The sequence below is a fragment of the Phenylobacterium sp. CCH9-H3 genome (genome assembly GCF_001557235.1).
GTDB lineage: Bacteria > Pseudomonadota > Alphaproteobacteria > Caulobacterales > Caulobacteraceae > Phenylobacterium.
In genome coordinates this window covers 1-53,886 of the sequence record NZ_LSJI01000241.1, presented here as the reverse complement: position 1 = coordinate 53,886, position 53,886 = coordinate 1, and the positions used below count along the sequence as shown (strand labels likewise).

Sequence of the window (53,886 nt, the reverse complement as noted above, 5' to 3'; positions counted from 1 at the left end):
GGCGCCGCTGACCCGACAAGCGCCGAGTCCGCCAGAGCCGTGCTCCCAGCGCTCCGCCTTCGGTGGTCAGCGAAGGCGCTCCATGGGGATCCGGTTTCTGAACCTCGCCGCTTCGCACGAATGCAGCGCGTCGCCGCGGGCCAAGCCCGGGGATTCGGCGGCCGAGGTGGAATACGTCGCGAGGTTCACGGCGCCGCAGCGCGCCGTATGGCCGGTCGGAACGGCGTGGGCTCCTCGTCGGTGCGCCCGTCTAGCGGCGCTCCTCGCGACGGCTGGACCTGGCGGCCTCTTCGCCGGAACGCCGGATCGACCCGGGAGCCGCGGCCTTGGCCGCCTCCTCGGCGACGAGTTTGGCAGCGCACGCCTCGTGCAGCGGCTCCATCATTGCGGGCGGCACGAGGCGGGTTGTTGCGGCCGTGCTTCCGTTGGCGGTGTGATGCCGGCGTTCCCTTGGCTCCATTTTCGAGCCGACGACGGGACGGCAACGCTCGTGAAGCTGGGCGGCGTCAAGTTCATGCCCAGGGCTCATCGGCGTGGGCCTGTCAGCCGCCGGCGGCTGAGCGGCAGCCGCGCCCCCGCTGAGACCGAGCAAAGCGGCGAGCATGAGGGCTGTGCGCGACATCGGGGCGGTCTCCTGTTCAGAGCCGCCACCCTGGACCGCGCGGTCGTATGGGCCTTGACCAAGCGCAAAGACCCGGGTCCGTGCGGCCAGCGCAGCAGGCGAGACTGGCGGCGCCGTTCATGGCGCGCCGAGGGCCGTGCCCGCATCATCCGACCTGCCACGTCCTGTAGTCTTGCAGCGTACGAATGTAGGTCGTGCGCGCGCCGTCCGGCGGGGTCTGAAGCCGACGATGGCTCATCAGGCCGCGAATGTCCTGGAGCGAGCCGACCTCGCGGGCGATGAGCAGCGCGCCCAGCCCCTCGAGCAGTGTCCGCATGTGGCGGACGCCATGCCGCAGAAGGGCGGAGGTCGTCATCGCCACGTCGGCGCCGGCGAGCAGGTACTTGAACACATCATCGGCCGAGTCGACGCCGGTGCTCGCCGCGAGCGACGCGGGCGTCCGACCATGGAGGATGGCGAGCCAGAACAGCGGCCACCGCATCTCGGCGGGCGTGCTGAGCTCGAAGTCCGGCGCGTATCGGAGCGTCGCGACGTCGATGTCTGGCTGACAAAGACGGTTGAACAGCACCAGGCCATCGGCGCCGGCTGCGGCGAGCGCCTGCGCCATGGCGCCGGTCGCGCTGAAGTGGGGCCCGATCTTCACCGCGACGGGTATGCGGACGGACGCCTTCACCGCCTGGAGGACGTCGAGATGCTGCTGCTCGACATCGCGGCCGCTGAGGGAGAGGTCGGTGGGAACTGAATAGATGTTGAGCTCGATCGCGTCGGCGCCGGCCTGGTCCAGGCTGCGCGCATAATCCACCCAGCCCTCGGCGGTCACGCCGTTCAGGCTGGCGATCACCGGGATGGCGAGGGCTGCCTTGGCGCGGCGCAGGATGTCGAGGTAGCGCTCCGGGCCAAAGCCATAGCCGCTGTAGGCTGGGAAATAGGTCTGGGCCTCGACGAACCCGCTCGCGGACGCCTGGCTGAGCCGGTCAAACTCCCGCCGCTCGGCCAGGAGCTGTTCCTCGAAGATGGAGGGCAGCACGACGGCGGCAGCGCCGTGATCCTCGAGCGCCCGCAGGACCCCGAGCTCGCCGTTGAGCGGCGAGGCCGAGGCGATCAGGGGATTGCGCAGCTCAAGGCCCATGTAGCGGGTCGCGAGGTCCATCGGTCGGCTCCGTGCTCAAGGGGGCGTGTCCCAGGGGAGTCCCGGCCTCGGGGCCGCAATGGCCGCAGTCGGGATGGAAGCATTCGCCGCCCCGGCTCGCCAGCTCCTCGTACTGCCGGTACTTCTCGCTGACGACCTGCTGCGCCTTGGCGAGCAGCTCCTCGGCCGCCGCCGGATCGGCGCTGGCGAGCGCCCGGTAGCGCAGTTCGTTGTAGGCGTAGGCCTTGAACGGGATCGTTGGCCGCGGCGAATCCAGCCGGAACGGCCGCTCGCCGGCACGGCGCATGGCCGGATTGAAGCGGAACAGCGGCCAGTACCCGCTGGCCGCGGCCAAGTCCTGCTGCCTCAGGCCGTAGCGCAAGTCGAACCCGTGGGCGATGCAGTGGCTGTAGGCGATGATGAGCGAGGGGCCCGAATAGGCTTCGGCCTCCCGGAAGGCGAGCAGCGTGTGCTGCGGATTGGCCCCCATCGCCACCTGGGCGACATAGACGTCGCCGTAGGCGATGGCCTGCAGGGCGAGGTCCTTGCGCGCCACGCGCTTGCCGGCGGCGGCGAACTTCGCCACGGCGCCCAGCGGCGTCGCCTTGGACGCCTGGCCTCCGGTGTTGGAATAGACCTCCGTGTCGAGCACCAGCAGATTGACGTCGCGGCCGCTGGCCAGCACGTGGTCGAGCCCGCCGTAGCCGATGTCGTAGGCCCAGCCGTCGCCGCCGACGATCCAGACGCTGCGGCGGACCAGGTGGTCGACCACTGAAAGCAGGTCGCGCGCCATCTCGTCGTCCATCGCGGCGAGCTTCCGCTTCAGCGCCTCGACGCGCGCGCGCTGGGCGCGCAACTCGGACTCGCGTTCCTGTGACGCGCCCAGGATGGCCTGCGCGAGGTCCTCGCCGACCCGTGGCGCCAACCGGCGCAGCAGGGCCCCTGCGACCTGGCGGTGCTTGTCGGCGGCGAGGCGGAAGCCCAGGCCGAACTCGGCGTTGTCCTCGAACAGCGAATTGGACCAGGCCGGCCCTCGGCCCGCCGCGTCCTTGGTCCAGGGGGTGACCGGCAGGTTGCCGCCGTAGATCGACGAGCAGCCCGTGGCGTTGGCGATCTGCAGGCGATCCCCGAACAGCTGCGACAGCAGCTTGAGGTAGGGCGTCTCCCCGCAGCCGCCGCAGGCGCCCGAGAACTCGAACAGCGGCTCGAGGAACTGCACGCCGCGGACGTTGGCGAAGTCGACGCCGGCGCGGTCGTTCACCGGCAGGGATTCGAAGAAGGCGATCTGCGTTCGCCCCGCCTCCAGGATCGGCGCCTTGTCCGTCAGGTTGATCGCCTTGCGCCCCGGCTCGCGAGGGCTGTGGGCGGGACAGGCCTCCACGCAGACGCCGCAGCCGGTGCAGTCCTCCAGGTAGACTTCCAGGGAGAACCGGACCTCTGGATTGCCGCGGGTGTTGACCGGCGCCGACTTGAACCCGGCGGGCGCGGCCCCGAGGGCGTCCTCATGATAGTACTTGGCGCGGATCACGCTGTGGGGGCAGGCGAAGCCGCATTGGCCGCACTGGATGCAGAGGTCCGGGTCCCAGGCGGCCACGACATCGGAGATGTTGCGCTTCTCGAAGGCTGCGGTCCCCGACGGGAAGGTCCCGTCGACGGGCAGCTGGCTGACGCGGAGGTCGTCGCCGCGACCCCGCATCATGCGCGCGGTGACGTCGTGGACGAACGCCGGGGCGCGGGCCGGCACGATGGGCGGCCGCTCGAACCTGCTCGTGACGGCGGCGGGCGCCGCCACCTCGAAGAGGTTGGCGAGCGCGTGGTCGACAGCCTCGAAGTTCTGCCGCACCACGGTTCCGCCCTGGTCGCCGTAGGTCTCTTGGATGGACTGCTTGATCCGTCGGATCGCCGTCTCGCGCGGCAGCACGCCGGAGATCGCGAAGAAGCAGGTCTGCAGCACGGTGTTGATCCGCCCGCCAAGGCCCTTGTCTCGGGCGACCTTCGACGCGTCGATCACGAAGAACCGCAGCCTCTTCGCCAGGATCTGCGCCTGCAGCTCGCGCGGCAGGCTGTCCCAGGCGGTGTCAGGTCCATGGGGGGTGTTGAGCAGGAACGCACCACCTTCGCAGGCCAGCTGCAGGACGTCGATGCGATCGAGGAAACCGGCCTGGTGGCAGGCGATGAAGTTGGCCGACTCGAGCAGGTACGGCGCGCGGATCGGCTGCCGGCCGAAGCGCAGGTGCGAGATCGTCTGGGCGCCGGATTTGTGCGAGTCGTAGACGAAGTAGCCCTGGGCGAACATCGCCGGGTCCTTCGCGATGATCTTCACGCTGTTCTTGTTGGCGCCCACCGTGCCGTCCGCCCCGAGGCCGAAGAACAGGGCGCGGACGACATCGTCCCCCTCGAGGGAGAAGTCCGGATCGACCGTCAGGCTCGTCCGGGAGATGTCATCCTCGATGCCCACGGTGAAGCCGGTCTTCGGTTCCGCCGCCTTCAGTTCGTCGAACACCGCCTTGGCCTGCGCCGGGTTGAAGTTCTTCGAGCCCAGGCCGTAGCGACCGCCGATCACCCGGGGCATCGTCGCGCGCCCGCCCCGGGCCACGGCTTGGGCCAAGGCGGCCACCACGTCGAGATACAGCGGCTCGCCGGGCGCCCCGGGCTCCTTGGTCTGTTCGAGCACCGCCACGGACCGGCAGGACTCGGGCAGGGCCTCCAGGAACCGCTCGATCGCGAACGGCCGGTAGAGGCGCACCTGCAGGACGCCGACACGCTCTCCGGCGGTTCGCAGGGAGGCGGCGGTCGCACGGGCGGTCTCCGCGCCGGAGCCCATCAGGACGATGACCCGATCGGCGTCGGCGGAGCCATTATACTCGAACAATCGGTAGGCGCGGCCGGTGAGCGCGGCGAACCGGTCCATGGCGGCCTGAACGATCCCCGGCGTCCGCGCATAGTAGGGGTTCACCGTCTCCCGCGCCTGGAAGAAGGTGTCGGGATTGTGGGAGGTCCCGCGGATGAACGGGTGCTCCGGGCTGAGCGCCCGGGCCCGGTGCCCCCGCACGAGGTCCTGATCGATCATCGCCCGGATCTGCGCGTCGGAGAGCAGGGTGATCTTGTTGATCTCGTGCGAGGTCCGGAACCCGTCGAAGAAGTGCAGGAACGGGACCCGCGCCTCGAGCGTCGCCGCCTGGGCGATCAGCGCCGCATCATGCGCCTCCTGGACGCTGCCGGAGGACAGTAGAGCAAACCCCGTCGTGCGCGTCGCCATCACGTCCGAGTGGTCGCCGAAGATCGACAGCGCCTGGGTCGCCAGGGCGCGAGCCGCGACATGAAGGACCGTCGCGGTCAGTTCCCCGGCAATCTTGAACATGTTCGGCAGCATCAGCAGCAGGCCCTGCGACGCCGTGAAGGTCGTGGTCAGCGCTCCCGACTGCAGCGCGCCATGGACCGTCCCGGCGGCGCCGCCTTCGCTCTGCATCTCCTGGACGATCGGAATGTCGCCCCAGATGTTCGTCAGCCCCTGGACCGCCCACTCGTCGGCGAGCTCGGCCATGGTCGACGAGGGGGTGATCGGATAGATCGCGCAGACCTCGTTGACGCGATAGGCGACGTGGGCGACCGCGGCGCCGCCGTCCAGCGTGCCGGTTCGAGGCGTGTCCGACGCGTCGCCCATGTCGTCTCACCTTCCGTCCGGCTCGGGGACCATTTCGATCGCGTGGCAGGGGCAGGTCTCGAAGCAGACGGCGCAGCCGGTGCAGCGGTCGTACAGGAAGCGGTAGCGCAGCCCGGGTCCGAGCTTCTCGATCGCCTGCTCCGGGCAGGCGGCGTAGCACTGGTCGCACTCGAAGCAGACGCCGCAGGACAGGCAACGCTTGGCCTCGTAGGCCGCCTGCTGTTCGCTGAAGCCCGCCTGAACCTCGGTGAAGCCGGCGACGCGCTCGGCGGGGGACGCCACCGACTGGCGGGCGCGCTCGGCGACGCTGTAGACCGGCAGATGCAGCATCTTGAAGGACACGGGCGGGGGCTTGGGCGCCGGCTCCACGACCCGGCCGCTCAGCCAATCGTGGATGCGGCGCGCCGCCTTCCTCCCCTGCCCGACGGCGCCCGTGACGGTCCGCTCGCCGGGCGCCACGTCGCCGCCGGCGAAGATCCCCGGGCAGCCGGTCATCAAGTTGCGGTCGACCGTGACGGCGCCGTCCGGCTCGAACGCGATCCCCGGGATCTTGCCGAGGAAGGCGCTGTCGGCCTCCTGGCCCAGCGCGAGCACCACCGCATCGGCGGAGAGCGTCTCGAAACGTCCGGTCGGCTGCGGCCGACCGGAGGCGTCGAGCTCCATCTCCTCGACGGTGAGGCCCGCGGCCTCGAGCGCGGCGATGCGCGTCAGCCACCTGATCTTGACGCCCTCTTCGGACGCTTCCGCCGCCTCGAAGGCGTGAGCTTCCATGTGCGCGCGGTCGGAGACGAACACGACCAGGGCCTCTTCGACTCCCAGACGCCGTGCGGTCCGAGCGGCGTCCATGGCGGTGTTGCCGGCGCCGTACACCACCACGCGCCGGCCGAGCTTCGGCGGCTGACCGCTGGCGGAGCCGCGCAACAGGCCGACCGCGGTCAGCAGCCGCGCAGCGTCGCTGGCCGGAAGGTCGATGCGCCGGCCGATCTGGGCGCCGATCGCCACGAACACCGCGTCGAAGCGGCCCGCGTCCCGCTCGGCGAGGACGTCTTCCACCGTGTGGTTCGGGACGATCCGGACGCCCATCGCCTCGATCGCCCGCACCTCCTGGTGCAGCGGCTCACGCGGCAGGCGGTAGGCGGGGATGCCGAAGCGCATCATGCCCCCGGGCTCGGAACCCGCGTCGCGGATCTCCACCTGATGGCCTTGGCGGGCCAGGTGGTAGGCGGCGGAAAGGCCGCTCGGTCCCGCCCCCACGATGAGGACCCGCTTGCCCGAGGGCGGCGTCTCGAGCGCCAGACGCCAGCCCTCGCGGGCGGCCACGTCGCCGAGGAACCGCTCCACGGCGTGGATCGAGACAGCGCTGTCGAGCTGGGCGCGATTGCAGTGGCTCTCGCAGGGATGATAGCAGACCCGGCCGTGCACGGCGGGAAGGGGGTTGTCCGCAACCAGGGTCAGCCAGGCCTCGCGGTAGCGGCCGGCCTGGGCCAGGGCGAGCCACGCCTGGATGTTCTCCCCGGCCGGGCAGGCGCTGTTGCAGGGCGGCAGGAGGTCGACGTAGGTCGGCCGGCGCTCGCGGACCGGCCCGGTTCCCCGCTCCGCGAGCAGGTCGACGAGAGGCGTGAAGTCCCGAGGCTGGCTGGAGGTCATGTCCGCACGCTCCAGCCCGGCTCAGCTTTGCGGTGCGAACCGGGCAAGGTCGCCGATCCCCAGGCTGGCGTTGGTCGCGGCGATCGACGCCGCGGCGTCTGGAACGCGTCCGGAGAGGGCGCGTATCGCGTCGACCGTCTCCGGGATGACGATCGCCTGGTTGTCGACCATGTAGGCGTAGAAGAGCTCATCGCCGTCGACCCGCAGCATGTCGGTCCAGAGCGCGACCTCGTAGAGGTCGCCGCGGGATCGGCCGAGATCGTTCACCATCTCCTTGACCGCGTTCAGCGCGCCCAGCCCGTCCTCGGTGCGGACGGCCGCGATCCGGGGGGAGGCGGCGAAGGCGGCCAGCACCTCGGCCTTATCCGCCGGTCGGGTCATCTGCACCGACCAGTAGTGGAGGTGGGCGATGGTCTCGGGGACCTTCACGGCCATGGTCACCACATCGAGGTCCGGGTCCACGCTGCGGGCGTCTGGGCCCTGGTGGCTGGGGATTTCCGGCTCCGGCACCAGGGTGTTCATGATGCCCCCGCGGTCGCTCTCCCAGGGGTCGGTCGCCCGGCGCAGGAGCGTGCCGCGGGCGCGCCGCAGCAGCCCGGCCCGCTTGAGCGCCGACAGGGTGCGGACGATCGAGGTGGTGTTGCAGGAGACGACCCGCGTCGATTCGCGGCCCACGGCGCCCGCGTAGCTCGCCTCGGCCACGAAGGAGTGGCCGGTCACCTCGTGGCGTTCGCCACCCTGCATGATGAAGGGCTTTTCCGCCCTGCGATAGAGCTCGGCGTTGGCGGCCCCCACGCGCTTCGGCGTGCAGTCGACCACCACGTCGGCCGCGGCGACCAGGCGGGTGAGCTCGCCGGCGACGCCTAGGCCCGCCGCCTCGAAGGCGTCCGCATGCTGGGCGGTGGCGCCGTAGAGGGCAAAGCCGCGCCCCGCCGCGACGCGCAGCCGCCAGTCGGGCGCGACATCCGCGACGCCCGCCAGGACCATGTCGGGCTGGGCGGCGACCGCGTCGGCCACCCGCTTGCCGATCACGCCGTAGCCGTTGACGGCGACCCGGACTCTTGCGGCCTCGTTCATGCGACAACTCCTGGTTCTTGGTGGTCGGCGACGCGCGCGGCGCGCCGCCTCGAAGGTCTCACGAAGGGGCGAAGCCCCGCTCGGCCTCGAACATGTAGTCGCGGGTGAGCGGGACGGCCCCTACGTCGCGGGCGAGCTGGATCTGGAAGACCATCAGCCCGCCCACCCGGAACCCGGCTTCGCAGACCGCCAGATAGTACTCCCACATGCGGCAGAAGCGCTCGTCGTAAAGACGGGCGGCCTGCGCCCGGCCGGCCTGGAACCGCTCCGACCAGCGCTGGAGGGTCTCCGCGTAGTGCAGCCGCAGGATCTCCATGTCTGTGACCCACAGCCCGGTCTTCTCGACCGCGGCGAACACCTCCGACAAGGAGGGGCAGTAGCCGCCTGGGAAGATGTGCTTGTCGATCCAGGGGTCGCTGTCGGCCGGCGCGTCCCGGCGGCCGATGGCGTGGATCAGCGCCACGCCGTCCGGCGCCAGGCGCTGGCGGACGAGGTCGAAGAACTCCGTGTAGTGCGGTTCGCCCACGTGCTCGAACATGCCGACCGAGACCACGCGGTCGTATTCGCCGGTCTCGTGGCGGTAGTCGCGCAGGTGGAACCGCGCGCGGTCCTGCAGGCCTTCGGCCGCAGCGCGCGCCTGAGCCACCGCCAGCTGCTCCTGCGACAGGGTCAGGCCGTCCACCTGCGCGCCATGGGCGCGGGCCAGCTCCAAGGCGAGGCCGCCCCAGCCCGACCCGATGTCCAGCACCCGGGTCCCCGGGCTCAGCCTCAGCTTGGCGGCGATGTGGCGCTTCTTCTTGGCCTGCGCCGCCTCGAGGCTCTCGTCGCCGGTCTGGAAATAGGCGCAGGAGTACTGGAGGTCGGGGTCGAGGAAGAGGCGGTACAGGGCTTCTGAGAGGTCGTAGTGGTGTTCGACGTTGGCCCGGGCCCGGGCGATCGGATTATGGCGGTTCAGCCGGCGGAGCGGCTCCGTGATTCCCTTCAGACCCTGGGCCTCCTTCGCGAGCCGGCCGGCGGCCGCCATGCCGATCAGCAGGAAGTCCCGCAGCGTGCCCTCCTCGAGGATCAGGCTGCCCTCCATGTAGGCCTCCCCAACCCTGAGGCTGGGATTGGCGAGGATGCGCGCCGGGTCGGTCGGATCGGTCAGCCGGATGGTCACGAAGGGCGCATCGCCGGTGCCGGTCACGTGGCGTTCGCCCCGAGGGTCGATCAGCGCCAGGGAGCCGTAGCCGACGGTTCGTCGGAGCAGGCTCACGAGAAGGTCGAAGGCCGCGCCTTCCGGGACAAAGGAATTGAGCGCCTGTCGGAGCATGGGGATCGCCTCGTGCCAGTCTGAACCTGCCATCCCAGACGCCGTGGCGGCTGGGCCATTACACCGCAGTCAGCCGGCACGGGCAGCGTCCGGCGCGGCGAGCCCGGCGAGGCGCGGCCCGATCAGCAGCGCGGCGATCGCGCCCGCCGCGGCGAGGGCGGCGGCCCACAGGAAGGGATCGCCGCCGCCCAGGCGGCTGAGGAGCAGGCCGCCGCCCGCCGAACCCACCGCCTGTCCGAGGCTGGCGGCGGCCACCTGCCGGCCGAGCTGGGCGCCCTGCTTGCGCCCGGCCACCATGGAGAGCCAATAGGCGAGAGTGGGACTGACCGCGCCGGCGCTCGCGGCGATGAGGGTCACCACGGTCAGCGCTACGCCGAAGTCCCTCGCGGCGGAGCCGAGGAAGAGCGCGAGCGACAGCAGCGCGAAGCCGGGGACCAGGAACCGCCAGGTCCGCGCCGCGCGCACGAGGGGGGAGAACAGGACCGCCTGGGCCAGGAACATCACCAGGCTGCAGACGGCGAACATGGCGGCGACCTCCGCCGGGCTGATCCGCGCCAGGCGCCCGCTGCGCAGCGAGACGCTCACCTCGAACACGCCCACGATCAGCGCGGCGGCGAAGGTGAGGCCGAGCAACACACGCGCCAGCAGCCGGTCCTCGTCGGGGAGTCCCGGGCGGCCGAGGCGCGCCGCCAGGCTCCTTGGCAGGGCGAAGGCCACCCAGGCCGCGGCGACGCCGGCCAGGAGCGCTGCGGCGCCGAAGGGCGCGAACCGCACGCCGGCGGCCTCCGCGGCCCCGCCCGCCCCCAGGGCGCTCGCCCAGATGCTGAGCGCCGGGCCCAGGACGAACCCGGCGATGGCGGACATGTTGAGCCACGCCATGCGGGCCGCGCGCCACTGGTCCGAGGGCGCGACATCGGCGATGAAGGCCGCGGCCACGGGCGCGACCGCCGCGGCGAAGAGACCGCTGAGCGCGCGTTGCACATAGAGCCCCGGCAGGGACTGAACCAGGGCGAAGGCCCCCATGCTCAGCGCGAAGCCCGTCAGGCCCAGCCCCAGCACCAGGCGGCGTCCCCTGCGGTCGGAAAGCCGCCCCCAGACGGGGGCGAAGAGGGCGATCGCCAACATGTAGAGGGCGGTGAGCGCGCCGGCGTGCATCGCCGTGTCGCCGGCGCCGGCCGACCGGACGAGCTGTGGCGCGAGCGGCAACACCAGGCCGAAACTGGCTGATACCGTGAAGACGCCCAGCAGCAGGGCGGCCAGGCTTAGGCGCCGGGAGGCGGCGCCGGCCTGGCCGGCGAGGGTCGCGGTCATGGACGGCGCGCAGAGTCCGCGGGTGACGCGCCCCGTCCGACCGCGCCGGAGGGCCTAGCGCGGGGGCGTCGCACAGGCGGTCCCGTGCGGGGCCTCAGGGGACGCCGCCGGAGCGGGCGTGGCGTCCGCCGCGGTCCGGTCGTCATGACCGCTGCAGCACGCGCCTGTAGTGGCCTTGGGGGTCGCTTCGGAGGTTGGCTTGGTTTGCGCAGGCTTGGGTCCGCAACAGCTCATGGCAGATCTCCATTTCGTTCGCCGGCGGGAAGGCCGGGCTCCGGACGCCGGCGGCTTCGGGAGCCCCAGCGGCGCGTCAGTGGGAATGGTCCCGATCGGCGGCGCCCGGGTCGCGAGGGGGCGCGGTCTCGTCGACGCGGACCTCGGCCCGCCGCGGCTCGCCGCCGCGCGGTCGGTGGCGGCCGTGGCCCCCATGCCCACCGTGCCCGAACAGGTGCAGCGCGACGAACGCGAGCCCTGCGACCACCCAAATCCAGTTCTGTGAGAGCCACTCCATGGCCATCTCCGTGCCTGGCGCCGGTCGGGTCGCGCTCCCCAATTGGAGCGACGTCCGCCGCGAGCGCCGTCACCCGAGGGACGCATCCGGGGCCGATGCATTACGCGTGCGCAGCTTCCGGGCGCTCGGTGCTCTGCCCACGCTCGCCCTTCAGCCCGGAACGGTCGCGAGCATCCAGGGTCATCCTCCGGCGGGCTGCGGCGGGCGCCGCTATGTCGCTGGCGTCCGTCTGACCCTCGCATGCAGCCTCGGCGCGGAGGACGCGCCAGACGGCCCGCGCCGCTAAGCCGGGGCGGGCTTCGGGGCGCGGGTTCTGGCCCAGCAGTCGGCGAGGGGGCAGGCTTGGCATCTTCCGGCCATCGCCTGCCGAAGGGCGGCGCGGGCGCGGTGGAGTCGGACGGCGGCGTTGTTGGCGGTGAGGCCGAGCCGGCCCGCGATCTCCGTAACCGGGCGCTCCTCCAGATAGGCCTGGGCGAGGATCTCCCTGTAGGGCGCCTTCAGGTCCCGGAGAGCGGCCTTCAGACAGTGGTCGGGGACGGACGGGGGCCCGTCCTCGTCGTCCCCCTCGCCGGGTGCGGGCTGGGCGGCCAGGGCGTCGAGCGTGCGGCGCCGGACCGCGGCCCGGCGGTAGCGGTCGACCACCAGGCGGCGCAGGGAAGCCCCCATCCAGGCCTCGGGCCGCTCCGCAGCGACGAGCGCCTCGGCGTTCTGCAGGAACTTGATGGATGCGTCCTGCCAGGCGTCCTCGGCGTCTTCGAGCGAGGGCAGGCGGCTGCGCAGGAAGCGGATCTGCCGGGGCCGCTCGGCGGCGAGGCGGCGGGCCAGCTGATCGGCGCTCACTTGAATAATCGTGGCCGACGACGAAGATTCCAGTGGCCGTAAGGTTCTGGTTACCTCGACGTCTCCGACTCGTGATCTTGTGGCGTCAAGCATTCGACTGTCCCTCGAAGTGTGCGATGCGAAGCTAAGTTCCAATCTGACCGTTCAGATTGATGAAAATCAATACGTCATCTTTTCGTGGTAACTATATGCATTCTGAGGGATTGTGACATCTGGTGCGTATAGCGGGTCCATTCGCTCTGGCGGGCGGTCCGCGGCGCTCGGAGAGGTCCCCGCGGCGGCGTGGCGGCGCCCGTAGGACGGCTCGGTCGCGCGCCGCCTGGCCGATGCCGTCCGGGTCAGAGGCCGTCGGTGCGATCGATGCTCCGCACGAGCCGCCAGGTGAACCAGAGGGCGAGGCCATAGCCGACGCCGGCGAGGAGGGGGAGGTCCCCGAAGATGCGGGGGCCGATGCTGTGCTGCATGAGCAGCGAGGCGGCGACGTAGAGACCCAGCGTCACCAGGGCGATGGCGATGCGGTCGGCGGCGCGGCCGAGCCGGCTGGCGGCCGCCCGCAGATCCGGAAAGGCGAGTGGAAAACCGCCGCCCTTGCCGGCGCCGTGCAGCATCCGCGCGGCGGCGGCGGGGAGACCCCGGGCGGCTAGGGCCGTTTCCCATTTCAGCCGGCGCAGGTCGTCGCCCGCCCCATCGGCGAGCCCGCCTTTGACCATCAGGGCCTCACCGCTCTCGCTGAGGGTGCGCGTCACGTCCAGGTCGGGGTCGAGGGTGCGCAGCGCGCCCTCGGCGGTGAACACCGTGCGCACCAGGGCGGCCAGGTGCGGCGGCAGCGCCAGGGTGTCGCCGCCGCCCAAGCGTGCAATGCTCATCATGACGCTGGCGATCGACCAGTCCTTGAGCGGCGCCCCGGTGAGGTCGGCCAGAACCGCTTCCACGCCGCGCGCGATGTCCTGGCGGTCGGCGGTCAGGGAGAGCAGGCCCAGGTCCACGGCCGCGTCCGTCAGCCATTCCGGGTCCTGCGCCGCGAAGGCCTGCAGGAAGGCCAGGAGCGCCCGGCGTGAGCGAGCATCGAGCACGCCGACCGCGCCGAAGTCGTGGAAGCAGAGCCGCCCGTCGGCCATGACGAAGATGTTCCCAGGGTGCGGGTCGGCGTGGAAGACGCCCAGCACGAAGAACTGTTGCAGGTAGAAGTCGACGAAGGCCCGGGAGAGCGCGCCCGCCTGGGCCGCCAGGGACGGGTCCGAGATGTCGCGGCCGTGGCTCATCACCTGGACGAGCACCCCCTCCGCGCTCAGGTCTTCGACCACGTCCGGGATGAACACCGTGGGCGAACCCTCGAACGCCCGCGCGAAGCGGCGGATGTTGCGCGCCTCCTCCCGCAGGTCGGTTTCGCGGCGAAGGTTCCGCCACAGTTCCCGCACCAGGGCGGTGGTCCGGCGGCGGCGCAACGCCGGAACAGTCGCGCCGGCGAACGCCGCCACCCCGAGCAGGATGCGCATGTCCCGGTCGATTTGGGTCCGAACCCCAGGGCGCAGGATCTTGACGACCACCTCGCGGCCGTCGTGCAGCCGGGCCCTGTGCACCTGCGCCACCGAGGCCGCGGCCAGGGGGGACGGGTCGAAGCTTTCGAAGAGGTCGTGGGCTGGCGCTCCGAGGGCCGCCTGCACGGCCGCAGCCGCCGTCTCCGCCGCAAACGGGCGGGCGTCCGCCTGCAGCCTGGACAGCTCCGAAGTCCACCGGTCCGGCAGCAGGTCCCGCCGCTGGCTCAGCGCCTGGCCGAGCTTGACGAAGGTCGGGCCCAGCCGCTCCAGGGTCCGCCGCAGCCGCACCGGAAACCCAGGCCCCGCGCCCGGACGGAGGCGCTCGGCCGCGGCCGCCCACAACAGGCATGCCGCGGCCCCGCCGATCCGAAAGGCACGGAGGATGATCACATGCGCCTCTTCAATCGCGTTCCCTGCCGTGACGCGGGCGACGGGGATCGATTACGGACGCCGGCCACGCGAAGGCCGCGGCTCATCTGTCCGGCCGCCGAACGACCGGGTTGGATGCGGGCCACAGCCGGTGTCCTGTTGGTTGATAAAGACCGCTTTCCTTAGCGCGCTACTCGTTGAAGTGGAGCGGGTCGCATTTTAATAGCGCCGCTCGAAGCGATGGCCTCGGTTCGCCGCTCACGGGGCTAATAAAGCTCGCTTTAAGACGCTGCCGACTTATTAAAGCGAAATCGACATCGCTAAAATAGAGCGAGAGTTCCGCATGAGCACCGCACAGACTGCCAATCCGCGCCTTGGCCGGTTCGTGGAAACCGTCGCAGCCGGTGAACAGGTCCGGGCCTTTGTCCCGCCGCCGCTCCCGCCAGAGCCTTCCATCGATATCCTGCCCTTGCTGCCCAAGCTGAGCGCCGCCGAACGCGCCTTGGGACGCCTGGATGGCATCACTGTGCTCCTCCCGCGCCAAGAGCTGTTTCTGTACATGTATGTTCGAAAGGAGGCTGTGCTCTCCTCACAAATCGAGGGCACCCAATCGACCCTGTCCGATCTCCTGCGTTTCGAAACGGAGGCCCAGGCGGGGCAACCGCTCGACGACATCCGCGAGGTGTCGAACTACGTCGACGCGATGATGTATGGCCTTGAGAGGCTCGCCGCCCTTCCGCTGTCGCTCCGCTTGATCCGGGAAATGCACGAACGCCTGCTGCAGAGCGGCCGCGGCGGCACGAAGAACCCAGGCGAGTTCCGTCGGTCTCAGAACTGGATCGGCGGGACACGGCCTGGCAACGCCGTGTACGTGCCGCCGCCCATGGATGAACTAGACGCTTGCCTCGACGCCTTCGAACGCTTTCTGCACGAGGAGGAATCGCGGCTGCCACCCTTGATCAAGGCCGGCTTACTCCACGTCCAGTTCGAGAGCATCCATCCGTTCCTGGATGGGAACGGCCGCATCGGCCGCCTGCTCGTGACCCTCTACCTCTGCGTGGAGGACGTCCTGCGCAAGCCGCTACTCTACCTCAGCCTCTATCTGAAGACGCATCGCGCCGACTACTACCGTCTCCTGCAGGAGGTGCGCGAACGGGGCGCCTGGGAAGCGTGGCTGGAGTTTTTCCTGGATGGCGTCGCGGAGATCGCCAACCAGGCCTTCGATGCTGCGACACGGATTGTCGAAATCTTCAAGCGAGACCGTGACAGGATCACCGCCGAGAGCGACCGCGCAGGATCCGCGCTACGGATCCATGACCTGCTTCAGGGAAATCCGTACGCCACCTCCACGGCTCTGGTGCAGCGTACGGGCCTCACCGCCCCCACCGTCAACGCGGCGCTCGCCGACCTCGCGCGGCTCGGGATCGTGCAGGAAGTGACCGGCCGGCGGCGCGGGCGTGTCTATGCCTACCGCGCCTACCTCGACATCCTCAACGAAGGGACGGCGCCGCTCGCCACATCGGCCTAGGCGCCTGGCGCCGGCATGTTTGGCAATCGGGGAAGTCGATCCACAATCCGGGACCAGACACCTAGGAAGGCCCGATGCGGGCGCGTTCCGAAGCGGGGCATTTCCAAGCGTCCTGCGCCGCGAAGTCGGCGGCCGGCGGCCCCTTTCGACTCGCCTGGACCCGCAATTGGGCCCGCCGCAGGGTCCGACCTTCATGGACTGCAGCCCTCGCGGCTCGCTGCGTAATGCAGGACCCGCGAGCCTCGTCCTATCCCATGGGTGCGGATCCGTACCCGCACGGAGGAGTGAAATGCGAGCCCTGCGGTCGCTGGCCTTCGATAGCCTGTGGGCGGCGTGGACGGCGCTCTTCGGCCTGGCGATTCCCCTGCTCTGGCTCGTAGGCTCCCCGCCCAGAACGGTGCGGGGGCTCTCCCGCGTCTGGGCGCGCGGGGTCCTCGCCATCCTCGGCGTGATCGCGGGGGTGCGGCACAGGGTGCGGGGCGCGACCAACACTCCGGACGAGCCGTGCCTGATCGTCGCCAACCACCAGTCCACCTGGGAGACGATCGCGGTGCTGGCGCTCTTTCCCGACGTGGCCATCGTCGCCAAGCGCGAACTGCTGCGGATCCCGGTTATGGGCTGGTACCTGAACCGCTCGCCGATGATCGTCATCGACCGGGAGGAGGGCGGCAAGGCCCTGCGCGAGATGACCGCCATGAGCCGGGCCGCCCTGGCGGACGGCCGCTCCATCCTGATCTTCCCCGAGGGGACCCGCAGGCCGGTGGACGAGCCCGTCAGGTTCAAGCGCGGCGTCGAGCTCCTCTACCGGACGCTCGGCGTCCCGGTCCTGCCGATCGCCCTGGACGCCGGGCGGTTCTGGCGGCGGCGGGAAAAGGCGCCCGGCGTGATCACAGTCTCCATTCTGCCGCCGATCGCTCCCGGCCTGCCGGCCGCCGAGTTCGCGCGCCAGGCCGAGGCCATCATCGACGCCGAGAAGGCCGCGCTGGTCCGGGCGCCCGGCAGCAGGCGGCCGGAATCCAGAGGCTCCCTGGCGCGTCTGTCGTAAGCGGCCGCCGCGACGCGCGTCTCTTGCGCAAGCGGCCGGACCGTCCCCGTCGACACCAGGGTCGGCCACCGCCAGGCGAGGAAGCGATGCCCCAGAAGCCAGTGGAACTTGTCGTGCCGTTCGAGTCCTTGGGACGCGGCGACGTCGCCCGGGTGGGCGGCAAGAATGCCTCGCTCGGCGAGATGGTCGCCAAGCTTGGCGCGCGCGGGGTGCGCGTGCCGCCGGGCTTCGCCACCACCGCCGACGCCTACTGGCGCTTCCTCGACCGCAACCGCCTTCGCGAGGTGATCTCCCAGGCGCTGGCGGAGCTTGCGGACCGCCGCGCGTCGCTGCCGCAGGTCGGCGCGCGTATCCGCGAGGCCATTCTCAGCGGCCAGTGGCCGGAGGATACGGAGGACGCCATCATCCGCGCCTACGGGCAGCTGTGTGCGCGCATAGGGCGCCTGGACGCCGACGTGGCGGTGCGCTCCAGCGCCACCGCCGAGGACCTTCCCGACGCCAGTTTCGCAGGGCAGCAGGAGAGCTTCCTGAACATCCGTGGCGAGGACGCCCTGCTGGACGCCTGCCGGCGCTGCTACGCCTCGCTCTTCACCGACCGGGCGATCAGCTACCGCATCGCCAAGGGGTTCGACCATATGAAGGTGGCGCTCTCCGTGGGCGTCCAGCAGATGGTGCGCTCCGACCGCGCCAGCGCCGGGGTGATGTTCTCCATCGACACCGAGACCGGCTTCGACAAGGTGGTGCTAATCAACGCCGCCTGGGGCCTGGGCGAGACCGTGGTGCAGGGGGCGGTGGACCCCGACGAGTACCAGGTCTTCAAGCCGCTGCTCGCGGAGCCCGACGTGGAGCCGATCCTCGAGAAGCGCCTCGGCGCCAAAGCGCAGAAGATGATCTATGCCGGGCCGGGGGAGGCGCCCACCCGCACCACGCCCACCTCCCGCAAGGAGCAGTCCAGCTATGTGCTGGGCGATGGCGAGATCCTGGACCTGGCGCGGTGGGCGGTGCTGATCGAGGACCATTATGGCGGCCCGATGGACATGGAATGGGCCAAGGACGGGGAGAGCGGCGAGTTGTTCATCGTCCAGGCCCGCCCGGAGACGGTGCAGTCGCGGCGCACCGGCGCGGCGCTCAACAGCTACCGGATCCTGTCCAAGGGGCCCCGGCTCGCGACCGGCCTGGCGATCGGCGACGCCGTGGTCTCCGGACGGGTGTGCCTGATCGACAGTCCCGACGACATCGGCCGCTTCGTGGATGGCGCGATCCTGGTCACCACCTCCACGGATCCGGACTGGGTGCCGATCATGAAGCGGGCGGCGGCGATCGTCACCGACCATGGGGGGCGCACGTCGCACGCCGCCATCGTCAGCCGTGAGCTGGGGCTGCCCGCCATCGTCGGCGCCGGCGACGCCACCCAGGTGCTGCACGACCAGCAGGAGGTGACGGTCTCCTGCGCGGAAGGCGACCAGGGCTTGGTCTACGAGGGGCATGCGGAGGTCGAGGTCCAGGCGCTCGACGCCGAAGGGCTGCCGACGACCCGAACCCAGATCATGCTCAACCTCGCCAATCCCGCGACGGCCTTCCGGTGGTGGCGCCTGCCCGCCGACGGGGTGGGGCTTGCGCGTATGGAGTTCGTGATCAGCAACCACATCCGCGTGCATCCGATGGCGCTCGTGCGCTTCGACACCCTGAAGGACGGGGCGACGCGCCAGGCGATCGGCGAGTTGACCTCCGGCTATGCGGACCGCACCGAATATTTCGTGGACCGCCTCGCCAGGGGCCTTTCCCGCATTGCAGCGGTCTTCCATCCGAAGCCCGTGATCATCCGGATGAGCGACTTCAAGACCAACGAGTACGCCAACCTGTTGGGCGGGGCGGAGTTCGAGCCGAAGGAGGAGAACCCGATGCTGGGCTTCCGCGGCGCCTCGCGCTACTATTCGCCCCGCTACCGTGAGGGCTTCGCCCTGGAATGCCGGGCCATCCGCCGGATGCGCGAGACCATGGGCTTCCGCAATGTGGTGGTGATGATCCCGTTCTGCCGTTCCGTCGCCGAAGCCGACCGGGTGCTGCAGGTGATGGCCGAGGAGGGGCTCGAGCGGGGACGTGACGGCCTGGAGGTCTATGTGATGTGCGAGATCCCGTCCAACGTCGTGCTCGCCGCCGACTTCGCGCGCCGTTTCGACGGCTTCTCCATCGGCAGCAACGATCTGACTCAGCTCACGCTGGGGGTGGACCGGGACTCCGGCGAGCTCGCCGAGCTCTTCGACGAGCAGGATCCGGCCGTGAAGTGGATGATCGGCCAAGTCCTCGTCGCGGCTCATGAGGCGGACGCCAAGGTGGGGATTTGCGGCGAGGCGCCCAGCAACCATCCGGAGTTCGCCCGCTTCCTCGTGGAGCGCGGGATCGACTCCATCTCCGTCAGCCCCGACAGCTTCGTCGCCGTCAAGCAGGTGGTGGCCGCCGCCGAGGCGGGGTCCGAAGCCGGCCGGCGGCGCAGCGCGTGAGCCGAGGAGAGCCTTGCGTCGGATGTGACGGCGCCTCGGCGCGCCCCACCAGCCCGTCCAACCCGCCTGCGAGCGGACCGCCTGTCGCCGCGGAGCTTCGCGCCGAGGCGCTCAACGGCGGCTGCTTCTGCGTCACCCTCGACCGGCCGGCGCTGGCGGCCGCCCTTGACCGCGAGGTGGGCGCCGAAGGCTTCGCCGACATCCTGGCCGAGCGGTCGCCCTGGTTGTTCGCCAACTCGCCGGTGTTCGTCCCGGCGCCGGCCCTCGCGCGCATGGCCGACGTGGTCCGGGCCGTGGAGGCTGTGGCGCGGCTTGCCGGCTACCGGGAGGCTGCGCTTGCCTGGGCGCCGCCGCTGTCGCACCGCGACTTCGGCCCGGCCGGGGCGATGATGGGCTACGACTTCCACATCACGCCCGACGGGCCGAAGCTCATCGAGATCAACACCAACGCCGGCGGCGCCTTCCTGAATGCGGTGCTGGCGCGGGCGCAGCTCGCCTGCTGCGGGGGCCGCGGGCCGAACGCCCAGGCGCCCGACGAGGCGGCGTTCCGCCGGCGGGTCGCCGACATGTTCAAGGCCGAGTGGCGCAGGCAGGCGCGGCGCGGGAGCTTGGGCCGCGTCGCGATCCTTGACGACGCTCCCGAGGCGCAGCCGCTCTATCCGGAGTTCCAGCTCGCGAAGGCGCTCCTGGACTCGGCCGGGCTGGAAACGGTGATCGGCGACCCCCGCGACCTCGTCTTCGACGGGACGCGGGCCAGCCTCGGCGGCCGCCCCGTGGATCTCGTCTACAACCGGCTGACGGACTTCGCGCTCGAGGCGACGGAGTACGTCGCCCTGCGCCGCGCCTATGAGCTCGACCGTGTCGTGGTCACCCCCAACCCGCACAATCACGCGCTCTTCGCCGACAAGCGCAACCTGACCCTGCTGTGCGACCTGGACCGCCTGCGCGCCTGGGGGCTCGACGCCGAGGCCCTAGCGATCCTGGCCGGAACCGTCCTCGAGACGGTGGTCGTCACACCGGAAAACGCCGAGCGCCTATGGCGCGAACGGCGGCGCTGGTTCTTCAAGCCGGCCGCGGGCCATGCGAGCAAGGCAGCCTACCGCGGCGACAAGCTCACGCGCCGCGTGTGGGACGAGATCTGCCGCGTCCCCTACGTGGCCCAGGCCTACGCCGCCCCAGGGGCGCGGCGCCTTCGCCACGATGGCGAGCCTGTCGAGCTGAAGGTGGATGTCCGCCTCTACGCCTACGCCGGCGAGGTCCTGCTGCCGGCCGCCCGGCTCTACCGCGGTCAGACGACCAATATGCGCACGTCGGGCGGGGGCTTTGCGCCAGTGCTCGCCGTCGAGGCCGAGCCCGCGCCGTGACAGGCGTCCCGCCGGCGGCTGGCCGGCGGGACGCCTGTCCCACGCGCAGATCAGGGTTTCGGCGCGGGGGGCGCCGCGGCGGCGTCCTTGGCCATCATGGCCTGGCACTTCTCGTGCATGGCCTTCATCTCGGCCTCGCTCAGCGGCTTGCCCTGGGGCCAGGCGGCGGCTCCGGACTTGTCGCGGCCGTGGTCATGCGGCTGCTTGGGGTCCATCTTGCGCCCCATGAGGGCCTTGCACTGCTCGTGTAGCTGGGCGTCGGCGGCGGCCTGGCGGGCTTCGGTCACCCCGGGGTGATGCGCGCCGTGGTCCTGGGCCAGGGCTGGCCCGCTGGCCAGCAGGCCCAGGGCGGTCGCGGCCACGATCAATCTCATATCGCTTCTCCTGTGCTGCGCCGGTTCGGCGCTCGGGGGGACTGACGCAGCGCGAGCGCCGGCCTTACGCCGATGTTCAACGCCGCTGGCCGAAGAGGGCCAGCAGGAATTGGAACAGGTTGATGAAGTTGAGGTAGAGGCTGAGCGCGCCATAGCTGGTGGCGGCGCCCAGCGCGGCCTCCGCCCCGCCGAGCTCATGGTAGGTGAGCTTCAGGCGCTGGGTGTCGTAGGCGATCAGCCCGGCGAAGATCAGCACCCCTGCGGCGCTGATCACGAACGAGAACCCCGGCGGATTCCAGAACATCCGCACGAGCGAGGCGATCACCAGGCCGATCAGGCCCACGAGCAGGAAGCTGCCGAGGCCGGTGAGGTCTTTCTTGGTCGTGTAGCCGAACAGGCTGAGCGCCCCGAACGCCGCCGCGGTGATCAGGAAGGTCGAGGCCAGGGAGGCGCCGGTGTAGACGAGCCCGAGGACGCCCAGCGAGGCCCCGATCAGCGCGCATACCGTCCAGTAGAGCGCCGCCGCGCCACGCGCCGAAGGCTGGCGCATGGCGAACATGGAGCCCAGCAGCACGACGAGGGGCGCGAAGGCGACGATCATGCCCAGCGCGGTGTAGCCGGCGAAACGGCCGTCGGGGGAGAGCCGGAACATCAGGTCCCGCACCGGCGGGACCATGCTGGTGAGGTAGGCGAGGGCGGCGGAGAGGACGAGGCCCAGCGCCACCTTGTTGTAGACGCCCAGCATGAAGCGGCGCAGGCCGGCGTCGAGCGCCATGTCGGCCTGGGCGACGGGCGCGGCCCGCAGCCGGCCCGGGTTGAGATCGGCCATGGAAGCCTCCTGGATCATCGGTGGTCCGGCGCGCCGGATGGCTCGCCCTGGAGTCTGACGCAGGACCGGGCTTCCGGCTTACAGCCCTGGCGAAGGACCGGATGGTAGCCCATCACCGATCAACCTGACCTGGCCGAGGCCGAGGCCGGTGCGCGCGACCGTTCGCACGCCGCGTCCGCCTCGTGACGCGAACACGGCGACCACTGTGTCCTCCTCAATCCAAGGCGGGCCCCGGCTCGGGTTTGGCCGCGCACCGGGCCTTGCGTCCGACAGGCTCGCTGGACTCAGTCTAGCCAAGGCGGGCGGCGCCGCTCCAGGTACGCGGCGACCCCCTCGCGCGCCTCCGCGCTCCCGCGCACATCGGCGCTGCGCCGCGCTGCCGCCTCGAGGGTCGTGGCGTCCAGCGGACGGTCGCGCATTTCCAGCACCAGGCGCTTGATCTCCGCCACCGCGCCTGGCGCGCTGGTCATCACCCGGTCGACCACCCGGTCCATCGCCTTGTCGAGCTCGGCGGTGTCCGCCGCCACCTCGCCCACCAGCCCGATACGCTCGGCCCGGGCAGCTTCGACGATCTCGCCCGTGAGGAGCAGCCGGCGCGCCTCGCGCCAGCCGACGGCGCGGGCCACATAGGGCGCGGAGACCGCGGGCAGCAGTCCGAGCTTCGCCTCCGGGAAGCCGAAGGTGGCGTCGGCCGTGGCGACGGCGAGGTCGCAGGCGACCGCCAGCCCGACGCCCAGGCCACGCGCGGCGCCCTGGCAGAGGGCGACGGTGACGGCAGGAGTCTCCTCGATCGTCCTCAGCAGGGCCGCGAAGGCCTCGGCGTCGCCGCGCCGGTCGACTTCGGTCCAGTTCGCGAGCGCTATCTTCATCTCGGCCAGGTCCGCGCCCGCGCAGAAGTGGCCGCCGGCGCCGCGCAGGAACACCACGCGCACGCCGGAAGCTCCCTGCAGGGTCTCGAAGGCCTGGGTGAGTCCTTCCACGGCAAGGCGGTTGAGCGCGTTGCGCCGCTCGGGCCGGTCGATGGTGACGATCGCCACCCCCTCCGGCGTGGCGTCCAGGCGGACCACCTCGCCCACGGGATCGACAATGACGTTCTCGACGAGGGGATCGCTCAGTGGGTTGATCATCTGTCCCTGCTCGTGTTCTGCGCCTGCGACGAGGCGCCACGGCCGTTTGCGATCCGGGGCGCGGCGCCCGTCGGCGCCTTCCGGCCGGCTCTAGAAGAGGCCGATGCGGCCCTGGATGAAGTCCTCGAGCCGGGCCGGCAGGCCTGCGAGCACGCCCGCCGCCAGGCGGTCGATCTCGGCCTCGACATCGGGCAGGGCCGCGCCGCGCGCGAGCTCCACCCGAACGCTCAGCACGGCAGGTTCCGTGATCGGGGCGCCGATGCGGCTCACCATCAGGCATTCCGCGCGCGTGACCTGCGGCAAGGCTGAGATCACCGCTTCGGCGATCTGCCGCGCGGCTACATTGTAGATCTTGCCGACATGGCTGACCGGGTTCTTGCCGGCCGCAGCCTCGAGGCTCATCGGCCGGCCCGGGGTGATCAGGCCGTTGACCCGGTCCCCCGGCCCACCTGGCCGTCGTCGCCGCCCTCCGCCGACGTGCCGGTGACGGTGAGGTAGACCTGTCCGGCTTCAGGCCGGTCCGCCGCGTTCACGGCGATGCTGGCCCGGCCGAAGCCGGCTCCCAGGCCGGCGGCCGCCGCGCGCCCGGCGATCGCGGCCGTTTCGTCCCGGTAGGCGGCGAGGCTGGGAATCTCGCGCCCGACCATGGCGCAGGAGATGGTGAGCGCGACCTGGGCGCCGGTCCGCACCCCCATAACCTTGACATCCTCGCCCCGTGCCGGCCGGGCGTCCTCCCGCAATTCGCGCTCGACCCGCAGGACCAGCTGCTCCAGCGGGCTGAGCGGTGCATAGCCGACACCGATGGAGGTGTCGTTGGCGCGCGGGATTTCGCCGGCGGCGGCGCCGAACAGCCCCCGAAGCTCCGGCGAGCCCGGCCTCAGCACCGGATGGATCCGCACGTGGCGCTCTGCGTCCAGGGCGTGGAGATTGGCGCGGAGCCAACCGCGTGCGCCCTCCACCGCCAGCTCGCGGAGCGAGCGTCCGCCGTCTTCCGCAAGGCTCGCGGCCCGGCCGGCCAGGTAGATGTCGATCGGCTCGTCCACCTGTCCGCCCGAGAAGGCCGGGGTGGCGCGCCCGGCGCAAAGCAGGGCCTTGTCGACATTGTGGTGCAGGATCGTCCCGTAGGCGGCCCTGTACCGGGCGCACAGATCGCGCGACAGGGACTCGGCCAGCGCGTCGCAGATGCTGTCGGGGTGGCCGATGCCCTTTCGCTCGACCACCTCCACGGGCTCCGGCGCCGGACGGCGGCGCGTCACGGAGAGGCCCGGGGTCTCCGGGGTTCGACGCGGGCCTCTCCCGGCTGCGGACCGCGCGGACGCGCCGGCGCTCACGCGCGACGGCGCGCGAAGACGTTGTAGAGGGAGCCCCAGACGAGGGCCACGTACCAGCCGCAGGCGAAGGCGAGGACGGCGCCCACGACAAGCATCTCGGGCCTGCCCCAAGCGACGCCGGGCCAGATCGCCTCGAGCAGGTGGAACTCCCGCAGGATGGGGATGTAGGCGGTGAGCGCGCAGAGCGCGAAGGTGAGGGTGAAGAAGATGGACAGGCTGAGGCCGAGCGGGGCGATGGCGAGCGCTGGCTCCGCCTGCAGGCGGGGCCGAGGGGCTGCCTGGGCGTCAGGGTGGGTGACGGACATCGGATCCTCCTTTTGCTCCGGAAGCGTCCGGAGCCGCGCCGGGACCGGAAAGGCCGGCCCGACTTAGACGCGCACGACGAGCCAGGCTTACAGCCGCCGGCGCCGGCCGACGTCGCGGCGCGCCGGACCGAAGAGACGCGCCCAGGCGAGGCCCAGCGCGATCCCCAGGCCGAAGAGGCCCGCCGCGACCAGGGCCAGGGTCGAAGGCGCGCGGCCGTCCAGGCCCGGGAAGAGGACCGTCAGGAGCGGTTGCGCCATGCCGCCGACGACGACGGCGGCGAAGGCCAGCACCAGGAAGGCCGCCGCGGGCCGCCGTGAAGGTGGGCGCGGCGGCGCGAGGGGCTCTTCGCCCGGGCGACCCCGCCGGCCCGTCGGTCGCCGATCTCCACTCATGAACTCTGCATCCCTCGCGCGGAGGAGCGTACCTGGCCCTCGGCTTCCAGGACGCGCGCGCGCCGTGGGGGGTTACGATCGGGTGGCGCTAGAACAGCAGCCGCAGCCCGGCCCGGCCTGAGGTTTCCTCGCCGTCCCCGCCCGCGGCCGTGAGCCGCCGCCGAGTGGCGCCGTAGCGGCGGGCCCAGCTGACCCCCACGTAGGGCGCGAAGTTGCGCGAGACCTCATAGCGCAGGCGCAGGCCCGCTTCGGTGTCCATGAGACCCGGCCCCTCCAGCAGCTTGGGATCGGCCTTGGTGGAGAACCGCACCGTCAGGAACGGCTCGGCGAAGACCCTCTGCGTGAAGGTGAGCTCGTAGCTGGTCTCGAGGCGGCCGGTGAGGCGGCCGCCCTCGCCCAGGAACGCCGCGGCGTCCACCTCGAACCAGTAGGGAGCGAGCCCCTGTACGCCCAGCACCGCCGACGTGCGGGCGGCCGGCTCCAGGGTCTGGCGCACGCCTGCCTGCACATCCCAGAATTCGTTGAGGGCCCGGGAGTAGAGGAGCTGGACGTCCGCGCGGTCCGGCGCGCCGGAGCCCTGCAGGTTGCCCGTGGTCTTCACCCACGCCCTCTGTTCGTCGCTTCCCACCCAGCCCTGGGCGTCCCAGTCGAAATCCTGCTCTCCCTTGGTCGACACCCCCCCGTCGGTTCGGGAGAGCCAGAAGCTATAGGGCGGCGCCGCGTCGCGGGGGTCGGCGGCGAGGGCGGGCGCAGCCAGGCCCGCCAGGGCGGCGGCCAACAGCAGGGGTCTCATGGATGTCTCCTGGAATGTGCGGGACGGGTCTAAGGGGCGACCACCTCGGCCACCTGCAGGGTGGTCATCATCCCGGTCGCGGCGTGGAAGAGGATGTGGCAGTGGAAGGCCCAGGTCTTCAGGGCGTCTACGGTGATGTCGGCCGTCACCGTGCTGTTCGGCCCGACGATCACCGTGTGCTTGCGCGCGCCCAGCGCGCCGTCCGCCTTGACCAGGTCCATCCACATCCCGTGCAGGTGCATGGGGTGCTCCATCATGGTCTCGTTGACGATGCGGACCCGCACGCGCTCCCCGTAGCGCACCTTCAGCGGCGGAACGCCCGGCCATTTGCGGCCGTCGATGGACCAGTAGTAGCGGTTCATCGAGCCGGTGAGGCGGATCGTCACCTCCCGCGCCGGCGGCGTGCGGTCGGGATAGGCGCGGGCGGCGGCGAGGTCGTCGTAGGCCAGCACCGTGGCCGGCGGGGTGAGGCCGGGGTGGAGGTGCGCCTCCATGGCCACCTCGTCCATGTCCATCTCCGGCGTTCGGGCCGCCTCCATCCCGGGCATGTCGTGGCGGGCGAGCCGCGGTGCGGGTTCCGGCGCGCCGTGGCCGGCGTGGGCGCCCGCCGCCATCTTCATCCCCGGCATGGGCATGTCGGCCAGGGTGCGGACGGGCCGCGGGTCGAGCCTGGGAACCGGCGCGGTCATGCCTTCGCGCGGCGCCAGGGTGGCGCGGGCGTAGCCCGAACGGTCGAAGGCCTGGGCGAAGAGGGTGTAGGCCTGGTCCTGCTCGGGCTGGACGATCACGTCATAGGTCTCGCCCATGGCCATGCGGAACTGGTCCACCTCCACCGGCCGCACGTTCTGGCCGTCCGCCTGCACCACGGTCATCTTCAGGCCCGGGATGCGGACGTCGTAGAAGGTCATGGCCGAAGCGTTGACGAAGCGCAGGCGGACCCGCTCGCCGGGGCGGAAGAGCGCCGTCCAGTTGGCCGCCGCATCCTTGCCGTTCACCAGGAAGGCGTAGCCGGAGACATCGGTGAGGTCCGTGGGGTCCATCCGCATCCGGCCCCAGGCGAGCCGGTCGCGCACGACCGCGGCGCGCGCCTCGCCGTCCGGCGCGCGCCGGAGGTCGGTGACGAGGTCGCCCACGGTGCGGCGGTTGTAGTTGTACCAGCCGCTGTCCTTCTTCAGGTTCCGCAGCGCGCGGTAGGGGTTCTCCTTCAGCCAGTCCGACAGGACGACCACGTACTCCCGATCCGCCGCGATCCCGTCGGGTTCCGCCGGGTCGATGATGATGGGAGCGAAGATCCCCTGCTGCTCCTGCAGGCCGGAGTGGCTGTGATACCAGTAGGTGCCCGACTGCCGGACCTTGAACCGGTAGGTGAAGGTCTGGCCGGGCTTGATGCCGTCGAAGCTCAGGCCCGGCACGCCGTCCATCTCCTGCGGCAGGATGATCCCGTGCCAGTGGATGGAGGCGTCCTCCGCGAGCCGATTGGTCACGTTGAGGGTGACCTCCTCGCCTTCGCGCCAGCGCAGCAGCGGGCCCGGAATCTGGCCGTTGATGCTCAGCGCCGGCGCGGTCTTGCCGGCGGCCGTGACGCTGGAGGGCTGCAGGGTGAGGTCATAGACGCCGCCGAAGGCGGGCGCGGCCAGCGCCAGGGCGACGAAGGCCGAGGCCGAAGCAAGCAAACGCATGTGAGGTCCTGTGCGCGAGATCGTGCTGAAGACGCAGCACGCCGCGGCGGCTTACGCGGCGGCGGCGCGGCCGTGCGCCGCAGGGCCGGGGCTCAGCCCTCGCGCGGGTCTGCGAACCCGGCCTCGACCAGCGCCTCCGCCATCGCGAACTCCTCGTCAGCGGCCTCGACCAGGACCCGGACCCGCCCGGTCCCGATCTCGGGCGCGCCCGCCGCATTGCGCACCGGGTCGATCTCGACGCCGAGCCAGGCCGCCTGCGCGCAAATCCGCGCGCGCACCTCCATGGAGCCTTCGCCCACGCCGCCGGTGAACACCAGGGTGTCGATCCCGCCCAGCACGGCCGCGAGGGCGCCGATCTCCCGGCTGACCCGATAGACGAAGAAGTCGATGGCCTCAGCGGCCTCGGCCGTAGAGCTGGCGAGCAGGGTCCGCATGTCGCCGGAGACGCCGGAGAGCCCCAGCAACCCCGCCTCCTCGTAGAGCAAGTGGCTCACCTGGCGCGGCGTCAGCCCGCGGTGCTGCAGCAGGTGCAGGATCACCCCTGGATCCATCGCCCCGCAACGGGTGCTCATCGGGACGCCGTCGAGAGTGCTGAACCCCATGGTGGTGGCGAGGCTGGCGCCCGACCGCAGGGCGCAGAGGCTGGCGCCGCTGCCGAGGTGCGCCACGACGGCCCGGCCGCCGCGGCCCTGCGGGTCGAGCCGCCGAAGGCGGCCGGCCACATGGGCGTAGGACAGGCCGTGGAACCCGTAGGCGACCACGCCATCCTCGATCAGCCGACGGGGGAGGGCGTAGAGCCGCGCGAGGCGCGGCTGGTCGGCGTGGAACGCGGTGTCGAAGCAGGCGACATGCATGGCGCCCGCCAGGCGCCCACGGGCCACGTCGGCGACGTCCAGGCTGGCGTCCTGGTGCAGCGGCGCCCACGGCGAGAGCGCGCGCAGGGCGACCAGGGTCGCCGGGTCGAGCGCGGCCGGCGCACGGAACGTCGCCCCTCCGTGCACGATGCGGTGGGCGACCAGCGTGACGCCCTCTAGGAGACCGTGCGCCTTCAGCCGCGCGAGCAGGCGCTCGGCGGCCTCGTCCGGGCTCAGGGGCCCGGGAACCGGCTCCGACCCCGGTGCGCCACCCTCCCGCTCGAGCTTCAGTTGCGGCGCGCCGCCGAGATCGCGGAGGCTCCCGCGGGCGAGCCGGCGTAGGCCGCGCGGCTCGAACAGCGCGAACTTGAGGCTGGACGACCCCTTGTTGAGGACCAGCAGGCGCCTGGGTGGAACGTGGCTCACGGTCTGGGACGAGGGCGTGGCATCGGCTAAGCGTATCCATCTATGGGCGGGCGCTCCAGCGTGGAAGCCCGTTGGGCTTGGGGATATGTGGCATGTGCTTCTCGGCGGCGGCGAGCTTCACGGCGGCGGGTGTCCTGGCGCCGCTCGGCGCGGTCAGCTTGGCGCGGGCCTGGCGCGGGGATCGCCGCTATCTGGCGCTGTCCGCCCTTCCGGTGCTGTTCGCCGCCCAGCAGCTCATGGAGGGGTTCGTCTGGCGCTTCGGCGCGGCCGGCGACGCCGCGGTCGTGGAGCGCTTCTCGCTCGCCTACCTGTTCTTCTCCTGGCTCGCCTGGCCGGTGTGGGTGCCGTTCTCGGTCTACTTCCTGGAGCCGGGGCGGCGGCGGCCGGTCTACCTCCTGCTGGCCGTCGCCGGCGGGATGCTCGGCGGGCTGCAGTATGTGCCTTACTTCGCCCATGAGGGGTGGCTCGCCACCCGGTTCCTGGGCGCCGCGATCAGCTACGAGGGCAAGGCGCTCCTCGACTATGTGATCGGCCGCGAATTCACCTATGCGATCTACCTCTTCGTGGTCATCGGGCCGCTACTGCTGAGCACCGACAAGGACGCGCGGGTATTCGGGGTGCTGGTGGCCCTGGTCTTCGTGGCCACCTACCTATTCTTCCAGTACGCCTACATCTCGGTCTTCTGTTTCGGCGGCGCGCTGATGTCGCTCTACCTCGTCTGGCGGCCGTTTTCCTCGGGTGGCCTTCGGGGTAAGGCATGGGCGTTGCGGGCGCCCGCCTAGGCCGAGCGGAGCCTCGATCGGATCTCCAGGGTGCGGCTTCGCTGCGTCCTCAGTAATGCCGTCATGAGGCCGTGCCCGCCCCGTCTGAGCGTAGCCGCTGTGTAACCCCGCAGCGGATGGAGCGTCTTTCCGCTGCTCCTGCCCGTCAGCGGCGGGACAGCTGACGCATGCGAGGATCGCCATGGTCACGCCTTTACGGAGAGTGCTCGCCCGCGCCAGCCTGGCGCTCGTGCTCGGCGCAGCAGTCCTGACCCACAGCGGGGCCGCCCGCGCGGACGGCGGTTATGGCCAGGGTGGCGTCAGCCCGACAACCTCGCGCGGCGGCGCAGGAGGGTCAGCTGCAAGGCCCGAGCGAGAGATCGCCTATTCGGACTTCATCGTTCTGGTCAACGGCGACAAGGTCCGAGAGGTTGTCCTCGCCGGCCAAACCGTCTCGGGCGCGCTGACGGATGCGAGCCGCTTCCGCACCTTCGCGCCGCAGGATCCCGGACTGATATCGCGCCTCGTGGACCACCGCGTTCGGGTGACGGTGACGCCCCGGGCGGGCGGCGGACTCCTCCCGGCCGCCTTCGGCTTGCTGCCCCTCCTGGTTCTGGCCTTGGTCGCGATCGGCTTCCTAGTCTGTCTTCGGCGACCGGCGACCGGCGCCGGCAAGGCGCTCGGGTTCGGCAAGTCTCGCGCGCAGGTGCTGGCGCCGGAGGCCTGCCGCGTCACCTTCAAGGACGTGGCCGGCATCGACGAAGCCGAACAGGAACTTCGCGAGATCGTCGAATTCCTCAAGGAACCGGCCAAATTCGGGAAGCTCGGCGGCAAGGTCCCGAAAGGTTGCCTGCTCGTCGGCCCGCCCGGGACCGGAAAGACCCTGCTCGCGCGGGCCATCGCCGGCGAGGCGGGCGTGCCGTTCTTCAGCATGTCTGGATCGGCCTTCGTCGAGATGTTCGTGGGCGTCGGCGCCTCGCGGGTCCGCGACCTCTTCGCCCAGGCCAAGGCCCGCGCGCCCTGCATCGTCTTCATCGACGAGATCGACGCGGTCGGCCGTCACCGGGGCGGCGGCATCGGCGGAAACGACGAGCGCGAGCAGACGCTGAACCAGCTGCTGGTGGAGATGGACGGCTTCGACGCAAATGAGGGCGTCATCCTGATCGCCGCGACGAACCGGCCCGACGTGTTGGATCCCGCTTTGCTGCGCCCTGGACGTTTCGATCGCCAAGTGGTGGTACAGGTTCCGGACATCGAGGGACGTGAGCAGATCCTGAAGGTGCACTTGGGAGGCTCCCCCACCGCGCCGGACATCGACATCCGGGTCATCGCGCGGGGCACGCCCGGCTTTTCGGGCGCGGATCTCGCCAACCTGGTCAATGAGGCGGCCCTGCTGGCGGCCCACAACGGCGCCGAGCACATCACCATGGCCGACTTCGAGGCCTCCAGGGACAAGGTGCTGATGGGAGCCGAACGCCGCTCGGCCGGGATGACCGAGGGCGAGAAGACGATCACCGCCTATCACGAGGCGGGCCATGCGCTGGTGGCGTTGTATTCGCCGGGGCACGACCCGCTGCACAAGGTGACGATCATCCCCCGGGGACGGGCGTTGGGCGTGACTATGTCGTTGCCCGAGCGTGATCGTTACGGCTTCGCCAAGATGGAGCTGGAAGCGAAGATTGCGATGATGTTCGGCGGGCGCGTCGCCGAGGAGCTCACCTTCGGCAAGGAGTGGATCACGACCGGGGCCAGCGACGACATCCGCCAGGCGACCGACCTTGCGCGCCGGATGGTCACCGAATTCGGCTTCAGCGAAAAGCTCGGCCCCTTGCGCTACGCCGACCACGAGTCGGGCGGGTTCCTCGGGCACGGCGGCGGCCTGCGCGGCAATGTGTCGGAAGCGACGGCGCAGATCATCGACGAGGAAACCCGCCGCATTGTCGAAGACGGCGAATCCAGCGCCCGACGGATCCTGATCGACCATGGCGACCAGCTGCGGCGCATCGCCGAGGCGCTGCTCGACCGCGAAACGCTGTCTGGCGAGGATGTACGCGCCCTGCTCGGCGATCAGCCGAACGCGCGGCCGCCGAAAGATGATCGCCCCGCCTGATCGTCGAAAGACCGTACCCCGCCACGGCGACGATGCGTCGACAACGAGGACCGGTCATCGTCGTACAGAACGCGGCCGACCATGACCTGTGCCTCGTTCTGGCCCGGCGCTGCGGGCTCCACGATCGGGATCGGGTTCTGCCGGGCCCACCGCGTGGGGCCCATCCGCGCTCACTTCTTGGAATCCATGCCCTCCATCTTCGAATGGTCCATGCCGGGCATGTCTGTGTGGTCCGCCGCGGCGGGCTCGGTGGCCCGCTTGGGCGGCTCGGACTTGGCAGGCGCCCGGGCCGTCGAGGTCGAAGGCGCCACCGGGGCGACGGCCGGGTTTGTGGCGTCGGATCCGGCGGGCGTCGTGGCCGCCGCCGAGGGGGCGTCCGGCGGCGCCGGGACCGCCTCGGCCGGGGCTTGCGCCTCCTGTCTCTGGCACGCCGCGAGCGCGAGGCCGAGACCGAAGGCCAGGCCGGTCGTCCGCATGATGTTCCGCATCGCACTTTCTCCTGCTTCTCTAGGTCCGGCGCAAGTGGACGCCTGTGGGGGATACGCACAGCTGACCCGTCACCCCGCGCCCCGGTCCTGCGTGCGCAATGCGGACGCAGGACCGGGCTCGCCTGTCCGCCTCTCGGCAATGCTCAGCGTCGCCGGTGCGCCGTGGCCGCCGGTTCGGCCGGTTCGGCGCCGCCGGTGAGGTCCGCGAGGATCGGGCAGTCCGGGCGGTCATCCCCGGCGCAGCAGCTCGACAGGTGCCGGAGCGTGTCGGCCATGGCCTGCATCTCGGCAATGCGGGCGTCGAGATCCGCCACATGGCGGTCGGCGATGGCCTTGACCTGGCGGCTGGGACGCTCCCGGTCGCGCCACAGCGAGAGCAGATGCTCGATCTCCGGAACGGAGAAGCCCAGCGCGCGGGCCCGCTTGATGAACCGCAGCTCGTTGACCCGCCGCTCATCGTACTCGCGGTAGTTCGAACCGGTGCGGCTAGCCGGCCGCACCAGGCCGATGTCGTCGTAGTAGCGGATCATCTTCGCCGAGACGCCGGAAGCCTTGGCGGCGCGTCCGATGTTCATGCCGCGGCTCCTGCGACGGGGGCGGCCCGCTGGCGTGTGGGGCGCGCAGGCCCGCCGGTGGGGGCGCGGAAGCCGCGCAGCCGCAGGGCGTTGCCCAGCACGCTGACGCTCGAGAGCGCCATGGCGCCGGCCGCCACCATGGGGGAGAGCAGGACGCCCATGGCCGGATAGAGCAGGCCGGCGGCTACCGGGATCAGCAGGACATTGTAGCCGAACGCCCAGGCCAGGTTCTGGCGGATGTTGCGCAGCACCGCGCGACTGAGCGCGATTGCGGTGGCGACGGCCCGCAGATCGCTGCGCATCAGCACCACGTCGGCGCTCTCGATGGCGATGTCCGTCCCGGCGCCCATGGCGATGCCGACGTCGGCGGTGGCCAGCGCCGGCGCGTCGTTGACCCCGTCGCCCACGAAGGCGACGTGGCCGTACCGCTGCTGCAGCTGCCGGACGGCTTCGGCCTTGCCGTCCGGGAGCACCTCGGCCAGCACATCGTCCAGTCCGAGGGCGGCGGCCACGGCGTCTGCGGTGCGGCGGTTGTCGCCCGTGATCATCACCAGCTTCAGGCCCTCAGCGTGCAGCGCCGCCAGCGCCTCGGGGGTGGTCGGCTTGATGGGGTCGGCGACAGCCAGGAGGGCCGCGAGTTCACCGTCCACGGCGACGAAGAGCGGCGTCTTGGCCTCGCGGCCCAGCTGCGCCGCCCGATCGGCGACGCGGCCGATATCGACGCCGAGCCGTTGCATGAAGCGGTCCGCGCCGATCTCTACGCGGCGCCCGTCCACCCGAGCGCTCGCCCCGAAACCGGGGACGGATTCGAACGCCTCCGCCTCGGGTATGGCGAGACCGCGGGCCTTCGCCGCCTCGACGACCGCCGCGGCGATGGGATGCTCGGAGCGTCCCTCCACAGCCGCCGCCAGCCGCAGCACGGCCATTTCGGCGAAGCCCTCCGCCGGCTCGAGGTCGGTGAGGGCGGGGCGGCCGAGAGTCAGGGTTCCGGTCTTGTCGAAGGCCACGGCGCGGACACCGCGCAGGCTCTGCAAGGCCTCTCCCTGGCGGAACAGGATCCCGAGCTCGGCGGCCTTGCCCGTGCCCACCATGATCGAGGTGGGGGTGGCGAGCCCCATGGCGCAGGGGCAGGCGATGATCAGCACCGCCACGGCGTTGACGAGGGCGAAGCTGAGCGCGGGGGAGGGACCGAGCAGCAACCAGGCGCCGAAGGTGGCTGCCGCGACGCCGATAACCACCGGCACGAATGCGGACGTCACCTTGTCCACCAGCGCCTGGATGGGGAGCTTGGCGCCCTGGGCGGCCTGCACCATGCGGACGATCTGGGCAAGCAGGGTGGCCGCCCCGACCTTGGTGGCGCGGAAGCGGAAGGCGCCGGTCTTGTTCACCGTGCCGCCGACGACGGCGTCGCCCGGTCCCTTCTGCACCGGAATGGGTTCCCCGGTGATCATCGATTCGTCCACGAAGGAGCCGCCGTCCACCACCTCGCCGTCGACGGCGATACGCTCGCCCGGGCGGACCACCACCACGTCTCCGGCGATCACCTGGTCTATGGGAACCTCTAGCTCGCGCCCGCCGCGCAACACGCGCGCCGACTTGGCCTGCAGCGTCATCAGGCGGCGGATCGCCTCGCTGGTGCGGCCCTTTGCCTGGGCCTCGAACAGGCGGCCGAGCAGGATCAGGGTCACGATCACCGCCGCCGCCTCGTAGTAGACGTGGTCGGCGCCCGCCGGCAGCAGCTTGGGGGCGAAAGTGGCGGCCGTGGAGTAGGCGAAGGCCGCGCTCGTGCCGAGCGCCACAAGGGAGTTCATGTCGGGCGTGCGGCGCAAGAGGTTCGGCACGCCCTTGCGGAAGAATCGCAGGCCCGGCCCGAACAGCACGAAGGCGGCGAGCGCGAAGCTCACGAGCCGCCAGGGCTGTTCGCCGATGGCGCCGGCGAGCCAGTGATGGACCCCGGGCACGAAGTGCCGGCCCATCTCCAGGAAGAACAGCGGTCCGGTGGCCAGGGCGGCGAGGATCACCGAGCGCTTCAGGCCGGCGATCTCGGCGTCCCGGGCCGCCTGTTCCCGATCGGTGTGGTCCGGACTGACCGCCGCGGCGGCCTCGGCCCGATACCCGGCCCGGGCTGCGGCCGCGACGAGGTCGGGGAGCTCGACCGCGCCATCGAGGACCACGACGGTGGCGCGCTCGGTCGCGAGGTTCACGCTGGCGGAGACCACGCCGGGCGCCGCGCGCAGGGCGCGCTCCACGCGGCCGACGCAGCTCGCGCAGGTCATGCCGTGGATGCGCAGCTCCCAGGTCCGCTCGAGCGGCTCATAGCCGGCCCTGCGGATCGCCTCGACGACGCCTGCGATCTGGTCGGTGGAGGCGAGGTCCACGTGCGCGCGCTCGGTCGCAAGGTTGACGCTCGCCGCGGCCACACCGGGCGCCGCCTTGATCGCCTTCTCCACGCGGCCCACGCAGCTGGCGCAGGTCATGCCGCGCACCGGAATTTCGATCGGCGTGAGGATGGCTTCGGGCATTCGGGTGTCTCCTGACCTTCGATGCCCACCTCAGATGCACCTTCCCATGATGGGAAGGTCAAGGTCTTCGTTGGCGCAGCCGCGCATTTTCTCTCCCATCGCGGGAAGGTTTTGCAGGTCCAGGCCGCCACGCGCCCGTCCACCCGCCCCGTCCGCCAAGCACCCGTCCATTCAATACTGATACGCGCGCGCGGAACGCATCCCTCACATTGAGAGGTGCGAGGCCGTTTCTGTCTTCCATTGCCGGAAATTCCGGAACCTGACCGCGCCGGGCGGGTTCAGCGGCAATCCATCAGAACGGGAGAGCGTCCATGCACGCCCAAGAGATGATCGCCACCCATCCGCACGTGCGCGGGAACACCAACGACACCCTCATCCGCTGCATCGAGGACTGTTACGACTGCGCCCAGGCCTGCACCGTCTGCGCCGACGCCTGCCTAGGCGAGGTGACGGTACGCGAGCTCACCCAGTGCATCCGCCTCAACCTGGACTGCGCCGATATCTGCGCGGCGGCCGGCGCCGTCGCCTCGCGCCGCACGGGGTCCGATGAGCGGACCATCCAGGCGGTGCTGACCGCTTGCCAGGAGGCCTGCCGGGTGTGCGCCGAGGAGTGCGAGCGCCATGCCGGAATGCACGAGCACTGCCGCATCTGCGCGGAATCCTGCCGGCGCTGCGAGCAGGCCTGTCGGGCCGCGCTGCAGACCTTCCACTGATTTCCGACCCCGAGGACGACGAGATGAAGATGATCGTTTTCTTGGCCGCTGCGGCGGCGCTTGCCGCCGCTCCCGCGCTTGGCCAGCCGCCCGCCAAGTCCGGCGCCCAGCACAAGGGCATGGATCACAGCGGCATGCAGCATGGCGCCATGGCCAAGCAGGACTTCATGCGGGTCATGCAGGACATGCACAAGACCATGATGTCGAGGGACGACGCCGACCCCGACCGGGCGTTCGCGTTGAAGATGATCGAGCATCACCGGATGGGCCTCGCCATGGTCGAGGTCTTGGAGAAACACGGCGACAACGCCGAGGCGAAGCGGATGGCGGCGCGCATGGCGGACGATCAGCGCAAGGACATCGCCGAGTTGCAGGGCTGGCTCGACCGGAACGGCGGCCGAACGCCCAAGCCTTAGGGCCGGCGGGGGAGCCGGGCCAGCCGAGTCCGCGCCGTGGCCGCTGTGGCGGCCTTGAGTCCTGGCCTGCCGGGCAAACGGCGCGGCGGCTTACTTGGTCCGTCGCGCCCACTCGGCGCAAGGTCGGGGTCTTGGGTAGCCTCAACCGTGGTGGGCGAACACCCGCGTTCGGCCTGCCCGGTCCAGCAGCAGAAGCGTCGCGAACCGCTCCATTTCGCCCGAGGGGCTTTCCATGCCCGGCGAACCAATGGGCATGCCCGGGACGGTGAGGCCGACCGCGTTCGGCTTCTCGGCCAGGAGCCGGGCGACATCGGCCGGCGGGACGTGCCCCTCGATCACGTATCCTCCCGCCACCGCCGTGTGGCATGACGACAGCTTGAACGGCACGCCGTACTGGGCGCGGACCGGGTTGAGGTCATCCACCACCCGCACCACGGGGTTGAACCCGGCGCGACGCATGTGCGTGATCCACCCGTTGCAGCAGCCGCAGTAGGGCGTCTTGAACACAACCAGCTCACGGGCGGGCGCCGCCTGGGCGCAGCCGGCGGCGAGCAGCAGGGACGCGGCGCCCAAGAGCAGACGGCGGCGGTGAGGGCCCGGAGGTGGGCGGTAGGTTGAACGCATGGGTGACCTCTTCGTCATGGCTTCGTATAGGGGGCCCGAAGGCCCCTGGCATTGATGCGCGTCAGGCGCGTGGCAGAACCCACGCGCCTGTGAAGGAGGTACGACCCACACCCCTGTGAAGGAAGTACGCGCCGCCGGAGCCGACCCCTCTTTTGAGGGGCAGGGCGCCTCTAATACGTATAGGCTGACGAGAACTCCCTTAAGGTGAGGCCATGAGCCCGAAGCTAGACGACTACCTGAATCAACTGAGAGCCGCGCCGCCGGAGACGAACCTCGACGGGCTCGAGGCCGATGTCCTCAGAGGCGTCGCCGCCGTGCGGGAAGCGCGGGCCGCCGCCAGCGTGTTCGTGCCCGTCCGCGCGGCCGCCGTGATGGTGGCCCTGGGCCTGGGGCTCGCGGGCGGGGGCTTCGCCGCCACAGCCACGGCCGGCGAGGCGGAAATCTCAGCCTTCTCCGTCCATGCCCACCTCGCCCCGTCCACGCTGCTCGACGGCCCCGGATGAGCCTCCTCACCCGGGGCTTGCTCCTGACGCTCGTCCTGGCCGCGATCGCCGCCGCCGGCGGCACCTGGCTCGGCGCCCGCTACATTCTTGAACAGCGCCGCCAGCCCTCGCTGCATGAGTTCGTGCATAGGGAGCTGAGCCTCTCCGAGGCGCAGGAGGCGCGGCTGCAGGCGATTGAGCAGGACTTTGCCGTGCGCCGCCGCGTTCGCGAGGCCGAGCTGCGCGCCGCCAACGCCCAACTCGCGGCCGCCATACAGGCGCGCCACGAATACTCACCGGAGGTGCAGGCCGCCATCGAGCGTTTCCACGTGGCCATGGGGGAACTACAGAAGGAAACCATCCTTCATGTCCTGGCGATGCGGACGATCCTGACGCCCAGCCAGGCGGCCAAGTTCGACCGCCGCATCAGCGAGGCGCTCACCGACCAGGCCCCGTGAGACCGGCGAGCGGGGACAGCGACGCAGCGCTGGCGGCGCGGGCGGTCGATGGCGACGATCAGGCCTTCAGCCTGCTGGTGCGCCGGCACAAGAACGGCCTCTACGGCTTCGTGCGGCGCTACGTGGGCGACGGCGATCCGGCCGTGGAAGTGATCCAGGAGACGTTCGTCGCCGCCTGGCGCGCCCTACGCCGCTACGATCCTTCGCGCCCTTTCGGGGTGTGGATCCGGGCCATCGCGCTCAACAAGTGCCGCGACCGCGCTCGGCGCGCCGCCGTACGCCGCCTGGTGTTCGCGGACCGCGACGCCGACTCGCCGGAAGCCCGCCACCAACCGGACCCGTCGCCGGACGCCGAGTCGTCCATGTTGCAGGGCCAGCGGCTGGCGGCCCTCGAGCGGTCGATCGCGAAGCTGCCGCCGAAGCTGAAGGAACCGGTCCTGCTCACCTATTTCGGCGAACTCTCCCAGCAGCAGGCGGCGGAGCTCCTGGGGATCAGCGTCAAGGCGGTGGAGACCCGGCTTTACCGCGCGCGCCATCGCCTGGCGGAACTGCTCAGACTGGAACCCGAATAGCGCAAGCGTGACGAGGGAAACGAGGCGCGGGCGCGTATTCCCTTCAGCCGCTGCGGTCTGCCGTCATCCCCTTGACGTGCCGCCGCGGGAACCGCCATCCCCCATCGCCCCGATGAGGACAGGACATATTCTAATGCGTCGACGCGCCGTCCCCGACCTTGACCGCCGCCAGCTCCTGCATGGCGCCGCCGCGCTCGGCGGCGGGGCCGCCCTCAGCGCCCTGCTGCCCGGCTGGGCCGCCAGCGCCAGTCCCGGGATCGCGCCTACCCTGGCGACCCTTTCCGGGGACGACATCAAGCTCAGCATCGGCCACAGCTCGCTCACGGTGGACGGGCGCCGTGGGCACGCCGTCACGATCAACGGCACGGTGCCGGGACCTCTCCTGCGTTTGAAGGAGGGGCAGAAGGCCCGGTTGTCGGTCACCAACGCGCTGAAGGATGAGGACACCTCCATCCACTGGCACGGGCTGCTCGTGCCGTTCGAGATGGACGGCGTCCCGGGCGTGAGCTTCCCCGGCATCCCGCCGGGCGAGACCTTCGTCTACGAATTTCCCCTGATCCAGTCCGGGACCTACTGGTACCACAGCCATTCGGGCCTGCAGGAAGCGCAGGGCCACTACGGCCCGATCATAATCGATCCGGCCGCGCCCGACCCGGTCCAGTACGACCGCGAGCACGTGCTGGTGCTGGCCGACTTCAGCTTCCTGCATCCGCACCGCATCTTCCAGAAGCTCAAGCAGCAGGGCGGGGTGTTCAACTACCAGAAACAGACCATCGCCGGCCTGCTCGCGGGCAAGGACCAGACGCTGGCTGAGCGCATCGAATGGGCCAAGATGCTGATGGACCCCACCGACATCTCGGACGTCACCGGCTCGGTCCTGAAGTTCCTCATCAACGGCCATGGCCCTAACGAGAACTGGACCGGGCTCTTCAAGCCCGGGGAGCGAGTGCGGCTGCGGTTCATCAACGCCGCTGCGCAGATGATCTTCAACGTGCGGATCCCCGGTCTGCGCATGACCGTGGTGGCGGCAGACGGCCAGAACGTCCGCCCGGTGGAGGTGGACGAGTTCCAGATCGGCAATGCCGAGACCTATGACGTCATCGTCCAGCCGCTGGAGGACCGCGCCTTCTCCATCGTCTCCGAGGCTGTGGACCGGTCCGGCATGGGGCGCGCCACGCTGGCGCCGCGTCCGGGCATGACGGCGGCCCTGCCGCCGCTGCGCGAACGACCGCTCGCGACGATGAAGGACATGGGCATGGACATGTCGGCCCACGCCGGCAACGGCGCCGCGGCCGGCAAGGCTACGCCGATGGACCACAGCAAGATGCCCGGGATGGACCATGGCGCCATGGCCGGTGCGGCGGCGACGGCAGGCGCCCCGCCCCCCGGCACGGCGCCGCCGCGACTACGCGGATCGGACGTCATGGGGGACATGGGCGGCATGGACATGGACATGCGCGACCCACAGAACGCGCCGCAGGTGAAGATGGGCCCGGGCGTGCAGATGATTTCGCCCATGCCGATGGATCGGACGGGCGATCCGGGGCAGGGCCTCGAGAGCGTCGGCCACCGGGTCCTCGTCTATAAGGACCTGGTGGCGCTGGAGCCGAACCCCGACGCGCGGGCGCCCGAGCGCGCCCTCGAGATCCGCCTGACGGGGAACATGGAGCGCTTCATGTGGGGGTTCGACGGCCGCAAGTTCAGCGAGAAACCGCCGCCCTATTCATTCCGCAAAGGCGAGCGGGTGCGCGTCACCCTGGTGAACGACACCATGATGACGCATCCGATCCACCTGCACGGGCACTTCTTCGAACTCGTCCACGCTCCGGTAGGGTATCTGCCGCGCAAGCACACCGTGAACGTCCTACCCGGCGGGAAGGTGTCCTTCGACATCACCGCCGAGAGCGGCGACTGGGCGTTCCACTGCCACATGCTCTACCACATGCATGGCGGCATGTTCCAAGTGTTCAAGGTGCGACCGTTGGAAGGAGAAGCGGCGTGAGGCGCCTCGTCCTGATCACCCTGCTGCCCGCCGCCCTCGCCACGCCGGTCCTGGCCCAGGCGCCGAATCCTCACGCGGGCCATCGGGCGGCTGCGCCCGCCCAGCCCGCGGCCGATCCGCACGCCGGGCACGCCATGCCCGCCTCGCCGCCGGTGCCGAGCCCCCCGGACCCTCACGCGGCGCACGGTGCTGCGCCGCCGTCGGCGGCGGCGACCGACCCGCACGCCGGCCACGTCATGCCCGGAATGGCTGCGGGCGGGATGACCGGCGCCGACCAGCCGGTCGGCTCAGCGGCGCCCCCGCCTGCGCCGCCGGACAATGCGGCCGACCGGGTGTTCGACCTCGGAGCCATGAACCGGGCGCGCGGCGTGATCCTGGCGGAGCATGGCGCGACGCGCGTCTCCAAGGTCATGGGCAACTTCCTCGAGTACAAGTCCGAGCCCGAGGGCGGCTACCGCTGGGATGTCGAGGCCTGGTACGGCGGCGACATCAACCGCTTCGTCCTCAAGACCGAAGGGGACGGCGGCCGGCCGGACGGCGTCGAAGCGGCCGAGGTGCAGGCGCTCTATTCTCGCGCGGTCGCCCGCTACACCGACGTGCAGTTCGGCGTTCGGCAAGACTTCGAGCCGAGCCGGCGCACCTACGCTACGGTGGGGGTGGAGACCCTGTTCCCCTACTGGTTCGAGGCGGAGGCGGCCCTGTTCCTGTCCGACAAGGGGGATCTCCTGGGGCGGCTGGAGGGGACCTATGACCTGCGCCTGGCCCAGCGCCTGGTCCTGCAGCCACAGGCGGAGCTCGGGGTCTCCGCCCAGGATATCCGCCGGACCGGCACGGGGTCCGGATTCACCCATGCGGAACTGGGGCTCCGGCTGCGCTACGAGATCCGCCGCGAGTTCGCGCCCTATGTGGGCGTCGCCTACGAGCGGAGCCTCGGCCGGACGGCCGACTTCGCTCGCGCGGCGGGCGAGGATGTAGGGAGTACGAGCTTCGTGGTCGGTCTTCGGGCCTGGTTCTGACCCTGGGGGCCGCCCTCGCCGCCGGCGCGCGCGGTAATGCGCCAGGGCCTGCGGCGTCCGTTGTCACACTAGGCGCCGCTGGGCGGTGGGTCCGGCGGTCTCGGAGGATTAGCCGTGCGGTTTGAAGTGCGACACCGGGAGGGCGCCTGGCTGGTGTTGGAGGACGGCCGCCCGGTCGGGCGTTTCGAGGCCGAGCCAGAGGCGCTTGCCGAGGTGCGCCGTCGATTGGCGGGGCTGCCGGCCGGCTGCGGCCATTCTCTGAGCCTCGACTACGGCCCGCCCGCGCCGAATGACGAGGGGCCGTGATCATGGGCATCAAGATGATGGTCTACGATCCGCCGCTGCCAGACCTTCCCTTCCTCGCTGTCGTGCTCGACCTGGAGACAGGCCGGGTCCTGCTGGCGCGGGCGGCCCCCACGCTCGCGCAGGGTGAGGCCGTGCTGATCGACTTGGGCCGGCAATTGGAGGCGGAACCTACGGAAGCCGGTGTCGCCATCATCCTGGCCAGCCAAGGCGATGCGGCTGCGTGACCCCCGTTTGGGCGGTCGGCCGGTCCGTGACGATCCGCTTCCCAGCGAGACCTCGGCGCGGAACAGCCTGTCGCCGCGATCTTAGGTGGCCGGTTCGTCCTTTGGCCCCCGCGCGGGTGGGCGGGCAGCCTTATTTGGCGTCAGGGGTTGGCCTCGGTGCTGGCGCTCCCGGTCGTCGGTCTCCGACGTCCTCGGCTGGCGTGCGATGAAGGGCCTCAGCTCGCCGCAACCGGGCTGTATCCCGCCGCACGGATGGCGGCCGCCACGGCGCGCGCATCGGTGATGTGCTCCACCGTCACCATCTTCGTCGAGAGGTCCACCCGGACCTCGGCCGTCGGGAGCGTGGCCTTGACGGCCTCGGTGATCGCCTGCGTGCAGTGCGCGCAGGACATCCCGTCCACATGGTAGCGAAGCATCCTGGGTCTCCTTCTTTCGGCGCCTCGCCGGAGCAGATGATGATTCCCACGATGGGAAGGTCAAGGGGCGACTTGCGAGACTCAAGGCGGTTCGAGCGAAACGCTTGCGGCCGGCTTCAATCGCCTCCGGGCGGGCGGGGCAGAGGGAAGGGGGGCACGCGCCGATTCCACCGCCTGCCCCCTGAGCGGAGGCGACGGCCGCGGGGCTCCATATCGTCGATGAGTTGCGGACGAGTCGCATTGCCAAGACCAAGACGTAATTCTAAGAACGCGTCTCACTTGCAGTCGCATCTTCAATGAGGTCCATTCGTGAACGCTCGCCGGAACGCCACCCTCGTCGCCCTTGCGCCGCTGATGCTCGCGCTGGCGTGCCAGGAGGCGCGGGCGGCAGACGCTGCGGACGCGGACGCGGCCGAGGTCAGCGGCGTGACGGTGATCGCGCCCCGCGACGACGCCTATCGGGCCCAGAGCACGACCACGGCCACCAAAACCGACACGCCGCTGCGCGACGTCCCGCAGGCGGTCACCGTCATCACCGACGAGTTGATCCGTGACCAGGCGATGCAGACCATGGCGGATGTCGTCCGCTATGTGCCCGGCGTCACCATGGGCCTGGGCGAAGGCCACCGCGACGCGCCGACGATCCGCGGAAACGCCACGACCGCCGACTTCTTCGTCGATGGCGTCCGCGACGACGTCCAATATTTCCGCGACCTCTACAACATCGAGCGGGTGGAGGTGTTGAAGGGGCCCAACGCCATGATCTTCGGCCGCGGCGGCGGCGGCGGCGTGATCAACCGCGTCACCAAGAAGGCGGACTGGTCGGACGAGCGCTCGCTGACCGTCGAGCTCGGGTCCTGGGATCATCGCCGTCTAACCGCTGATGTCGCCCATCCCATCGACGACGCCTTCGCCGGCCGCCTCGTCGGCCTCTACGAGCGCTCGGAGAGCTTCCGCGACTTCACCAACATCGAGCGCTGGGGGCTCAACCCGTCCGTCGGGTGGCGCAACGGCGCGGGCCTGACCGTCTCGTTGTCCTACGAGCACTTCGAGGACGACCGCACGACGGACCGCGGCGCGCCTTCTTTCGCCGGCCGGCCGTCCCCGGCGTCCCGCGGCGCTTTCTTCGGTGACCCGGAGCGTAGCTACGCCACCACCAACGTCGACCTCGTGAACATGGGTGTCGAGTACCAGGTCTCGGATAGCCTGGTGGTGCGTAACCGCACCGTCTACGGCGACTACGACAAGTTCTACGCCAACATCTTTCCTGGTGGCGTGGCGATGGCCGGGCCCACGGGCGCGCCTGCGACCTATCCATTGCAGGCCTACCAGAACGACAGCCCGCGGGAGAACCTGTTCAACCAGACCGACGTGGTGTGGAAGACCGCGGTCGGCGGCATGCAGCACACGCTCCTCGCCGGTGTCGAGTTCGGCCGGCAGAAGACCTCGAACCTGCGCCTCACCGGCCACTTCAACACCGTGACCGGCCCGACGACGCTGGCCGGCAATCCGTTCGCCGACCCGACCCGGCGCGGGCTGCCGATCTTCTTCACCAACACCGGCGGCGACGCCAACAACCGGGTGAAGGCGACCGTGGCAGCGGCCTATGTCCAGGACCAGATCGACCTGACGCCGCAGCTGCAACTGATCGCCGGGCTGCGCTTCGACAGCTTCGACGTCGACGTCTTCGACCGCCGCGCCTCGGTGACCGGGCGCCGCGACTTCTCGCGGCAGGACGACCTCTGGTCGCCGCGCCTGGGCCTGGTGTTCAAGCCTATCGAGGCGGTCTCCCTCTACGCCAGCTACAGCGTGTCCTACCTGCCGAGCTCCGGCGACCAGTTCTCATCGCTGAACGCCACCAGCGAGACCCTCGAGCCCGAGGAGTTCGACAACCTCGAGGTGGGCCTGAAATGGGAGGTGACGCCCGAGCTCCTGTTCACGGCGGCCCTCTACCGGCTCGACCGGGACAACACGACCGCGCCCGACCCGGCACGCCCGGGCCAGATCGTGTTGACCGGCTCCCAGCGCACGGAAGGCTTCGAAGCGGCGCTGGCCGGCCGCATCACCGAGCGCTGGGAAGTGGTAGGGGGCTACGCCTGGCAGGACGCCGAGATCACCAGCACCACCTCGGCCGCTCCGGCTGGGCGGCAGGTCCCGCTCGTGCCCGAGCACACCTTCTCGCTCTGGAACAAGTACGAAATCACGGAGCGGTTCGGCGCGGGCCTGGGCATCGTCCACCAGACGAAGATGTTCGCGTCCATTTCCAACACCGTGACGCTGCCCGGATTCACCCGGGTCGACGCGGCCGTGTTCGTGCAGGTCACCGACGCGGTGCGGGCCCAGGTCAATGTCGAGAACCTGTTCGACAAGCGCTACTTCCCCACCAGCCATGGCGACAACAACATCCTGCCGGGCGCGCCGCGCGCGGTGCGGGTCTCGCTGAACGCAAGCTTCTGAGGCGCAGCGTTTCGTCGAGCCCATCCTACCTGGGCCCGGACGAGCGGCCCGAGACCTTCCAGGCGAAGGACAGGCCCAGGAGTAGAGGTCTCCTCAGTGCGCTGCCGTCGCGCCGCGGGATGACCAGTGGACGTGCACGATCCGCCAGGCGCCCCCGGTGCGGCGCAGGATCATGGTCTCGGTGGTGATCCGGTCGATGTCCCGCCCCTTGAATCGCCCCCGGGTGCGGCCTTCACTAGCCACCCACGCCAGATCGCCAGAGGCCCCACCGGTCCGGCGGACGAGTTCCCGCCCCACCTCCTTGGCGAACTCGGCATCGCCCGGCAGATGCGAACCTGCGTACTCGGCCCGGGACCGCTCCACACCGCCCGCCTCGTAGATGATCACCGCCTCGGCCAACTCGCGGGAGGCGGCCGCGGTGTCGCCGCGCGCGAGCGCGGCGTGGAACGCGTCCACGACCTTGGCGGCTTCGGCCGGAGCCGGGGCCGCGCCGGCAGCCGGCGACGATGCATGGGACTGCGGATGGGCCGCCGCGGCGCCGGCCGCCAGCAGGAGCACAGCGGCGAGGATCAGGCGGCGGCGGGCGAGCTCAGGCTTCATGGCGTCTCGTGGAGGGTTCGACGGCGGCAGGGCGAGATTCCAGGACTGGCCGGCGTCCCCTGCAGGCCGGCGGGTATCCGATGATCTCGGCGGACGGGAGGACTTTCGGCGGTCTCCTGTCGTTCATGCAAGCGCCGATGCATCGTTGGCGGGGACCCTCGCGGAGACGCTGGAGCGCGCATCGTGGAAACCCGGCCGCTTCGTCCGCAGCGACGCGGTGAGGGTAGGCGGGCTCGCCGCGCGTATTCCCTTGAGGAACTCTGATATCGACCGGCGGGACCCACCGTTTCGCCCGCAAGACAGGAGCGGAGCGATGGCGGAATCTGGAACCTCTCTCCTTCGGCGCCACCTGCCCAGCCTGGCGTTCGTGGGGATCGCCGCGGCGGTCCTCGCCGTCGGGGCGGCGGCCTTCATCTACCTCGGCGTCTACAACATCGCAGCCGACGCCCCGCACACACGGCCAGTCTACTGGGCGATCGAGAACCTACGCGAGCGATCCGTCGAGGTTCGGGCGAGGGGCGTCCAGCTTCCGGCCGACATTGGCAGTCCCACCCGGCTGGCCAGGGGGGCCGGGCTGTACGCCGAGATGTGCGCCGGCTGCCATCTGGCGCCGGGGATGGCGCCGACGGAGATCAGCCAGGGCCTCTACCCGCCTGCGCCGCAGCTGAGCCGGGTTCACCTACGCGATCCCCGTGCGCAGTTCTGGACGATCAAGCACGGCGTCAAAATGACCGCCATGCCAGCGTGGGGGCGCACCCATGGCGACGCCTTGATCTGGGACATGGTGGCCTTCGTCCGCAAACTCCCCTCCCTGTCCCCGGCGCAGTATCAGGCGATGGTGCAGAGCGCGCCCGCCGGCCACGATGAGATGATGCAGAGCATGCCCGGAATGTCCCACCACGAAGCACCGCCCGCCGAGGCCGGGCACGACGAGAGACACGCCCATTGACGCGGCCTCGCTGACGCGCCGTCGACCAAGGTCGAGCGCGTCCTCAGCTGCTTCGCCAGAAGTCCCTGCCGGTCCCGGGAGAGGCCGATCCGAAGTGGCATGAGGCTGGTGACCACCACCGCAAGCGTCACGGCCACGCGCTCGACAATGACCGTATGGCTGTTACGGCGCGAGGCGTCGGAGGCGCGCAGGGATGCTGCCCCTGCGCGGTGGCGCGCAAAGCACGCGCTGACGCAGCGTGGCCTGCTGCACTCGCCCCAGACTACCCGGCCCCTGCCAACAGGGTGGAGGGGGCGAGCTGGGCCGCCGCGGAGAAGCAGTTGAGCGGCTGCGGCTCGGCAAGCGCGGCGGCCGCGGTCAGCCCGCCGGCGCCTACGCCGATGGCGAGCGCCAGCCCGACGGAGGTGGCGCGAACCGGCGCCAGCGCCTTGGCGCACCGCAGCTCCTCCCGCCGTCGGGCGATGCCCTGCAGCACCGCATTCTCCAGCCCGTCCAGGGCGTGCGCCTCCACCGGCAGGCGCGCCATCAGGTCGTCCAGGTCGATTCGCATTGGGATCTGTCCTTCGCCCCTTCTCTATACGGGAGATTCCCACCCCATCCCTCATGAGGGCGTCGCGCGTGCGGCCGTGACTTGGCCGTTCGAGGCGGGCCCGGCACGAGCGCCGGTTCGGCGGAACGCGCCTGCGGCATGACCGCCAGGATGACCCGCCACCACGAGCGGGTGGGCCTGATCCGTTCGGTGGATCGCGCGGCGCGATGACCTAGGTTTCGCGCGCCGTAGCTCAAAGCGCCCAGTTTCTTCACGCGGGCGCATCTTAGGCCTTGTCGTCGAGGCGACGACCCATCTCTGTCGCCACCACGCGGCAGCCGCCGCCTGAACCGGATCGCCGAGGTCGTGGCGGAGGCTCTTCTACGGAATCTTCAAAACCCGACCCCCTGGCTCAATAGTAGTCCTCCAGAACCAGCCGCCGCTCGCCGCCGTCGGCCATTGCGAGCCGATAGGCCGTGCCGGCGGTTCGCGCGCCCAGGCGGGATCGTAACCGGGGATCCTCGAACGCCACGGGCGTTCCGTCGATGCCGGCGATGATCTCACCGACGCGCAGTCCGATCGCCTCGGCCGGGCTGCCACGCGCCACATGGACGATGACGAGGCGACCGTCCATCCACGCCATGCCGAGGCCCGATCGGTCCTTGGGAAGCGGGACTCGCAACGCGCCGGGCTCAGGCTGCAGCCAGAGGCGATCCTGCGCGAGGTCCAGGAACAGCCGGAACTTTCCGAGCACGGGCCAACCCACCAGGGCAGGGCTGGGCTCGTTCCAAGCCTCCGGCACAACGACCGGCACCTGCGGTATCGTCACACCGCCGACCTGCAGGGCTGACAGCGTGGCGATGGCGCCCCCTTCGAGGCCTTCGCCGCCCGCGGTCAAGGCCGTGGAGGTCTTCCGGTCGGCCAGCAGGCGGTGGGCTCTTGCGTATTCCGGGGCCAGGTACAGGGGCACGGAGCTGCCGAGATCCAGCACCGCGTCGATCGGATCCCGGCCCTCGATCGAGAGCGGCAAGACGTGACGCCTGCACTCGGCTCGACGCAGGGTCACGAGCCTGCCAGGCCAGCGCGCGTCCTTGGCGCGCGCGGCATGCAGGTTTGCGCGTCCGCTGGCGGCGTCGATCTCGACCACCACCGAGGCCAGAAGATCCTGACCCAGGATCAGGGCAATGTCCCGTCGCGCTGAGAGTTTGAGCGCGTCGAGGTCCAGGACGCCGACCGTAACCGGTTCAAACGTCGCGGCGGCGAGGCGCACCGAAACGCCATCGGCGAAGTGTCCGCTCATCGGCCCCGTCAGGCCTCGGGCGTGGAAGCCGTCTCTTAGAGAGAGGCCCAGGGATCGCGCCCAGGCGCGGTCGATCACTGTGACTGTGGCCCCGGAATCGAAGATCGCGGGCAGGGCCGCTCCTCGCACGAAAGCTGTGACGCGGACGTGCTCGTCCGATGGCGACCCGAGGCGCAGCCACCCGGACGAGGGCCTTCCAGCCTCGAACCGCACACCGACGGGCCAGTGTGAGCAGCTTGACGCGATAGGCCGGGTCCGGCCCCGGGTCGCGATCAGCGTGGCGACGGCCAAACACAGGCAACCCGCCACGCGCCGCCGGGACAGACCGCTGGCTCTCATGCTGAGTATACGCGCCGGCGCAGGCGGGCCCTCGCGGGCCCCTATGGATGGCGGCCTCAGCCGCCCTGTCGAGCTCGCCCGGCGGCCCTCGAATCCTTCGGGCGGCGGGGGCGCTCGGATGGCCACGACGGGCCGCCGGGGGCGACGCCGCCCGCCCCCGCGGGACCCGCCCAGGCCGCAGGCGCGAGCCGTCCGCGGTTCCGCTAGCGCTTGCGCACTGCCGTGACCTCGCCGACGGCGCCCTGCAGTTTCAGGTCGAAATCGATCCGATCGCCGGGCTTGACCTGCCCGACCACCTCGGGTGGGGCCTTGAAGGCCATGGTCATGGCGGGCCAGCCGGCTTCCGCAATGGGACCATGGTCGATCGTAACCGTGCCCTGGGCCGCGTCGACGGCGGTGATCGTACCCGACCCCTTCGCCATCATCGCCCCGGCCGCCATGTCCATGCCGGCCATCGCCGAGCTCGGGCCTGCCGGCGGGCCGCCGTCAGCGGGCGCGGGGCCCGCGTCCGGCGCCGGGGAGGCGGCGACGGTCTTCGCCGACTCCCCGCGGCCGCAACCGGTAAGACCGGCGGCGAGCAGGAGGGCGGCGGTGGTCAGGACGAGGCGCTTCATGGTCCTTCTCCTTCGGCTGAAGCGGCGGGGGGTTGGGAAGCGGGCCAGCGACGGCGCAGCAGCAGATAGCCCGCCGGGATGACCAGCATGGAGAGCAGGGGCGCGGTGAGCATGCCGCCGATCATCGGCGCCGCGATGCGGCTCATGACCTCGGAGCCCGCCCCATGGCCGATCAGCACCGGCGCAAGGCCGGCCAGGATCACGGCCACGGTCATGGCCTTGGGCCGCACCCGCAGCAGGGCGCCCTCGCGGATCGCCGCCGTCACCTGCGCCGCGTCGGGGCTGGGCCCGCGCTCGGCCAGAGCGTGCTTCAGGTAGATCAGCATCACCACCCCGAACTCTGCGGCGACGCCGGCGAGCGCGATGAAGCCGACGCCGGTCGCGACCGACTGCTCATAGCCGAGGAGATAGAGGATCCAGACCCCGCCGGTGAGGGCGAAGGGCAGGGTAAGCATGATCAGCGCCGCTTCGTCGAAGCGCCCGAAGGTGACGTAGAGCAGGATGAAGATGATGGCGAGCGTGGCCGGGACCACCAGCTTCAGCCGCTGGGCCGCCCGCTCCAGGTATTCGAACTGGCCGGAGTAGGCGATGGAGACGCCCGGCGGCGCCTTGACTTCCTTGGCGACGGCCTGGCGCAGGTCGTTCACTACGGAGTTCAGGTCGCGGCCGCGCACGTCCACATAGACCCAGGTCGAGGGGCGGGCGTTCTCGGTCTTCAGCATGGGGGGACCGTCGGCGATGCCGATAGTGGCCACTGTGCCCAGGGTGATCTGCTGGCCCGCCGGCGTGAGGATCGGCAGGGCGCGCAGGCGCTCCAGGCTGTCGCGCAGCTCGCGCGGATAGCGCACGCTGATCGGGTAGCGCGCGACGCCTTCCACCGTCTCGCCGATCGTCTCGCCGCCGACGGCGCCGGCGACGATCTCCTGGACGTCGGCGATGTTGAGGCCGTAGCGGGCCGCCGAAGGGCGGTCGATCTCCACGTCCACGTAGCGACCGCCGGTCAGGCGCTCGGCCAGCGCAGAGCTGACCCCTGGGGTCTTCTTGGCGACGGCCTCGACCTGACCGGCCACCCGGTCGAGCTGGGCCAGATCGGTTCCGGACACCTTGACCCCGATGGGGCTCTTGATGCCCGTCGCCAGCATGTCGATGCGGTTGCGGATCGGCGGGACCCAGACATTGGCGAGGCCGGGGACCTTCACCACCCGGTCCAGGTCTTCGACGAGCTTCTCGGGCGTCATGCCCGGGCGCCACTGGTCGCGCGGCTTGAACTGGATGGTGGTCTCGAACATCTCCAGCGGCGCGGGGTCCGTGGCGCTCTCCGCCCGGCCGGCCTTGCCGAACACGGTCTTCACCTCAGGCACCGTCTTGATCATCCGGTCGGTCTGCTGCAGCAGCTCGGACGCCTTGGCGGCCGAGAGGCCGGGCAGGGCGGAGGGCATGTAGAGCAGGTCGCCCTCGTCCATCGGGGGAATGAACTCGCCCCCCAGGCGGCTCAGCGGCCAGGCGGTGGTGGCGAAGACCGCCAGCGCGATCAGCAGCACTGTGCGCGGCTTTCTGAGCACCCAGTCGATGGCCGGCCGGTAGGCGGCGGTGAGCCAGCGGTTCACCGGGTTGGCGTCCTCGGCCGGGATGCGGCCGCGGATCAGGTAGCCCATCAGCACCGGGACGAGCGTCACCGACAGGATCGCCGCGCCCGCCATGGCGTAGCTCTTGGTGAAGGCGAGCGGGGAGAAGAGCCGGCCTTCCTGCGCCTGCAGGGCGAACACGGGCACGAACGACAGGGTGATGATGACCAGGCTGAGGAACAGGGCCGGGCCGACCTCGGCCGCGGCCTCGGTGACCACGCGCCAGCGCGTATCGTTGCTCATCGTTGCGCCGGGGTTGTCGTGCGCCCAGCGCTCGAGCCGCTTGTGGGCGTTCTCGATCATCACCACGGCCGCGTCGACCATGGCGCCGATGGCGATGGCGATGCCGCCCAGCGACATGATGTTGGCGTTCACGCCCTGGAGGCGCATGACCAGCAGGGCGAAGAGCACGCCGAGCGGCAGGGTGAGGATCGCCACAAGCGCGGAACGGGCGTGCCAGAGGAAGAGGCCGCAGACGATCGCCACGACCACGAACTCCTCGGCCAGCTTCTGGGTGAGGTTGGAGATCGCCCGGTCGATGAGCTGGGATCGGTCGTAGGTGGTTACCACTTCCACGCCGGGCGGCAGGCTGCGCTTCAGCTCCTGCAGCTTGGCCTTGACCGCGCGGATCGTCTCGCGGGCGTTCTTGCCGGAGCGCAGGATCACCACCCCGCCGGCCACCTCGCCCTGGCCGTTCAGCTCGGCCACCCCTCGCCGCATCTCCGGTCCGAGCTGGACGAAGGCGACGTCGCCCAGCCGCACCGGAACGCCGCCTTCGCCCGTGCGCAGCGGAATCCCTTCGAAGTCCTGCAGGGTCTTCAGGTAGCCGGAGGCGCGGACCATGTACTCGGCCTCGCCGAGCTCCAGCACCGAGCCGCCGGCCTCCTGGTTGGCCCGACGGATGGCCTCGGTCGCGGCCTGGTGGGTGACGCCGTAGGCGGCGAGCTTCACCGGATCCAGCACCACCTGGTACTGCTTGACCATGCCGCCGATGCTGGCCACCTCCGCCACCCCGGGCAGGGTCTTCAGCTCGTAGCGCAGGAACCAGTCCTGCAGGCCGCGGAGCTGGGCGAGGTCGTGGCGGCCGGTGGGATCGACGAGTGCATATTCGAAGACCCAGCCCACGCCGGTGGCGTCAGGCCCCAGGGCCGCGCGGGCCTGGGCCGGCAGCCGCGACTGCACCTGGTTCAGGTATTCCAGTACTCGCGAGCGGGCCCAGTAGAGGTCGGTCCCGTCCTCGAACAGGACATAGACGAAGCTGTCGCCGAAGAAGGAGTAGCCGCGCACGGTCTTCGCCCCCGGCACCGAGAGCATGGTGGTGGTCAGCGGATAGGTGACCTGGTTCTCCACGATCTGCGGCGCCTGGCCGGGATAGGTCGTGCGGATCACCACCTGCACGTCCGACAAGTCAGGTAGGGCGTCGACCGGGGTGGAGCGCACCGCCCAGACGCCGGCAAACAGCAGGGCCAGGGCCGCGAGGATGACGAAAAAGCGGGCGCGCACCGAGGCGCGGATGAGGGCGGCGATCATCGGGCGGCCGTCGTCTGAAGTTCGCGCACGACCGGACCCTTGGGCGTCTGTTCGAAGGCGAACCCCACCCGGTCGCCGACCCGCACGCCGGCCGCCAGGTCAGGGCTCGCAAGCGGGAACTGCATGGTCATGGCGGGCCAGCCAGCGCTGGGAATGGCCTCGTGCGACAGGGTCACGGCCTTGGGCGAGACCTGTTCGACGCGCCCTGTCGAACGGTGCAGCGTCGGCGCGGCCTGGGCGCTTGGCTGTACCGGCGCGACGGGTCGCGGCTTCACGCCCGCCAGGCTCGCCTCCGAATCGATCAGGAACTGGCCCGAAGCCACGACCCTCTCGCCTTGCGACAGGCCGGCCAGGACCTCGGTCTTGCCGGCCGCTTCGCGGCCCGTCCGCACTTCAGCCGGTGCATAGCGGCCGCCGTCGCCGGCGACCATGACGATCGCCCGTCGTCCGGTGCGGATCACGGCCTCGGTGGGCACGAGCAAAGCCGGCGCGTCGGAGTCGCCGAACTGCACGGCTGCGAACATCCCTGGTCGGAGCCGGCCGCCAGGGTTCGGCAGCTCGATGCGCGCGGTGAGGGTGCGGGTCTCGCTCTGCGCCTGCGGCAGGATCGCGGCGACGCGGCCCTGGAAGGTCTCGCCCGGATAGGCGGCCAGCGTGGCGGAGACGCGCTGTCCGGGTCGTAGCTGGCCAGCCTGGGCCTCGGGAACGGCCGCGTCGAGCCAGACGCGGGTGAGGCCGTTCAGCTCCGCCAGAGTCTGGCCGGCCGCGACGCTCATCCCCTGGCGGACGCCCAGGGTCTTGATGGCCCCGCCGGCCGGCGTGGTGATGGTGACGACATTGCGCGTGCGCCCGCTGCGCTCGACGGCGGCGATGAGCGCCGGGGGCATGCCCAGCAGCTGCAGCCGCTGGCGCGCCGCGCCGATCAAGGCCGGGTCGCCCGTACGGCGCACCGCCAGGAACTCGCCCTGCGCGCCGGCCCAGTCGGGGACCAGCAGGTCCGCGAGCGGGGCGCCTGCGCCCACCACGTCGCCCGGGGCGCGGGCGTAGACCCGCTGCACGAAGCCGGCGGCCCGGACCTGGACCACAGTCACGTCCCGCTCGCTGAAGCCGATCATGCCCGTGGCGGTAAGGCCGCCGGGCAGAGAACCACGCTCCACCGTGGCGAGCCGGACGCCCAGGTTCTGGGTGCGGGCCGCATCGATCCGGACGCCGCCGTCTCGCCCACCCGCCGCGTCTGCATACTTGGGGATCAACTCCATGCCCATGGAGGACTTGCCGGGACCCGGATAGCGCTCCCCGGGCAGCATGGGGTCATACCAGTAGAGGATCTGCCGGCTCTCTTGGGCCGGGGCGGCGGGCGGGGCGAAGGGCCCCTGCAGGCGCGCCAGGCCGAAGCCGGCGCCGCCGGCGGCGAGGGCGATTGCGCCGGCCGCCAGGCCGAGGCGCGTGTTGCGGGGAAGGGTCATGGGGCGGGGCTTCCATAAGTCAGGGCGAGGCGGGCGGCGGCGCGCGCCAGCTCCGCCTCTCGGGCGATTTCGTCGAGCTTGGCGTCCGCCAGGCTGTCGAAGGCCATCAGCACTTCGGCAAGCCCGGTGGAGCCGGCGGCGTAGCTGGCGACCTCCAGGTCGGCCCGCTTGCGCGCCAGCGGCAACAGGGCGTCGCGGGAGCGGGCGAGCCGCTCGCGGCGGG

Annotated in this window: 47 protein-coding genes and 1 pseudogene; 17 read left to right on the top strand and 31 right to left on the bottom strand. The window is 70.8% G+C overall.

The window, feature by feature from the left end; translation table 11 throughout:
* Window positions 1-250: 250 nt before the first annotated feature.
* The 10 genes from AX721_RS21385 to AX721_RS21340 all read right to left on the bottom strand — a co-directional run bounded on the left by AX721_RS21385 (window position 251) and on the right by AX721_RS21340 (window position 14,041).
* Entirely contained in the window at window positions 251-622 is a 372-nt protein-coding gene (locus tag AX721_RS21385; protein ID WP_068877995.1) for a hypothetical protein, read from the bottom strand.
* A 145-nt stretch (window positions 623-767) separates the two neighbouring features.
* Window positions 768-1,772 carry a dihydroorotate dehydrogenase-like protein gene (locus AX721_RS21380; protein ID WP_068877994.1) on the bottom strand — a complete coding sequence of 335 codons (1,005 nt, stop codon included), beginning with the start codon at window positions 1,770-1,772 and terminating at the stop codon, window positions 768-770.
* Window positions 1,741-5,415, bottom strand: a complete 3,675-nt coding sequence (gene nifJ, locus AX721_RS21375; RefSeq protein WP_082765354.1) for a pyruvate:ferredoxin (flavodoxin) oxidoreductase — start codon at window positions 5,413-5,415, stop codon at window positions 1,741-1,743. Before nifJ ends, AX721_RS21380 begins: the two co-directional genes overlap by 32 nt.
* A 6-nt stretch (window positions 5,416-5,421) precedes the next feature.
* Entirely contained in the window at window positions 5,422-7,062 is a 1,641-nt protein-coding gene (locus tag AX721_RS21370) for an NAD(P)-binding protein (RefSeq protein WP_068877993.1), read from the bottom strand.
* A gap of 21 nt (window positions 7,063-7,083) precedes the next feature.
* Window positions 7,084-8,139, bottom strand: coding sequence for a type II glyceraldehyde-3-phosphate dehydrogenase (locus AX721_RS21365; protein WP_068877992.1), 1,056 nt, complete (start codon window positions 8,137-8,139; stop codon window positions 7,084-7,086).
* 58 nt (window positions 8,140-8,197) lie between these two features.
* Window positions 8,198-9,484, bottom strand: coding sequence for a cyclopropane-fatty-acyl-phospholipid synthase family protein (locus AX721_RS21360; protein WP_231754749.1), 1,287 nt, complete (start codon window positions 9,482-9,484; stop codon window positions 8,198-8,200).
* 36 nt (window positions 9,485-9,520) lie between these two features.
* A complete protein-coding gene (locus AX721_RS21355; protein ID WP_068877991.1) occupies window positions 9,521-10,762 on the bottom strand; it encodes an MFS transporter in 1,242 nt (413 codons plus the stop codon).
* Between the two features lie 310 nt (window positions 10,763-11,072).
* The gene (locus tag AX721_RS27015) at window positions 11,073-11,273 is read right to left on the bottom strand and encodes a DUF2933 domain-containing protein (protein ID WP_082765358.1); all 201 of its coding nucleotides are present in this window, start codon (window positions 11,271-11,273) and stop codon (window positions 11,073-11,075) included.
* A gap of 282 nt (window positions 11,274-11,555) precedes the next feature.
* Window positions 11,556-12,113, bottom strand: a complete 558-nt coding sequence (locus tag AX721_RS21345) for an RNA polymerase sigma factor (RefSeq protein WP_068877989.1) — start codon at window positions 12,111-12,113, stop codon at window positions 11,556-11,558.
* Between the two features lie 338 nt (window positions 12,114-12,451).
* Window positions 12,452-14,041 carry an AarF/ABC1/UbiB kinase family protein gene (locus AX721_RS21340; protein ID WP_068877988.1) on the bottom strand — a complete coding sequence of 530 codons (1,590 nt, stop codon included), beginning with the start codon at window positions 14,039-14,041 and terminating at the stop codon, window positions 12,452-12,454.
* 322 nt (window positions 14,042-14,363) lie between these two features.
* On the opposite strand from AX721_RS21340, the gene AX721_RS21335 reads away from it, so the two are divergent.
* The 4 genes from AX721_RS21335 (at window position 14,364) to AX721_RS21320 (ending at window position 20,458) form a co-directional block, all read left to right on the top strand.
* On the top strand, window positions 14,364-15,548 hold the full coding sequence (locus tag AX721_RS21335; protein ID WP_068877987.1) for a Fic family protein: 1,185 nt from the start codon (window positions 14,364-14,366) through the stop codon (window positions 15,546-15,548).
* 289 nt (window positions 15,549-15,837) lie between these two features.
* A complete protein-coding gene (locus AX721_RS21330) occupies window positions 15,838-16,593 on the top strand; it encodes a 1-acyl-sn-glycerol-3-phosphate acyltransferase (RefSeq protein ID WP_068877986.1) in 756 nt (251 codons plus the stop codon).
* 86 nt (window positions 16,594-16,679) lie between these two features.
* Window positions 16,680-19,094, top strand: a complete 2,415-nt coding sequence (ppsA, locus tag AX721_RS21325; RefSeq protein ID WP_068877985.1) for a phosphoenolpyruvate synthase — start codon at window positions 16,680-16,682, stop codon at window positions 19,092-19,094.
* A complete protein-coding gene (locus AX721_RS21320) occupies window positions 19,091-20,458 on the top strand; it encodes a hypothetical protein (protein WP_068877984.1) in 1,368 nt (455 codons plus the stop codon). The genes ppsA and AX721_RS21320 overlap by 4 nt, the downstream gene beginning before the upstream one ends.
* A 50-nt stretch (window positions 20,459-20,508) precedes the next feature.
* Here AX721_RS21320 and AX721_RS21315 read toward each other — a convergent pair whose 3' ends face one another.
* The 9 genes and pseudogenes from AX721_RS21315 to AX721_RS21275 form a co-directional block, all read right to left on the bottom strand.
* Window positions 20,509-20,832, bottom strand: coding sequence for a hypothetical protein (locus AX721_RS21315; protein WP_068877983.1), 324 nt, complete (start codon window positions 20,830-20,832; stop codon window positions 20,509-20,511).
* A gap of 76 nt (window positions 20,833-20,908) precedes the next feature.
* Complete coding sequence (locus AX721_RS21310) at window positions 20,909-21,661, bottom strand: Bax inhibitor-1/YccA family protein (protein ID WP_068877997.1); 753 nt, start codon at window positions 21,659-21,661, stop codon at window positions 20,909-20,911.
* Window positions 21,662-21,945: 284 nt separating this feature from the next.
* A complete protein-coding gene (locus AX721_RS21305; RefSeq protein ID WP_082765356.1) occupies window positions 21,946-22,788 on the bottom strand; it encodes an enoyl-CoA hydratase-related protein in 843 nt (280 codons plus the stop codon).
* A gap of 90 nt (window positions 22,789-22,878) precedes the next feature.
* Window positions 22,879-24,008: pseudogene (locus tag AX721_RS21300) on the bottom strand (methionine adenosyltransferase).
* A gap of 107 nt (window positions 24,009-24,115) precedes the next feature.
* The gene (locus AX721_RS21295; RefSeq protein WP_068877982.1) at window positions 24,116-24,424 is read right to left on the bottom strand and encodes a hypothetical protein; all 309 of its coding nucleotides are present in this window, start codon (window positions 24,422-24,424) and stop codon (window positions 24,116-24,118) included.
* An 87-nt stretch (window positions 24,425-24,511) separates the two neighbouring features.
* Window positions 24,512-24,817 carry a hypothetical protein gene (locus tag AX721_RS21290; RefSeq protein ID WP_156467313.1) on the bottom strand — a complete coding sequence of 102 codons (306 nt, stop codon included), beginning with the start codon at window positions 24,815-24,817 and terminating at the stop codon, window positions 24,512-24,514.
* Window positions 24,818-24,905: 88 nt separating this feature from the next.
* Entirely contained in the window at window positions 24,906-25,610 is a 705-nt protein-coding gene (locus AX721_RS21285) for a copper resistance protein B (RefSeq protein WP_068877980.1), read from the bottom strand.
* A gap of 29 nt (window positions 25,611-25,639) precedes the next feature.
* On the bottom strand, window positions 25,640-27,289 hold the full coding sequence (locus AX721_RS21280) for a copper resistance system multicopper oxidase (RefSeq protein ID WP_068877979.1): 1,650 nt from the start codon (window positions 27,287-27,289) through the stop codon (window positions 25,640-25,642).
* Window positions 27,290-27,381: 92 nt separating this feature from the next.
* Window positions 27,382-28,569 carry an acetate/propionate family kinase gene (locus tag AX721_RS21275; RefSeq protein WP_068877978.1) on the bottom strand — a complete coding sequence of 396 codons (1,188 nt, stop codon included), beginning with the start codon at window positions 28,567-28,569 and terminating at the stop codon, window positions 27,382-27,384.
* A gap of 92 nt (window positions 28,570-28,661) precedes the next feature.
* Here AX721_RS21275 and AX721_RS21270 point away from each other — a divergent pair, with 92 nt between their 5' ends.
* Window positions 28,662-29,351, top strand: a complete 690-nt coding sequence (locus AX721_RS21270; protein WP_068877977.1) for a DUF6629 family protein — start codon at window positions 28,662-28,664, stop codon at window positions 29,349-29,351.
* 181 nt (window positions 29,352-29,532) lie between these two features.
* Complete coding sequence (gene ftsH / locus AX721_RS21265; protein WP_082765678.1) at window positions 29,533-31,440, top strand: ATP-dependent zinc metalloprotease FtsH; 1,908 nt, start codon at window positions 29,533-29,535, stop codon at window positions 31,438-31,440.
* Between the two features lie 170 nt (window positions 31,441-31,610).
* Here ftsH and AX721_RS21260 read toward each other — a convergent pair whose 3' ends face one another.
* The 3 genes from AX721_RS21260 to AX721_RS21250 form a co-directional block, all read right to left on the bottom strand.
* A complete protein-coding gene (locus tag AX721_RS21260) occupies window positions 31,611-31,928 on the bottom strand; it encodes a hypothetical protein (protein WP_068877975.1) in 318 nt (105 codons plus the stop codon).
* A 143-nt stretch (window positions 31,929-32,071) separates the two neighbouring features.
* Window positions 32,072-32,503 carry a Cu(I)-responsive transcriptional regulator gene (gene cueR, locus AX721_RS21255; RefSeq protein WP_068877974.1) on the bottom strand — a complete coding sequence of 144 codons (432 nt, stop codon included), beginning with the start codon at window positions 32,501-32,503 and terminating at the stop codon, window positions 32,072-32,074.
* A complete protein-coding gene (locus tag AX721_RS21250; RefSeq protein WP_068877973.1) occupies window positions 32,500-35,025 on the bottom strand; it encodes a heavy metal translocating P-type ATPase in 2,526 nt (841 codons plus the stop codon). Before AX721_RS21250 ends, cueR begins: the two co-directional genes overlap by 4 nt.
* Before the next feature lie 311 nt (window positions 35,026-35,336).
* Here AX721_RS21250 and AX721_RS21245 point away from each other — a divergent pair, with 311 nt between their 5' ends.
* The gene (locus tag AX721_RS21245) at window positions 35,337-35,738 is read left to right on the top strand and encodes a four-helix bundle copper-binding protein (RefSeq protein ID WP_068877972.1); all 402 of its coding nucleotides are present in this window, start codon (window positions 35,337-35,339) and stop codon (window positions 35,736-35,738) included.
* 23 nt (window positions 35,739-35,761) lie between these two features.
* The gene (locus AX721_RS21240; protein WP_068877971.1) at window positions 35,762-36,154 is read left to right on the top strand and encodes a DUF305 domain-containing protein; all 393 of its coding nucleotides are present in this window, start codon (window positions 35,762-35,764) and stop codon (window positions 36,152-36,154) included.
* A gap of 141 nt (window positions 36,155-36,295) precedes the next feature.
* On the opposite strand, the gene AX721_RS21235 is transcribed toward AX721_RS21240, so the two are convergent.
* Window positions 36,296-36,778, bottom strand: a complete 483-nt coding sequence (locus AX721_RS21235) for a DUF411 domain-containing protein (protein WP_068877970.1) — start codon at window positions 36,776-36,778, stop codon at window positions 36,296-36,298.
* A gap of 212 nt (window positions 36,779-36,990) precedes the next feature.
* Between AX721_RS21235 and AX721_RS21230 the strand changes: the two genes are divergently transcribed.
* From AX721_RS21230 to AX721_RS21200, 7 genes are all read left to right on the top strand, one after another.
* A complete protein-coding gene (locus AX721_RS21230; protein ID WP_068877969.1) occupies window positions 36,991-37,281 on the top strand; it encodes a hypothetical protein in 291 nt (96 codons plus the stop codon).
* Entirely contained in the window at window positions 37,278-37,718 is a 441-nt protein-coding gene (locus AX721_RS21225) for a periplasmic heavy metal sensor (RefSeq protein WP_068877968.1), read from the top strand. Before AX721_RS21230 ends, AX721_RS21225 begins: the two co-directional genes overlap by 4 nt.
* On the top strand, window positions 37,715-38,290 hold the full coding sequence (locus AX721_RS21220; protein WP_068877967.1) for an RNA polymerase sigma factor: 576 nt from the start codon (window positions 37,715-37,717) through the stop codon (window positions 38,288-38,290). Before AX721_RS21225 ends, AX721_RS21220 begins: the two co-directional genes overlap by 4 nt.
* A 133-nt stretch (window positions 38,291-38,423) precedes the next feature.
* Window positions 38,424-40,292 carry a copper resistance system multicopper oxidase gene (locus AX721_RS21215; RefSeq protein ID WP_068877966.1) on the top strand — a complete coding sequence of 623 codons (1,869 nt, stop codon included), beginning with the start codon at window positions 38,424-38,426 and terminating at the stop codon, window positions 40,290-40,292.
* Complete coding sequence (locus tag AX721_RS21210; protein WP_068877965.1) at window positions 40,289-41,308, top strand: copper resistance protein B; 1,020 nt, start codon at window positions 40,289-40,291, stop codon at window positions 41,306-41,308. Before AX721_RS21215 ends, AX721_RS21210 begins: the two co-directional genes overlap by 4 nt.
* Window positions 41,309-41,422: 114 nt before the next feature.
* Window positions 41,423-41,614, top strand: coding sequence for a hypothetical protein (locus AX721_RS21205; protein ID WP_068877964.1), 192 nt, complete (start codon window positions 41,423-41,425; stop codon window positions 41,612-41,614).
* Window positions 41,611-41,838: a hypothetical protein gene (locus AX721_RS21200; protein ID WP_068879322.1), complete on the top strand. Its 228-nt coding sequence runs from the start codon at window positions 41,611-41,613 to the stop codon at window positions 41,836-41,838. Before AX721_RS21205 ends, AX721_RS21200 begins: the two co-directional genes overlap by 4 nt.
* Window positions 41,839-42,053: 215 nt before the next feature.
* Here AX721_RS21200 and AX721_RS21195 read toward each other — a convergent pair whose 3' ends face one another.
* Window positions 42,054-42,254: a heavy-metal-associated domain-containing protein gene (locus AX721_RS21195; protein ID WP_068877962.1), complete on the bottom strand. Its 201-nt coding sequence runs from the start codon at window positions 42,252-42,254 to the stop codon at window positions 42,054-42,056.
* Window positions 42,255-42,563: 309 nt separating this feature from the next.
* On the opposite strand from AX721_RS21195, the gene AX721_RS21190 reads away from it, so the two are divergent.
* Window positions 42,564-44,711, top strand: coding sequence for a TonB-dependent siderophore receptor (locus AX721_RS21190; protein WP_068877961.1), 2,148 nt, complete (start codon window positions 42,564-42,566; stop codon window positions 44,709-44,711).
* Window positions 44,712-44,804: 93 nt separating this feature from the next.
* On the opposite strand, the gene AX721_RS21185 is transcribed toward AX721_RS21190, so the two are convergent.
* Window positions 44,805-45,311: a nuclear transport factor 2 family protein gene (locus AX721_RS21185; RefSeq protein WP_068877960.1), complete on the bottom strand. Its 507-nt coding sequence runs from the start codon at window positions 45,309-45,311 to the stop codon at window positions 44,805-44,807.
* A gap of 313 nt (window positions 45,312-45,624) precedes the next feature.
* Here AX721_RS21185 and AX721_RS21180 point away from each other — a divergent pair, with 313 nt between their 5' ends.
* On the top strand, window positions 45,625-46,260 hold the full coding sequence (locus AX721_RS21180; RefSeq protein WP_068877959.1) for a cytochrome c: 636 nt from the start codon (window positions 45,625-45,627) through the stop codon (window positions 46,258-46,260).
* A gap of 262 nt (window positions 46,261-46,522) precedes the next feature.
* Here the strand turns inward: AX721_RS21180 and AX721_RS21175 are convergent, their stop codons facing one another.
* The 6 genes from AX721_RS21175 to AX721_RS21150 form a co-directional block, all read right to left on the bottom strand.
* Window positions 46,523-46,810, bottom strand: coding sequence for a hypothetical protein (locus tag AX721_RS21175; protein WP_068877958.1), 288 nt, complete (start codon window positions 46,808-46,810; stop codon window positions 46,523-46,525).
* Window positions 46,811-47,201: 391 nt separating this feature from the next.
* Complete coding sequence (locus AX721_RS21170) at window positions 47,202-48,428, bottom strand: aspartyl protease family protein (protein ID WP_082765680.1); 1,227 nt, start codon at window positions 48,426-48,428, stop codon at window positions 47,202-47,204.
* Window positions 48,429-48,631: 203 nt separating this feature from the next.
* Window positions 48,632-49,042, bottom strand: coding sequence for a copper-binding protein (locus AX721_RS21165; protein ID WP_068877956.1), 411 nt, complete (start codon window positions 49,040-49,042; stop codon window positions 48,632-48,634).
* Window positions 49,039-52,197, bottom strand: a complete 3,159-nt coding sequence (locus tag AX721_RS21160; protein WP_068877955.1) for an efflux RND transporter permease subunit — start codon at window positions 52,195-52,197, stop codon at window positions 49,039-49,041. Before AX721_RS21160 ends, AX721_RS21165 begins: the two co-directional genes overlap by 4 nt.
* Window positions 52,194-53,663: an efflux RND transporter periplasmic adaptor subunit gene (locus AX721_RS21155; RefSeq protein WP_068877954.1), complete on the bottom strand. Its 1,470-nt coding sequence runs from the start codon at window positions 53,661-53,663 to the stop codon at window positions 52,194-52,196. The genes AX721_RS21160 and AX721_RS21155 overlap by 4 nt, the downstream gene beginning before the upstream one ends.
* A partial coding sequence (locus AX721_RS21150) for a TolC family protein (protein ID WP_197422668.1) occupies window positions 53,660-53,886 on the bottom strand: 227 nt, incomplete at its 5' end. The genes AX721_RS21150 and AX721_RS21155, both read right to left, overlap by 4 nt.

Coding starts and splice junctions, on each gene's coding strand:
- AX721_RS21230 (WP_068877969.1), top strand. CDS start 36,991: ATGAGCCCGAAGCTAGACGACTACCTGAATCAACTGAGAGCCGCGCCG.
- AX721_RS21295 (WP_068877982.1), bottom strand. CDS start 24,424: ATGTCCGTCACCCACCCTGACGCCCAGGCAGCCCCTCGGCCCCGCCTG.
- AX721_RS21380 (WP_068877994.1), bottom strand. CDS start 1,772: ATGGACCTCGCGACCCGCTACATGGGCCTTGAGCTGCGCAATCCCCTG.
- AX721_RS21180 (WP_068877959.1), top strand. CDS start 45,625: ATGGCGGAATCTGGAACCTCTCTCCTTCGGCGCCACCTGCCCAGCCTG.
- AX721_RS21360 (WP_231754749.1), bottom strand. CDS start 9,484: ATGGCAGGTTCAGACTGGCACGAGGCGATCCCCATGCTCCGACAGGCG.
- AX721_RS21270 (WP_068877977.1), top strand. CDS start 28,662: ATGTGCTTCTCGGCGGCGGCGAGCTTCACGGCGGCGGGTGTCCTGGCG.
- AX721_RS21235 (WP_068877970.1), bottom strand. CDS start 36,778: ATGCGTTCAACCTACCGCCCACCTCCGGGCCCTCACCGCCGCCGTCTG.
- AX721_RS21160 (WP_068877955.1), bottom strand. CDS start 52,197: ATGATCGCCGCCCTCATCCGCGCCTCGGTGCGCGCCCGCTTTTTCGTC.
- AX721_RS21385 (WP_068877995.1), bottom strand. CDS start 622: ATGTCGCGCACAGCCCTCATGCTCGCCGCTTTGCTCGGTCTCAGCGGG.
- AX721_RS21175 (WP_068877958.1), bottom strand. CDS start 46,810: ATGCGAATCGACCTGGACGACCTGATGGCGCGCCTGCCGGTGGAGGCG.
- AX721_RS21305 (WP_082765356.1), bottom strand. CDS start 22,788: ATGATCAACCCACTGAGCGATCCCCTCGTCGAGAACGTCATTGTCGAT.
- AX721_RS21240 (WP_068877971.1), top strand. CDS start 35,762: ATGAAGATGATCGTTTTCTTGGCCGCTGCGGCGGCGCTTGCCGCCGCT.
- AX721_RS21195 (WP_068877962.1), bottom strand. CDS start 42,254: ATGCTTCGCTACCATGTGGACGGGATGTCCTGCGCGCACTGCACGCAG.
- AX721_RS21355 (WP_068877991.1), bottom strand. CDS start 10,762: ATGACCGCGACCCTCGCCGGCCAGGCCGGCGCCGCCTCCCGGCGCCTA.
- AX721_RS21165 (WP_068877956.1), bottom strand. CDS start 49,042: ATGAAGCGCCTCGTCCTGACCACCGCCGCCCTCCTGCTCGCCGCCGGT.
- nifJ (WP_082765354.1), bottom strand. CDS start 5,415: ATGGGCGACGCGTCGGACACGCCTCGAACCGGCACGCTGGACGGCGGC.
- AX721_RS21365 (WP_068877992.1), bottom strand. CDS start 8,139: ATGAACGAGGCCGCAAGAGTCCGGGTCGCCGTCAACGGCTACGGCGTG.
- AX721_RS21370 (WP_068877993.1), bottom strand. CDS start 7,062: ATGACCTCCAGCCAGCCTCGGGACTTCACGCCTCTCGTCGACCTGCTC.
- AX721_RS21225 (WP_068877968.1), top strand. CDS start 37,278: ATGAGCCTCCTCACCCGGGGCTTGCTCCTGACGCTCGTCCTGGCCGCG.
- ftsH (WP_082765678.1), top strand. CDS start 29,533: ATGGTCACGCCTTTACGGAGAGTGCTCGCCCGCGCCAGCCTGGCGCTC.
- AX721_RS21250 (WP_068877973.1), bottom strand. CDS start 35,025: ATGCCCGAAGCCATCCTCACGCCGATCGAAATTCCGGTGCGCGGCATG.
- AX721_RS21185 (WP_068877960.1), bottom strand. CDS start 45,311: ATGAAGCCTGAGCTCGCCCGCCGCCGCCTGATCCTCGCCGCTGTGCTC.
- AX721_RS21315 (WP_068877983.1), bottom strand. CDS start 20,832: ATGAGATTGATCGTGGCCGCGACCGCCCTGGGCCTGCTGGCCAGCGGG.
- AX721_RS21330 (WP_068877986.1), top strand. CDS start 15,838: ATGCGAGCCCTGCGGTCGCTGGCCTTCGATAGCCTGTGGGCGGCGTGG.
- AX721_RS21310 (WP_068877997.1), bottom strand. CDS start 21,661: ATGGCCGATCTCAACCCGGGCCGGCTGCGGGCCGCGCCCGTCGCCCAG.
- AX721_RS21285 (WP_068877980.1), bottom strand. CDS start 25,610: ATGAGACCCCTGCTGTTGGCCGCCGCCCTGGCGGGCCTGGCTGCGCCC.
- AX721_RS21215 (WP_068877966.1), top strand. CDS start 38,424: ATGCGTCGACGCGCCGTCCCCGACCTTGACCGCCGCCAGCTCCTGCAT.
- AX721_RS27015 (WP_082765358.1), bottom strand. CDS start 11,273: ATGGAGTGGCTCTCACAGAACTGGATTTGGGTGGTCGCAGGGCTCGCG.
- cueR (WP_068877974.1), bottom strand. CDS start 32,503: ATGAACATCGGACGCGCCGCCAAGGCTTCCGGCGTCTCGGCGAAGATG.
- AX721_RS21280 (WP_068877979.1), bottom strand. CDS start 27,289: ATGCGTTTGCTTGCTTCGGCCTCGGCCTTCGTCGCCCTGGCGCTGGCC.
- AX721_RS21155 (WP_068877954.1), bottom strand. CDS start 53,663: ATGACCCTTCCCCGCAACACGCGCCTCGGCCTGGCGGCCGGCGCAATC.
- AX721_RS21335 (WP_068877987.1), top strand. CDS start 14,364: ATGAGCACCGCACAGACTGCCAATCCGCGCCTTGGCCGGTTCGTGGAA.
- AX721_RS21260 (WP_068877975.1), bottom strand. CDS start 31,928: ATGCGGAACATCATGCGGACGACCGGCCTGGCCTTCGGTCTCGGCCTC.
- AX721_RS21170 (WP_082765680.1), bottom strand. CDS start 48,428: ATGAGAGCCAGCGGTCTGTCCCGGCGGCGCGTGGCGGGTTGCCTGTGT.
- ppsA (WP_068877985.1), top strand. CDS start 16,680: ATGCCCCAGAAGCCAGTGGAACTTGTCGTGCCGTTCGAGTCCTTGGGA.
- AX721_RS21290 (WP_156467313.1), bottom strand. CDS start 24,817: ATGAGTGGAGATCGGCGACCGACGGGCCGGCGGGGTCGCCCGGGCGAA.
- AX721_RS21245 (WP_068877972.1), top strand. CDS start 35,337: ATGCACGCCCAAGAGATGATCGCCACCCATCCGCACGTGCGCGGGAAC.